The organism is Streptomyces sp. SID12488 (assembly GCF_010548275.1).
GTDB lineage: Bacteria > Actinomycetota > Actinomycetes > Streptomycetales > Streptomycetaceae > Streptomyces.
This window is the reverse complement of record NZ_JAAGLT010000002.1, coordinates 114,303-171,174: the sequence shown is the minus strand read 5'-3', so window position 1 is coordinate 171,174 and position 56,872 is coordinate 114,303. Positions and strand designations below refer to the sequence as shown.

Sequence of the window (56,872 nt, the reverse complement as noted above, 5' to 3'; positions counted from 1 at the left end):
CTCTACCGGTGGGAGAATGAACCGGGCAGGGCAGATCACAGCACGGGAGAGGGAAGTGACGGCGACCAATTCTGAGCCGTACACGCCGATTGCGCCGCGCGCGCACCAGCCACCTCACCGCTCGCCGCACCGCCCACCCGAGGCCTCTCGCACCGGCGTGCGCGCCGCGGCGCGGGACGTGCTGACGCTCGTACTGCTTCCGTTGCCGCTGCTCCTCGCCCTGCCCGCCGCCTTCGCGGGTGGCGGTACGCGGCGGTGGTTCGGTGGTCGGGCCGAGAGCCAGCGTGCCGAGGCGCAGGCCGCGAAGGACGCCGCCGCCGCTGCCTTCTACGAACTGGACACCGCCCAGCGGGATCTGCGGATCTCGATAGAGACCATCAAGGCCGTCGACGACACCCCCGCCGCCCGGCGCGCGGTCGCCGACTTCGAGGGGCTCGGGCGCCGGATCGACGAGGCCAGCGGCCAGTACATCACCGCCATCGACGCCCATGATCTCGAGCGCGACGACCTGGAGGCCTCAGCCGCCACCCATGCCCGGTCCGAGCTGACCCGGGCCAAGGAGGAGCTGGGGCGGGTCAAGCAGGACCTGGACCGCTTCGCGGACGGGCTCGGGCCGCTGCTCGGCAAGGCCGAGACGCAGTTGGCCCGGCTCGCGCCCTCCGTGGAGCGCGCCCGCCAGTCGCTGCTGGCCGCGTCGAACGCCCTGGACGCGGTACGGGGGTCGGGGCTGCGGGCGGACGACCTGGCCGCCCGGCTCGCCGCTCTCGGGCCCGAGCTGACCCGGCTCAACCAGGGCGCCGGACAGCATGGTGTGCCGGAGACCCTGGAGCGGGCCGACCGGGTCGCGCGCGAGGCGGAGGCGGCGCGGGCCGAGGCGGCGCGGCTGCCCGAGCGGGCCGCGGAGATCGATCACCGGCTGGTGTCGCTGCGTACCCGCGCCGAGGCGCTGACCACCCGGTCCGGGCAGGTGGAGCCGCTGCTGAGCGAGCTGCGCAGACGGTTCTCGGCGGCGTGCTGGCAGGACCTCCAGCACGTACCGGAGCAGGCGACGGACCATGTGCGGCAGGCCGAGGCCAAGCTCAAGGAGGCTCAGGCCGCCCGGGACGCCCAGCGCTGGCCGGACGCGACGGCGCTGCTGTCGACGGTGCGGGCGCTGCTGAACACCACCGACGAGGCGGTGTCGGCGGCCGGGGACCGGCTGCGGCGGCTGAACGCCGTGCAGAAGGACCCGCGGGGCGAGATCGACCGGACGCGCTTCGCGATCCGGGACGCGCAGCGTCTGGCCATGTCGGGGCGCAACACCCCGGATCCGCGGGACGCCCGCCCGCTGGACGAGTCGGTGGCCCGGCTGGACCGGGCGATCGCCGGGCTGGAGGGCCGCCACCCCGACTACTGGCACTTCCTGACGGAGACGGAGGCGGTACGGCACACGGTGGCCGGCGTGGTGAGCCGTATCCGCGAGGAGCGCGGGACGACCGCCCACTGAGGGCGCGTCCCTCCTGGCGCACATCCCTCCTGCGGAGGCCCGCCGCCCGGCCCGGGAAGGGGCCGGAGCGGCGGGACCGAGCCGATCAGGTGCGGTAGGCGTAGTAGTAGGCGTTCGGTTCCGACGCGATGATGCTCGCCACCGACCTGCGGTAGGTGTTGGCGGAGTGGTACGTCAGGTACGGCACGCCCTGGGCGCTGCGGTACGTGACGATCATCGTGTGGTCCTTGGACCCGTCCTTCTCGAAGTCCATCTGGAGCACGTCGCCGACGTCCATCTGGTAGACGTACGCGAGGCTGGTGGTGCGCTTGGAGTTCTGGGCGAACCAGGACCACTCGTTTACGCCGACGAAGGAGTCCGACTGGATGTCGGCGTTGCCGAACCACTTGGTGTAGTCGTAGACGTAGCCGGGGGCGTGCTTCCAGCCGCCGGCCTTCAGGGACTGGCTGACGAAGTTGGTGCAGTCGCCGCCGGCGCCGTGCCCGTTGAAGTTCGGGTAGGCCGTGTTGTAGGTGCTCCAGTACTTCTCCGCGTACGTGGCCATGGCCTTGTAGTCGAAGGCGCCGGTGGTGAGGTTCTTGGTGTTGGCCGGTGTCGTGCGGGTGGTGGCCGCGCGGGGGGCGTTGGGCATGGTGTCGTCGGCCACGGTGCCGACCCTGGCCTTGGCGGACGGCTCGGCCGTGACGGACGCCGTGGTCGGCTGGTTCACCGCGACGTCGGGGGCCGCGTCGGTGTTCCGGATGCCCGTCAGCTGCCAGTGGCCGCGCGCGTCGGCGGTGAACGTCAGCGCGTGGTGGGCCTGGAAGCCGGTGGTCCCCGGCTCGTCGCCGCGGACCTTCTGATAGGTCAGGGTCGTGGTCTCGGTGACCGCGACCTCGGCCTTGGCGCCCCGGAGGCGGGTGCTGTTCAGGGTGACGACGGTGTTGGCCCTGCTGTACTTCTCGCCGAGCGCCGCGAGGCGGTCCTTGCGCCGGTCCAGCGAGGTCAGTGCGGCGTTCTCGCTGCGGGCCAGCGCGGCGGACAGCTTGACGGCGCCGGAGAAGCCCTTGGTCAGCGGCTTCTTCCGGTCGCCCTGCGCGCCGTCGACCAGCGCGTCCGTACGGTCGGTGAGGACCGCGTCGGCCAGGCGCTGGAAGGTGGCCCTGGTCTGCTGGTCCACGATCGGGGCGGTGGAGCGCGCGGTCGCCGCGCTCGCGCTCGCGACCGGCAGCAGTGCCGCTCCCGCGGCGACCGAGGCAGCGGCCGCGACGACTATGGCGGCGCGGCTGCGCGTACGGCCCGTGTTGCTTGACTTCACGAATGTTTCCCCTCTTGCCCCGGCGATGGGGGATGCCGGGTTGTGGAATTTTCGCATGCCATGTGGAGCTCCCGTGAACGGGGATACCCTTTACTGGCAAGGGAATTGACGGATCGTCACATACAGTTCGTCACACGTCGCATACTGGCTGTCACTTCACGACCGTCGACCAGTCCGGCGACTGCGCCGGGTCCAGGCCGCGCAGCCGCTCCAGCGTCGCCGGGGTCTGCACGTCGAGCCAGTCGGCGAGTTCCTTGAAGGAGACGCACTTGACGTCTTTCTTCGTGCACATGGTCGCGATGACCTCGTCGACGGCCTTCATGTAGATGCCGCCGTTCCAGTCCTCGAAGTGGTTGCCGATGAACAGCGGGGCACGGCTGCCGTAGTACACCCGGTCGAAGCCGGCCATGTAGGAGGCGACGGTCTCCTGCTGCCACTGCGGGTAGTTGGCCGGGGCCCCGTCCGTCTCACCGTCGGACTGGTTGTAGAGGAAGTTGAAGTCCATGGACAGGCCCTGGTAGTCGCCGCCCTCGTACGGGAGCATCTGCAGCGGGAAGTCCCAGATGCCGTCCTTCTTCTTCGGCCAGATCTGGAAGTCGCCCGCGGAACTCGCGTCGTAGCGCCAGCCGTAGCTCTCGGCGGCCTTCAGCAGGTTCTTCTGGCCCTCCAGGCAGGGGGCGCGCCCGCCGGTGACCTCCTTCTTGATGTCGAACGGCAGCGGGGCGAGGTCGGTGTAGCCGGTGTTGGTCTTCCACTTCTGCACGAAGTCGAAGAACTGGTCGATCTCGCTCTTCCACTCGGCGACACTCCAGTCGCCGCCGCCCTTCTCGCCACAGAAGTGGCCGTTGAAGTGGGTGCCGATCTCGTTGCCCTCCTGCCACGCCTTGCCGAGCTCTTCGAGGGTGGTGCGGATGTGGTCGTCGGTGGCGTAGCTGATCGCGGCCGACCCCTCGGGGTGCTGCGGGGGCTTGTAGAGGTTCGCCCTGCTCTTGGGCAGCAGGTAGATGCCCGTGAGGAAGTACGTCATGTGGGCGTTGTACTTCGCGGACAACTCCCGGTAGTGCGCGAAGAGTTCGTCGTCGCCGGCCAGTGCGCCGTCCCAGGAGAAGACGACGAACTGGGGCGGTTTCTCACCGGGCTTGAGCGGTACCGGCTTCAACCGGCCCTGCTGCGGGCCGGTGTACGCGGTGGAGCCGTCCCCCAGGACCTTCGTTCTGCCGTCCCACTTCGGTTCACCGGTCGCCTGCGCGGGGGCTTTCACGGTTCCCCCGGAGCCCACGGAGGCTGTCGGCGCGGTGCGGTCGGCGCGGCCCAGCGTCAGGTATCCGGCGGTCGCGGACGCCATGGTCAGGGACGCGACGACGAGGTACGCCGCGATCCGCGGGCGGCGGCTGACGGGGGGATGCGTTGCCGGGGCCTTGCGACGGCGGCCCGACGCTTGTCTCATGTGCTGCTCATTTCGAGGGGGGTGGGTTCCTGCCCCGTCCGGTGGTCAGCCGAGCGGGCTCATGGCACCCGACCAGATGCCGTACGGAACGCTGTCGTCGGCGGTGCCTGCGAGGCCCTTCAACGGCAGCGGTTCGAGGCTCTTGGCCAGGTCGATGCGGTAGACGACGACAGCCGTGGACACGAACTTGTGCGTGCCGACGTACCAGGAGGCGGTGTCGTCCGATGTGGTCCCCGCCTTCCCGGTCACCTTCCCGTCGGCGGACGCGGCGGCGACGGGGTGGGCGGTGCTGAAGGCGTCGGTGAGCGCCGAGGTGACCTCTTCGGCCACGTCGGCACCGATCGCGCGGGTCGGGGTGGGGGTGTCGAGGGCGATGCCGGACCCGTTGCGGGTGATCTTGCGCACCGAGTACGGCTCGGTGCGCCTGCCGCCGGCGATGAACGTGGTGTAGCCGCCGGCCATGCGGATCGCGCTGGGCGTGGAGGTGCCCGTCGACAGGGCGGGCACCTGCGCCCCGATACTGGCGGGCAGCAGGCCGGCGGCCTCGGCGGTCGCGCGGACGTTGTCCAGGCCGGTGTCCATGCCGAGCTGCATGAACGGCGTGTTCACCGACAGAGCCAGCGCCCGGTGCAGGGAGATCTGCCCGTACGACAGGTCGCCGTCGTTGCTGGCGGCCACCTTCTTGCCGCCGCGGTCCCAGTAGGGCCCCTCGGGCGTGGTCACCGGCACGTCGTCGTTGCCGTCGTACAAGGTCTCCCCCGTGACACGTGTCGCCTCGTCGTCGCGGCTCTCGTGGACGCCATGCTCCAGACCGGCCGCGTAGACGAACGGCAGGAAGGCCGAACCGGCGGGCACGGTGGTGGAGTTGGACTCGTTGTAGCCCTGGGTACGGTGGTCGGGGCCGCCGTAGACGGCGAGGATCCGGCCGTCGGCGGTCACCGAGGCGGCGCCGTAGTGCGCGGTCTTCGCGGCCTTCGGATCGTCCTTCACCGCCTGCTTGCGGGCCTTGGCCACGGCGTCGGCGAGCTTGCGCTCCCGGGTGCGGTCGAACGTCGTGTAGACCTGGTAGCCGCCGAGGTCGAAGTCCTTGTCGGAGATCCCCCCGGCCTTCTTCGCGTACTGCGAGGCCACCTCCACCAGGTAGTCGGTCTGCTCACCGGTGTCGTACAGCGGGTTGCTCTTCAGCGGCTCGGGGAACTTCGTGTACGTGGCCCGCTCGGCCTTCGTCAGTCTGCCGATGTCGACCATCCGGTCGAGGGTCCAGGACCAGCGCTCCACGGCGCGGGCACGGTTGGCGCTGCTCAGGGTCGGGTCGTACAGGCCCGCGCCCTTGAGCAGGGAGGCGAGGAACGCGCCCTCGCCGGCGTCGAGTTCGCTGACGTCCTTGCCGTAGTAGGCCTGGGCGGCGCGCTGGATGCCGTAGCAGCCGCGGCCGAACCAGCTGGTGTTGAGGTAGCCCTCGAGGATGTCGTCCTTGCTCATCCGGTTGTCGAGCTTGAGGGAGATCATCGCCTCGGTGAACTTGCGGCTGATCGTCTGGTTCTGGTTGAGATAGACGTTTTTGACATACTGCTGGGTGATGGTGGACCCACCCTGGGTGTCACCCTGACCGACGGTACGAAAAAGGGCGCGACTGATGCCCTTGACGGAAATGCCGGAATCGCTGTAAAAACTCGCGTTCTCGGCGGCGAGCACCGCCCAGCGGACACCCTCCGGGATCTCCTTCAGCGGCATCGCCTGCCGCTGCACCCAGCCGGTACGGGCCATGGGCGTCCCGTCGGCCCAGAAGTACACGTTGTCCTGCTGGGTGGCGTACGTGTTGAGGTTGTCGGGAATGTCGGTGGCCGCGTAGGCGATGCCCAGGAGCAGGCAAGTCAGCCCCACCGACGCCAGCACGCCCCCCAGCCACTGGCGCCAGGAGGGCATCCAGCGCCGCCAGCCGGAGCGGCCGGGGCGCGGGTACTTCGGCGCGTGGGACGCGACGAACGACCCGACACGGGCCCGAAGCCGCGACAGGGTTATTCGGCGGGCTTTACGGGCTAATCGGGCTTTACGCCTGTTTCCCGGTGCGATGCCTGCCGGTACCACGGCTCCCGGTGCGGGCGATTCTTCAGCGGTGCCGGGAATGTCCAGATCCGATATCCGCAAATACAGAGTGGCGTCCGATTCATCCGGTTCCTGGGTCACGACACACCCCTCCGCAGTCCGTGCAGACTCTGAATTCCCCGACCCCACGGCTCATCGCGGCATACACAAATTACCAGCGACCTTCGCAGCTTCTCCACATGGGGAATGAACAGAAAGGACCACCCTCGAAACCTTCGGGCTCCGCACGGCGAGCAATTGGGGACTAATCTGTCCGCATGCCTCGCTACGAGTACCGCTGCCGCACGTGCGGCGACACCTTCGAACTCAGCCGCCCGATGGCCGATTCGGCTGCCCCGGCGGACTGCCCCGCCGGTCACGACGACACCGTGAAGCTCCTGTCGACGGTCGCTGTCGGCGGCTCGGCGTCGGCGCCGCGCGGGAGCGGCGGTGGCGGCGGAGGCGGTTGCTGCGGCGGGGGCTGCTGCGGCTGAGGACCCGCACGGCGGGGCGGTTCGGCGCCCTTCAGGTTGGGTTCAGGTTCGGTTTCCTAGCGTGGCCGTATGACAGCCACGACGGCCGCACCCCAGTGGGTCACCGATCTCATGGACACGATGGGCGCCCCCGGCGCGGGCCTCGCCATCGCGCTGGAGAACCTCTTCCCGCCGCTGCCGAGCGAGGTGATCCTGCCGCTCGCCGGTTTCGCGGCGAGCACCGGGCAGATGAGCCTGCTCGCCGCGCTGCTCTGGACCACGGCCGGCTCGGTCGTCGGCGCGCTCGCCCTGTACGGGGTCGGCGCGCTGCTCGGCCGTGACCGCACCGTCGCCCTCGCCGCGCGGCTGCCGCTGGTCAAGGTGGCGGACATCGAGAAGACCGAGGCGTGGTTCCTGCGGCACGGTACGAAGGCGGTGTTCTTCGGGCGGATGATCCCCGTCTTCCGCAGCCTGATCTCCGTACCGGCCGGCGTCGAACGCATGCCCCTGCCCGTGTTCCTCGGCCTCACCACCCTCGGCAGCGCCCTGTGGAACACCGCCTTCGTGTGCGCGGGCTATCTGCTGGGCGACAACTGGGCAGAGGTCACGACCGTCGTCTCCGCGTACTCGAAGGTGGTGCTGGCAGGGGCGGCAGTGGTCCTGGTCATGTTCATCGCCGTACGAACAAAACGCCGTACACAGGGACGCCCCAAAGGGGCGCGGGGCTGAACCCGATATGCGGCTCCGCCGCGTGGGCGCGACCAGCCACGACGGCGCCGCAGCAACCCGACAACCCCTCACGGCAACGCCACCCCCAGCGGAGCGCTACCGCACCTCCCGAAGGAACTCCCGAAGAATCCGCTCCCCCGCAGCAACTCCCCGCTCGGGAAGCGCGATGACCGTGTCGGCCGTCCACTCCGACTCAGCCAGCTCACCGTGGCCCGGGCGCCAGCCCCGGTCGGCGGCGAGGAGGAGATCGGCGTCGAGGAGAGAGTCACCGGCGGCGAGAGTGAGCGTCGCGCCGGTGCGGCGCGCGACCTCGCGCATGGCCGCGCTCTTGGTGAGCGGCTTCGGCACGGCGTAGATCTTGCGGCCCTGGAGGGAGACCGTCCAGCCGCGGGCCTCCGCCCAGACCGTCAGCTCCTTCACCCACTCCTCGGGGAGCAGTTCGCGCTCGACGACGAGGTAGGCGAAGAAGTCCTCGGCGATACGGTGCTTGCGCACCCAGAGCGGGTCGGCGGTGGCCGCGAGATGGTCCCGGACCTCGTCCAGGGACGCGCACTCGTCCGCGAGCCGTGCCTGCACCCGGTCGTGCCAGTCCTGGTCGGCGACCCCGTCGACGAGAATGTGACCGCCGTTCGCACAGATCGCGTACTTCGGTGCCGGGCCCGGCAGGTTGATGCGCAGATACTGCTTACGGGTCCTGGTCGTCGTCGGCACGAAAACGGCGGCGTCACCGAGTTCGGTGAGCAGTCCGGCGGCCACCTCCGTCATGTACGACAGCGGCCGGGCCTCGTGCACCTCGACACAGAGCAGCCGGGGCGCGCGGGCGTCCGGCATGGTCAGCGCGAGGGCCGCGGCAGAGTAGATGAGCGTACGGTCGAGATCGCTGGCGACAAGCACGGGACTGATGGGACTCATACCGACACCGCCTTGCCGTCGGCGCCGGTCGCGCCCCGCGTGTACTTGGGGTGGATCAACCCGACGCAGGTGTACGGGAGTTCGGCCACCTCTTCGACGGGTACGCCCCGCTGCTCGGCGAGCAGGCGTACATGGTCGAGGTCGGCGCCCGCTCCGGCGCGGGCCAGGATCTTCCAGGGGACACGGCGCAGCAGCACCCGGGTGGTCTCGCCGACGCCGGGCTTGACGAGGTTGACGTCGTGGATCTCGTACTCCTCGCTGATCCGCTCGACTGCCGCCCAGCCCTCCCACGTCGGGGACCGGTCGGCGGCGAGCAGTTCCTTGACCGTGGTGTCGACGGCGTCCGCGACCTCCGGGAAGCGGGCGGCGACGGCGTCGAGGAAGTCCACCGAGACGTCTGCGCCGGCGAGTTCACGGTAGAACTTGGCGCCGTGGAAGTCGTTCGGGCCAACCAGGTCGGCGCGCAGGACGGTCCGCGAAATCAGGCCCGACACCGTGGAGTTGAGGCAGGCGGAGGGGATGAGGAAGTCCTCGCGGGTGCCGTACGTACGGACACAGGAGCCCGGGTCGGCCAGGACCGCGATCTCCGGGTCGAAGCCGGTGATGCCGTCGGAGTCCTCGAACTCCTTGATGGCGTCGGCGAGTTCGCGGGTGATGGCGCCCTTGCCGGTCCAGCCGTCGACGAACACGACGTCGGCGGGGTCGTGGTGGGCGGCCAACCAGCGCAGCGCGTTGGCGTCGATGCCCCGGCCCCGGACGATCGACACGGCGTAGTGGGGCAGTTCGAGCCCGTGGCGGTGCTTGGCCCAGCGGCGCATCAGGGCGCCGACGGGGGTTCCGGCCCGCGCCAGCGAGACGAGCACCGGCCGCGGTGAGCGTTCGGCGAGCACCAACTCCGTGACCGCGCCCACCGCTTGGGCGATACGGGCGGCGGAGGTGTCGAGGGCCGCGCGGAACAGCTCCTGGTACTGGTCGCTGGGCTGGTACTCGACCGGCAGCGACTCGGCGTAGTGGGCACCGCCCGCCTGGATCGCCTCCTCGCGCTCCTCCGTGGGCGCCTCCAGGCTGACGTCCGAGAGATCCCGCAGCAGCCAGCCGACCTCGTCCGGTGGATACGAGGAGAACGCGGGACCGCGGAGGGGCTCGGGCAGCATGCGGGGCCTTTCGGGTACGTGCGGGAGTGCGGGTACGTACGAGGGGACGACGGCGAGCACGACGTTCGGCGTGTGCGCGGCGAGCTTGGCCAACAGGCCGTCGGGGGCGTGCAGTTCGGGCGTGTCGGCGGCGGAGTCCACGACCGCGACGACGGCGTCGAAGCCGGCGCCGGCCACGTTGTAGGTGTAGCGCTCGCCGGGCCCGTCGGCCGGGTCGTCGTGGGCCGGGAAGACGAGGCGGCTGCGGATCGCGTACCCCGGGTCGTCCACGGCGAGGACGGGCGAACGGGTGGTCGTCGAGGAACGGACCTCGGCGCCCTCCAGCACCTGCTCCAGCTCGCGGGCGAGACGCAGCGGGGCGTACATCAGCTCCTCGAAGCCGAGGACGAGCACGCGCCGGGCGTCTTCGGGGAGGCACTCGGCGAGCCTCGCCGCCATCGCGGGCAGCGCGGCCTCCATGCGTATTCGGTGCCCGGGCGTGAAGCCGTGGCGACCGCCGTCCGGGATGCCTCGGGGCCAGCGCAGTTCGACTCGGGTGAAACGGTTGTGTGGCGGCTGCGGGTCGGTGGGGGCTGTTCGCGCAGTTCCCCGCGCCCCTGAGGGGGGATTCTCGTACCGCTCGACGAGTTCTTGCCCCTTTTCCAGCACGCCCTCCGGCAGGCGAACCGTTCCGTCAGCCGTGGTGACCAGGTCGACGCGGGCGCCGATCTCGTCGGCGAACACGTCCAGGCGGCCCGCGTCGGCGGCGGAGCGCATGTCGACGAGGGCGACTATGACGTACCGCTCACGCGGGTAGCGCTCGTGCAGGGCGCGGATGGTGTTGAGGACGGTGTTGCCGGTCGAGAACTCGTCGTCGACGAGGACCAGCGGGCCGGGGCCGGCCAGCAGTGCGGGGTTCTCCGGGAGGAGCAGGTGGGAGGTGGCGTGCGAGTGGGCCTCCTCGAAGCCGCCCGCCCGGGCGACGCCTTCGACCGGTCGACGGGTGGAGTGCAGGTAGGGCGCCAGGCCCACGCCGTCGGCAACGCAGTGGCCGAGCCCGGTGGCCGTCTCGGCGTACCCGAGGACGACGGCTCGCCGGGACTCGTCGGCGCCCAGCAGTTCGCGGACACGCCTGCCGAGGGCGAAGCCGTGGCCGTAGACGACGGCGGGCGACTGCGGGACGTGCTTGCCGAGCACGTTCGACACCAGCAGGTGCGCCCGCTTGGGGTTGCGCCGCAGGGCGAGACCGAGCAGCTCGCGCAGGTCGTGGCGGCCGACCAGCTCGACCCCGAGCCGCTCGGCGACCCAGGTGCCGGACCAGACCCCGTTGTGCACAGCGTTGTCCATGAATCCCTATGTGTGTTCGTCGGGGGGTGCCAGGTCCGTCATGTCAGCCGCACAGGCGATCGAAGGCGGATTTCGGTCGGGAACTGGTTGGAAATCGGTCGGGACAGGTTGGGAATCAGTCGGGGATACCGGCGGTGAGCAGCTCCACGAAGCCGATGTCCTCGTTGGCGACGCCGAAGACCTCGGCGCGCAGCAGCGTCCGCTCGGCCCAGGCGCGGTGCGGCTTCACCTCGTTCATCTTGTTCGTGTACGCCGACCGCAGGACGCCGCCGCCGCAGCGCTCGGGCCGCAGGATGTCCTGGGCGTCGCTGAACTCCTCGTGGCTGACCACGGACAGGGTGTGCACCGGCAGCACGTGCGAGGGGTGGATGCAGGTCTTGCCGAGCAGCCCGTTGGCCTGGTCGAGGCTGATCTCGCGGAGCAGCCCGTCCATGGCGTGCTCGATCAGCGTCTCACGCAGTTCCTCGGCCTGGCCGTCCAGGAAGGGGCTGCGGCGCAGCTGCGGCTTGAACATGCGCTCCTGGACCCGGAAGTACTCCCAGACGGGCCCGGTGACGGTGAACCCGGTGCCGTCGGCCCGCCCCATCATGTTGACGACGTCGGCGATGACGGAGGCGACGACGTGGACGTCGTACGCCGTCATGTCCGGGGCTCTGCGCAACCCGTACGAGGAGCAGAAGTCGGTGACGCCGAGGCGCAGGGCGAGGACGCGGTCGCGGTACTTGTCGACGGCGCGGGAGATGCCCTCCAGGGTTTCTACGCGCGTCTCCCGGTACATCAGCTCGGGGGATTCGAGCACCGGCATGCCGAACAGACGGTGGCCGCTCGCGGCCTCGGCGTCGGCGAGTGCCTCCAGGAACGGCATCCCGCGTTCCTCGGTGAACTTCGGCATCACGAACCCGGAGAGCAGCCTGACGGTGGGCCCGAGTCGCTGTACGAGGTCGGGGATCTGTTCGGGGGTACGGACCCGGATGAACAGCAGCGGCAGCCCGGTGGCGGCGTCGGGGCGCTCGTCGAGCACGCCGAACTCCCGCACCAGGTTCTCCTCGGCGGCCTCGACCTCCGAGTCGTCGATCGAGTCCTCCAGGCACAGCACCATCGAGACGACACCGCGGGCGACCTGCTTGACGATGGCGTCGGCGAGGCGCGGGCGGGTCGCCGGGCTGTACAGGGTGGCCCCCAGGGCCGTGGCGAGCAGCCGGGCCGGGGAGTCGGCGGTGAACTCGCACGGCTCCTGGTGGAACAGGCGCTGCCGTACCTCAGGCGCGATGTGCCCGAAATGACGCATGAAACTCCCCCGTGGCGGCTGGACGGCCGGTCGAGTGGTGATCGATTGTCGGTCGAGTGTTGAAGGGTGGCCGGTAATAGTACGTAGGGATCCATGTCAGGGGTTCCCACTGAGAATGAAGTTCAGGTAACGCGGACACGCAGAAACGATGCCCCCGCGTTGTCGTGACCAGGACCGAGAAGGCAGGATGACCGCATGACGCACGCCATGCTGAAGGGGTCGAACGTCCCTCTCGAAGCCACGACGGTGCGGGCCGTGCTGCGCTGGACGCCCGGGCAGGGGGTTCCGGATGTCGATGCCTCGGCGCTGCTCCTCGGCCCCGACGGTCGTGTGCGCTCCGACGAGGACTTCGTCTTCTACAACCAGCCCCGCCACCCGTCGGGCAAGGTCTGGCGCCTCGGCAAGAAACGGGTGGCCGAGGGCCTGACCGACACGATCCAGACGGATCTGACCGGTGTCGAGTCAGGAGTCGGACAGATTCTGCTGATCGCCTCGGCGGACGGCGTGCCCTTCGACCGCGTACGGTCCCTGCGCATCGTGTTGTACGACGGTGCCGTCGCGGACGGGGAACCGCTGGCGTACTTCGACGTCAAGCCGGAGACGGGCGAGGAAACGGCGCTGATCTGCGGCGAGCTGTACCGGCGCGGCGACGGCTGGAAGTTCCGCGCCCTGGGCGAGGGCTACTCGAACGGCCTGGAGGGCCTGGCGACGGACTTCGGCATCTCGGTGGAGGACCCGCCGGCCGAGGAACCGTTCCCGGACACCACGAACGCCCCGCCCACGGACACCTCGGCGGTCACCACGGTCCAGCATCCGCCCACCCTCCCTCCCCAGCCGACCTACGGCTACCCGCAGCCCACGAGCCCGAACGCCAACCAACCGGCGTACGGGTACCCCCAACCGGTGGCAACATCCCCGAACCCGTCCCCGGACTTCCACCTACCGCCACAGGGCCCACAGTTCATCGGACGCTAGGACAGGCGCCCTGAAGGGGCGCGGGGCTGTGTCGTTGTGCGGCTCCGCCGCGGGGCGCGACAAGCCACAACGAACCCGCAGTCGCCCATGCGCAGAACCTCCCGCGTACCAAGGCGCCCCCGCCCAGACCAGCGTCAGCGCTCCGCCTTCGTCTTGTAGCCCCGACCCCACTGCAGTCCCCACCCGTACAACCGGTCGAGCTCCGCCTGGAACCCGTAGACGAACTTCACTTCCCGCCGGACGATCAGCTCGTTCTTCACGTTCTCGATCAGCACCACCGCACACGACCGGGCCTGCGAGTGCCGCTCGTCGAGGCCTATCTCGATGCGCGGCCCGTTGCTCGGGTAGAGCGTCACGATCGCGTGGGTCCGGTCGAACGCCGGCGTCTGGTCGTAGATGTACACGAACACCAGCAGCCGCTTGATCTCGTCCCGGTGATCAAGGTTGACGTACGCCGTCTCCCCGGACGCCGACCCGAACCGGTCGTCACCGCTGAGCTTGACGTAGGGCGGCGCATTCGTCTCGCCGAGGAACCCGCCCAGCGGCTGTACGACCCCCTTCGTGCCGTCGGCCAGCTCGTACAGGATGCCCAGGTCGAGGTCGACGTTCACCATGCTCTGGGTGTGGCCCTTGACCTCCTCGGGCCGCAGGGCCTGGAAGGGGTGTCGCCACAGGCTCTGCCGCTTGGGGCCGCCGATGTCCGACGTACGCATCCGCCAGGACAGATTGATGCGCAGGTGGCCCGTCGCGGCACCCTGCTTGGTGAGCGACACCCGCTGGTGCCGCTTGGTCAGCTCGATGGAGTTGCTCGCCGCGCTGCCCGCGTCGAAGTCCGTCGTACGGCCGTGCCACAGGTCGTCCCAGAAACTCATCCCGCCCCCACCCGTCCAGCCCCCGCACATTCGTCCACGCCGTCGGCCCGCTGCCCGCAAAGCCGCGGGGCGGCCGACGAGGACGATTCCTCGTAGCCGCCCCGCTCAGAGCGTTCCTCACAGCGGAGGTTGTCACACCCCGGACGACACCTCAGTCTTCTCGTCCGAGCCCGCCGCTTTTCCCTCTGCCGCTGCCAGTTTGGTGTTGCGGCGCACGGAGGACCAGAAGGACCAGGCGATCAGTACGACACCCACCAGGCCGGTGATGACCTCGTGGATCTGGTACTGGATGGTGATGAGCAGGATGCCGGCGAGGGCGCCGATCGCGTAGTGCGCGCCGTGCTCCAGGTAGACGTAGTCGTCGAGGGTGCCCTGGCGGACCAGGTAGACCGTGAGCGACCGGACGTACATGGCGCCGATACCGAGGCCCAGGGCCATCAGCACGATGTCGTTCGTGACGGCGAAGGCGCCGATCACACCGTCGAAGGAGAAGGACGCGTCCAGCACTTCGAGGTAGAGGAACATGAAGAACGCGGCCTGGCCGGCGAGGACGATGGCCGGCTTCTTCTTGCCGGTCCGCTCGGCCTCTTCCGCCTCCTCGTGCTCGCGCTCCTCCTCTTCCTCGAGTTTGTCCTCGAAGTAGCCGGAGAGTCCGCCGACGATCATGTACGTGATCAGACCGGCGATGCCGGAGATGAGCACCGTCTGTGCCTTGTCGACGTGGGCGCCACCGTGCTGGTGGGCGTTGGTCGCGAAGGTCATGGCGGAGATCATGAGCACGATCAGGGCGATGCAGACCGACAGCATGTCGACCTTGCCGAGCTTGGCGAGGGGGCGTTCCAGCCAGCCGAGCCACTTGATGTCACGGTCCTCGAAGATGAAGTCGAGGAAGATCATCAACAGGAACATGCCACCGAAGGCGGCGATCGCCGGGTGGGCGTCGGTGACCAGCTGCTGGTACTGGTCCTTGTTGTTGAGCGCGAGGTCGACGGCGTCGATCGGGCCGATCTTGGCGCTGATGGCCACGATCACGACGGGGAAGACGAGCCGCATACCGAAGACGGCAATGAGGACACCGACGGTGAGGAAGATCTTCTGCCAGAAGGCACTCATCTTCTTCAGGATGCCGGCGTTGACCACCGCGTTGTCGAAGGACAGCGAGATCTCGAGGATGGAGAGGATCGCCACGATCCCGAAGCCGGTCCACCCCCCGTAGAGGACGGCCGCGACCAGGCCGAGCGCGGTGACCGCGAACGACCAGCCGAAGGTTTTCAGAATCACTGGCTACCCAATCGTGTGTTAACGGGTCTCCCCCGCTGCCGTACCCGGCTTTACGAAACGTTGACTCCGAAGTCTAGGGCGATGCCCTTCAGACCCGACGCGTACCCCTGTCCAACTGCACGGAACTTCCACTCGCCCTGATAGCGGTACAACTCCCCGAAGATCATGGCGGTCTCCGTCGACGCGTCCTCGCTCAGGTCGTAACGCGCCAGTTCCTGGCCGTCGGCCTGGTTGACGACCCGGATGAAGGCGTTGCCGACCTGGCCGAAGGTCTGGCCGCGGTTGTCCGCGTCGTGGATCGAGACCGGAAAGATGATTTTGTCGCAGGCGGCCGGCACCTTGGGGAGGTCGACGATCAGCGACTCGTCGTCACCCTCGCCCTCACCGGTGAGGTTGTCGCCGGTGTGCTCGACCGAGCCGTCGGGGCTGGTGAGCTGGTTGTAGAAGATGAACCACTCGTCGCCGAGCACCCGTCCACCGCCGCACAGCAGCGCGCTGGCGTCGAGGTCGAAGGGCGCGCCGGTGGTGGAACGCGCGTCCCAGCCGAGCCCGACCAACACCTGGGTGAGGTTCGGTGCGGCTTTGGAGAGGGAGACATTGCCCCCCTTGGCAAGCGTGACGCCCATTGTGCTGGTCCTCCCCGAGGTGATGCCGAACAGATGTGCCGAGCGCGTCCGGCGCCGCACCGAGAGTGCGACGCCGGACGACGGAGCCGGAGGGAGTCCGGCTCAGACGTTCACGCCGAAGTCCTGCGCGATGCCGCGCAGACCGGACGCGTATCCCTGGCCGATGGCGCGGAACTTCCACTCCGTGCCGTGCCGGTACAGCTCGCCGAAGACCATGGCGGTCTCCGTCGAGGCGTCCTCGGAGAGGTCGTAGCGTGCGAGCTCCGCCTCGCCCGCCTGGTTCACCACGCGGATGTACGCGTTGCGCACCTGGCCGAAGGACTGCTGACGGTTCTCGGCGTCGTAGATCGAGACCGGGAACACGATCTTGTCGATGTCGGCCGGGACAGCCGCGAGGTTGACCTTGATCTGCTCGTCGTCCCCGTCGCCCTCACCGGTGGTGTTGTCACCGGTGTGCTCGACGGAGCCGTCCGGGCTCTTGAGGTTGTTGAAGAACACGAAGTTGGCGTCGGAACTGACCTTGCCCGCCGCGTTCGTCAGGATCGCGCTGGCGTCGAGGTCGAAGTCGGTGCCGGTGGTGGAACGCGCGTCCCACCCCAGACCGACGATGACCGCGGTGAGACCCGGGGCCTCCTTGGTCAGCGATACGTTGCCGCCCTTGCTGAGGCTGACTCCCACGAGTCCTCCATTGGTGTCTCGTCTGCGTCCAGGGGCGGTGTGCCCCGTCGTGCGCCGGTATCGGATCAACGTGTCGATCCTAGTAACGGGTTCCCGCCCCACGCAGGGCTGGAACCGAAGAGTTACAGGGTGTCGAGGGCCTTCACGTACTCGTTCAGGTCACGCGCGTCCGGCAGGCCGTTGACCACGGTCCACCGCACGACGCCCTCCTTGTCGATGATGAAGGTCCCGCGCACCGCGCAGCCCTTGCTCTCGTCGAAGACGCCGTACTCGCGCGAAATGTTGCCGTGCGGCCAGAAGTCGGAGAGCAGGGGGTACTCGAAGCCCTCCTGCTCGCCGAAGACGCGCAGGGTGTGGATGGAGTCGTTGGAGACGGCGAGCACCTGCGTGTCCCGGTCGGAGAACCTCGGCAGGTTGTCCCGCAGGTCGCAGAGTTCGCCGGTGCACACACCGGTGAAGGCGAAGGGATAGAAGAGCAGCACCACGTTCTTGGCGCCGCGGAAGTCCGAGAGCCGCACGGTGGCGCCGTGGTTGTCCTTGAGCTCGAAGTCCGGGGCCTTTTCGCCGACCTCGATCGCCATGATCCTGCATCCCTTCGGTGGGCTGTTCGGGTGAGAACACCCTAGTGACCACCCACTGAAAGCCGCCGGACGGGCCGGATGAATCCGGCCCGTCCGGCGATTGAGGACGAGGCCGTTCAGGCCGATCGGGGGTCTGGGGGCAGAGCCCCCGGTAGACGCCCGCACCGGCGAACGGTCACTTACTCACTTCTTCGACTTGGCTGCCTTGGGCGTCGCAAGACGACTCCCACTCCAGTCCTTGCCCACACTGACGCTCTTCGTCGCCGACAGACCCGCCGTCGTCGCGGCTTCAGAGATGTCGCTCGGCTCCACGTAGCCGTCACGGCCCGTCTTGGGCGTGAGGAGCAGGATCGCGCCGCCTTCTTCGATGTACGCGGTGGCATCCACCAGCGAATCGGTCAGGTCGCCGTCATCGTCGCGGAACCAGAGCACCACGGCATCTGCGACGTCGTCGTACTCCTCGTCAACGAGATCGCTGCCGATGACTTCCTCAATGGCCTCGCGGAGCTCCTGGTCGACGTCATCGTCGTAGCCGATCTCCTGGACCACCTGCTCGGGCTGGAACCCCAGCCTTGCGGCAGGGTTAGTCCGCTCCTCCGCGTGGTCCGCGGTCGCGCTCACGGGTTGCCTCCTGATCATGTTTCGAGAATTGTCCAGCAACGCGCGTGCGCGAAGCATTGGCCGTAGTCCACACGGGCGGGGCGGATCGCGCAAGTACCCGGCCGTCGAGACCGCCGAAACGGTGACGATCCTGGCGGTGTCGCCGCAACTTCAGACAGCGACTTCCGGGAACCAGTGACGCACACCACACCATTCTGCCCGCTTTGCGGTTTTGCTGCTCCCGAGTGACTCCCGAACTTCTCACACATGCGTGCGAGATCCGAATCGCTTTACGGAACACGTCACGGACTGGGCGTATCGTTGCGATTTGGCTGCGGACACCCCGCCCGGCGATCTTCACCGGGACTACTTCTGAGTAGAGGTGACGTACCCGGCCTCGGGGTACACGATGGGGCCAGTGCATTCGCAGCCCCGGGGCAGGTTCATGGCGTGCCCCGGACCAAGCCCTCCGAGAGCGAAGGAACAGCGTGGCTTCCGGATCAGATCGCAACCCGATCATCATTGGCGGCCTTCCGAGTCAGGTTCCTGACTTCGATCCCGAAGAAACCCAGGAATGGCTCGACTCGCTCGACGCCGCCGTTGACGAGCGCGGCCGGGAGCGAGCCCGCTATCTGATGCTGCGGCTGATCGAGCGAGCCCGTGAGAAGCGCGTCGCCGTGCCCGAGATGCGGAGCACGGACTACGTCAACACGATCGCGACGAAGGACGAGCCCTTCTTCCCCGGCAACGAGGAGATCGAGCGCCGCATCCTGAACGCGACCCGCTGGAACGCGGCCGTGATGGTCTCGCGCGCCCAGCGGCCCGGGATCGGCGTCGGCGGCCACATCGCGACCTTCGCCTCCTCCGCCTCCCTCTACGACGTGGGCTTCAACCACTTCTTCCGGGGCAAGGACGAGGGCGACGGCGGCGACCAGATCTTCTTCCAGGGCCACGCCTCCCCCGGTATCTACGCCCGCGCGTTCCTTCTCGACCGGCTCAGCGAGCAACAGCTCGACGCGTTCCGCCAGGAGAAGTCGAAGGCGCCGTACGGGCTGTCCTCGTACCCGCACCCGCGGCTGATGCCGGACTTCTGGGAGTTCCCGACCGTCTCGATGGGCCTCGGCCCGCTCGGCGCGATCTTCCAGGCGCGGATGAACCGCTACATGGAGGCGCGCGGGATCGCGGACACCTCCAAGTCGCACGTGTGGGCGTTCCTCGGTGACGGCGAGATGGACGAGCCGGAGTCGCTCGGCCAGCTGTCGATCGCCGCGCGCGAGGGCCTCGACAACCTGACCTTCGTCGTCAACTGCAACCTCCAGCGGCTCGACGGCCCGGTGCGCGGCAACGGCAAGATCATCCAGGAGCTGGAGTCGCAGTTCCGGGGCGCCGGCTGGAACGTCGTCAAGCTGGTGTGGGACCGGAGCTGGGACCCGCTGCTCGCGCAGGACCGGGACGGCGTGCTCGTCAACAAGATGAACACGACCCCCGACGGGCAGTTCCAGACGTACGCCACGGAGACGGGCGAGTACATCCGCGACCACTTCTTCGGGGACGACACCCGGCTGCGCGCGATGGTCGAGAACATGACCGACGACCAGGTCCTGCACCTGGGCCGTGGTGGCCACGACCACAAGAAGATCTTCGCGGCGTTCGCGGCGGCCAAGGCGCACAAGGGCCAGCCGACCGTCATCCTCGCCAAGACGGTCAAGGGCTGGACGCTCGGACCCAACTTCGAGGGCCGCAACGCCACGCACCAGATGAAGAAGCTGACGGCGGCCGACCTCAAGGGCTTCCGCGACCGGCTCCATCTGCCGATCTCCGACAAGGAGCTGGAGGGCGGCGCCCCGCCGTACTTCCACCCGGGCCGGAACTCGGAAGAGATCCAGTACATGCACGACCGCCGCAACTCGCTCGGCGGTTACGTCCCGACCCGCGTCGTCCGCGCCAAGCCGCTGACGCTGCCGCCGGAGAAGACGTACGCGAGTGTGAAGAAGGGTTCAGGTCAGCAGTCGATCGCCACGACCATGGCGTTCGTCCGGCTGCTCAAGGACCTCATGCGGGACAAGGAGATCGGCAGGCGTTTCGTGCTGATCGCGCCGGACGAGTACCGCACGTTCGGCATGGACTCGTTCTTCCCGAGCGCGAAGATCTACAACCCGCTCGGCCAGCAGTACGAGTCGGTCGACCGGGAGCTGCTGCTCGCCTACAAGGAGTCCCCGACCGGCCAGATGCTGCACGACGGCATCTCCGAGGCGGGCTGCACCGCCTCGCTGATCGCGGCGGGTTCGGCGTACGCCACGCATGGCGAGCCGTTGATCCCCGTCTACGTCTTCTACTCGATGTTCGGTTTCCAGCGCACGGGCGACCAGTTCTGGCAGATGGCCGACCAGTTGGCGCGCGGTTTCGTACTGGGTGCGACCGCCGGCCGTACGACTCTGACCGGCGAGGGTCTCCAGCACGCCGACGGGCACTCGCAGCTGCTCGCCTCGACCAACCCGGGCTGTGTGGCGTACGACCCGGCGTACTCGTACGAGATCGCGTACATCGTGCAGGACGGTCTGCGCCGGATGTACGGGCCCGACAGTGAGGACGTCTTCTACTACCTCACCGTCTACAACGAGCCGATCCAGCACCCGGCCGAGCCTGAGAACGTCGACGTCGACGGCATCCTCAAGGGCATCCACCGTGTGGGCGAGGCGACTTCGGGCACCATCCCGGCCCAGGTCATCGCGTCCGGTGTCGCGGTGCCGTGGGCGCTGGAGGCGCAGCGGATCCTCGCCGAGGACTGGAACGTACGGGCGGACGTCTGGTCGGCGACCTCGTGGAACGAGCTGCGGCGCGAGGCTGTCGCGGTGGAGCAGCACAACCTGCTGCACCCGGAGGAGGAGCAGCGCGTCCCGTATGTGACGCGGAAGCTCAGTGCCGCCGAGGGACCGTTCGTGGCCGTGTCCGACTGGATGCGTTCTGTTCCGGACCAGATCTCGCGGTGGGTCCCGGGGACGTACCAGTCGCTGGGCGCGGACGGCTTCGGCTTCGCGGACACGCGGGGCGCGGCCCGGCGGTTCTTCCACATCGACCCGCAGTCGATCGCGGTGGCGGTGCTGACCGAGCTGGCCAAGGAGGGCAAGGTGGACCGCTCGCTGCTGAAGCAGGCGATCGACCGGTACCAGTTGCTCGACGTGGCGTCGGCGGACCCGGGCGCGGCGGGCGGCGACGCGTAGCGCTCCGCGGGTCGGGCGGTAGTTCGTCTGCGGGGCCGTTGTGGCTGGTCGCGCCCACGCGGCGGAGCCGCACATAGATACAGCCCCGCGCCCCTGCGCCCCTATAGGGCTGCCCCTTCGGGGCGCCCTATAGGGGCGCTTCCGGACCCTTACGATGCGGGGCATGAAGGAACCTTCGGCACAGGCCCGTTGGGAGCGGCATACGCAGCGGCCCCTGATGGGGCTCGCTGTCGTGTTCACCGTCGCCTACGCGGTGCCGATCATCGACAGCCCCGCCAGCCGCTCCGTCTCGGTCGCGTGCACGGTCGCGGAGTGGACGGTGTGGGGGGCGTTCGCGGTCGACTATCTCGTCCGGATCGCTCTCACCGACCGGCGTCGGGAGTACGTTCGACGGCACTGGCTGGACCTGTTCGCCGTGCTGCTGCCGCTGCTCCAGCCGCTGCGGCTGCTGCGGGTCGTCTCCACGCTGATGCTGGTGGGCCGGCGGGCCCAGATGGCGTCCCAGGTCCGGCTGACGACATACGTCGGCGGGGCCGTGGTGGGGCTGCTGATGTTCGGTTCGCTGGCCGTGCTGTCGGTGGAACGCGCGTCACCGGAAGGGAACATCCGAACGCTGGATGACGCGCTGTGGTGGTCGTTCACGACGATGACGACAGTCGGGTACGGGGACCACGCGCCGACCACCGGAGTGGGCCGGATGCTCGCGGTCGGGCTGATGCTGTCCGGGATCGCGCTCCTCGGTCTCGTCACCGCGAACATCGCCGCCTGGTTCATCTCCCGGTTCGAGATGGACGACGTGGAGGAAAAGCGCCAGACGGCGGCGATCGCGGCACTGACGGACGAGGTACGGGCGCTGCGCGCCGAGGTGGCCGCGCTGGCCGTCACGAGGGAGCGGGTGAGCGAGGAGCCCCGTTAGGGGGTCCCGCGTCAGAGGTCCCGCTGTCGCGCCGACGGTCAGAAGAGGCCGGTCGTCGTGCCTGTGGCGCTCGCCAGCCAGATGATGGCCAGGAGGGTGTCGATCGCACCCAGGACCACGGCCACCAGGGGCGGTATCGGGTGCGGGCCCTTCCAGGTCCGGCCCATCGCCAGCCAGCCGCAGACAATGGCCGCCGGGCCCAGGACGATGCCGAGGACGAAGAAGCCCACGACCGCGCAGATGAGCCCGATGATTCCCAGCGTCGCGCTGTCCGGCGTGGTGCGCTGCCAGCTCCTGCCGCGTGCACCGGAGTTCCTGCCGGTGGAGTGCTGCCGTCCGAAGGCCGCCATGCGTCATCAACTCCCTGGAACTTGTCGGTAGTTCGGGGTCGATGAGGCGGGTACCCCCGCATCGGGGTTTCACGGCTGCCCCCGCCGTCCCGGTCTTCGGCGGGCCCGCCGGCGCGCTGTCCCCCTCCGGCAGCGCGCCGCGGCCCGGCCGTCCTCCCACGTCGTACGAACCACGTCGTGCGAATCCATGTCGTGCAGACCATGTCGTGCGGAGGACTTGACTAACTGTGACCTGTCTCGTGGGTCGAAGGGGAGGAATCTTTAGCGGAGTCACCCTGATGAGGGAACTCTCGCGGCCGGACCATAGATATATGCGCGATATATGCGCCTCAGATGTGCGCCGCCACCGGACAAGCCAGGTTCATGCCCGCCAAGAACTCGCAGTGCGCGTTCTTCGAGGCCGTGGAGTCCGTCGTACCGGTGGAGTTGCATATGCGTATGCACTGCCGCCCGGCCGGGGGTCGATCGACGGGAGCCTGACCTCGACGCGATGGGTCCGGCACCGGCCTGGAACCTGCGTACGGAGCGGCAGTGACGCCCTGTACCGGCGTGCGTACGGAGGGGCTAACCCGGCGTCGGTTATCGAAACGTGATCCGCGTCACTCGGTTAACGCGAGACCCTCTCGTTCTCCTAGTGTGTCCTTTCAGTGACTTCCTTCGACACCTCCCCGCAACTGAACGTCTGGCGTGCACTGCTCGCGCTGGCCGTGGTCTTCGTGATGCTCGCGACGACCGGCTGGACCGCGGTCCGCAGTCATCGCACGCCCTCGCCGCTCCAGGCTTCGCTCTCCGCGTGGGAGCACGGACGGATCGGCGGCCACGCGCTGCCCGACCCGGACGAGGCGCCCGCCCGGCTGGCCCGGTTCTTCGCCTCGCTCACCGACCGCCAGCGCGACCGGCTCGTCCGGCGCTACCCACTGGCGCTCGGCAACATGAACGGCGCGCCCGTCGTACTGCGCTACCGCGCCAACCGCGTCGCGCTGCTCACGGCCCGCGAGAGCGAGCGGGAGAGCATGAACGACGACCGGCTGTCGGCCGCCGGACAGTACGCGGCGGGGCGGCGCATGCACCGCTACGACGCTCTGCTGGAGAACCGCCGCCAGATCCTCGCCTTCGACCCGGAGGGCTCGGGCCGGGTCGCCGAGGTCTTCGGCGACCTCGACAGGGCGCAGCGCGTCTCGGTCGTGGTCCCCGGCGTGGACACCGACGTCCTCACCTTCCAGCGCACCAACCGCAGGTACTCGGCGCCCGTCGGCATGGCCTCGGCGCTGTACCGCGCGGAATGGGAGGCAAGTCCCACGACCCGTACCGCCGTGATCGCCTGGGCCGACTACACCGCGCCCAACGGGCTCGGCATGGACGCGGCGACGGCGATGCGCGCCAAATCCGGGGCACTGCGGCTGAACGCGCTGGTGCGCGGGCTGCCCGGCCGGGCGCAGGTCGCGCTGTACTGCCACAGCTACGGCTCGGTGGTGTGCGGCGTCGCCGCGCACGCGCTGCCGCGCCGGGTGACCGACATCGCGGTGGCCGGCAGCCCCGGCATGCGGGTCGAGAACGCCGCGGGGCTGCACACCGACGCCCGGGTGTGGGCGATGCGGGACTCCGACGACTGGATCCAGGACGTGCCGTACCTGGAGGTCGGCGGCCTCGGACACGGCGCCGATCCGGTGTCGTCGGGGTTCGGCGCACGTGTGCTGTCCGCGCGGGGCGCGAAAGGGCACGGCGGCTATTTCGAGCCGGGTACGGAGAGTCTGCACAACTTCGCGGAGATCGGCGTCGGCGCGTATGGCGCTGTGCGGTGCGCTCGGCGGGATCAGAACGATCAGCAGAACCGCAAGGATGACGTGTGTCTGAAGGCTTTGTCCGACGGGGCTATGGCCGGACGCGCGTAGAGGACGCAGAATTCACGGTGTGCCCGGGGAGGAGACTATGAAGCTCGCGCCGCATACGATGAGCCGCATGGGTGACGTACTGGCCGGATTTCATGCCGCCTGGGAGTTCAAGTCCGACTCCGTGCTCATCCGCTTCGAACGGGGTATCCGCACGCCGAAGCTGTTCCAGGCGCTCGGCGAACGCCGTATCCCCCTGGAGGCGATCGCGGGGGTGACACTGACCCCGGGCAAGCGCGGAACGGTGGTCCTGCGTGCCGAACTCCGCCCGGGCGCCGACCCGTTGATGGAGGCGGCCGACGGTCAGCTCAAGGATGCCTGCGATCCGTACCGGCTGGTGCTGCCGGCCGAGCGGGAGACGCTCGCCGAGTACTACGCGGACGAGTTGCGGGACCGGCTGACCCAACAGGGGCCTGCTGAAAGGTTCCTGGTGGATGCCCCCGAGGTACCGCGGGCGTTCAAGGCGTACGACGCGAAGGCGTCCTTCGACGGGCGGACCGTGTCGTTCCGGTGGTTCTGGACGGGCGCCTCGTCGGCGAAGTGGAAGGCCGGCGACCAGACGTTTCCGGTCGCCGACCTGAGCGGGGTGGAGTGGCGGTCGCCCGAGGTGTTCGAGGGTCATCTGCGACTGCTGGGGCGTACCGATTCTTCTGTCCCGCCGGTCGACCAGGACCCCGCCTCGGTGGTGTTCGGGCTGGGGTACGGGCCTGTGCACGAGTCGTTGCCGTTCGCGGCGGCGGTGCTCGCCGCTGTGCGGCGTTCCTCCGGAGGTTCGGCGGGGGTGAGCGTGAACTCCGTTCGGCGTGATCCTGCGGATGTCGCCGAACGGATCCGGCATCTCGGGGAGTTGCACGAGGCGGGGTTGGTGACCGATGAGGAGTTCTCGGTGAAGAAGGCTGAGTTGTTGGCGGAGTTGTAGCGCCTACGGGGGGCGGGTTCCGTCGTTCGGCGGCTGCGGGGCCGTCGTGGCTTGTCGCGCAGTTCCCCGCGCCCCCGAAAACACACCGTTCCCGTGCCCCTACAAGGTCTCCCTGCCCGCCGATGTGAAGGTCATGTCGGCGTAGCGGGCGCCTGTGACCTGGGCCGCGATGGGTTCCAGCAGGGCCAGGTCCTTCTCGCCCAGGACGATGCGGGTCGCCGCCGTGTTCTCCTCCACCCTTGAACGCCTGCGGGTGCCCGGGATCGGGACGACCGGGAGGTTGTGGACGGTCGCCTGCTGCTGGACCCAGGCCATGGCGATCTGGCCGACGGAGGCGCCGTGGGCTTCCGCGACCGTCCTGATGGGGGCCAGCAGGGCCGCGTTCGCCGAGGCGTTGGTACCCGTGAAGCGGGGCTGCGTGCGGCGGTAGTCGTCCGCGGTCAGTTCCTGGTCGGCGTCGGTGAAGGAGCCGGTCAGGAAGCCTCGGCCGAGCGGGGAGTACGGGACCAGGGTGACGCCCAGTTCGCGGGCCACCGGGACCACGCCCGCCTCGATGTCCCGGCTGAACAGGGACCACTCCGACTGGAGGGCGGCGATCGGGTGCACGGCCTGGGCCGCGCGCAGCTCCGGGCCCGTGACCTCGCTCAGGCCCAGCTGCTTGACCTTGCCCTCGCGCACCAGCTCGGCCATGACCCCGACCGACTCCTCGAGCGGGACGTTCACATCGCGCCGGTGCATGTAGTAGAGGTCGATGACGTCCAGGTCGAGGCGCTTGAGGCTGGCCTCCACGGCCTGGCGTATGTAGGGGGCGTCGTTGCGGATGATCCGCCGGGTCGGGTCGTCCGGCGGGATCGCCAGGGCGAACTTCGTCGCGACGACGACCTCGTCGCGGTGGGCCCGGAAGAACGGGGACAGGAAACGTTCGTTCTCCCCGTCGGCGTAGGCGTCCGCCGTGTCGTAGAGGGTCACGCCCAGTTCGAGTGCGCGTTCCAGCGTGGCGCGGGCCTCGTCGGCGTCCGTGGGGCCGTACGCGAAGCTCATGCCCATGCAGCCGAGGCCCTGCACTCCGACCTCGGGGCCGCCGGTGCCCAGCGGGGCCGTGGTGAGCCTGCCGGCGGTGTCGTCGTTCGTCATCGAACCCTCTCCATCTCACGGACGACGCGGACAAGGCCCGCGTCCTGGTCCGCTTCCGCGTAGAAACTGATCTTCCGGTCGAGTACCGCGAGCGTGTCCTGGAGTTCGGCGATCCGGTCCAGTACGGCCCTGCGGGTCGATTCGAGCAGCTCGAACCGCTCGCCGTACGTGTGGTCGCCCTCGCGCACGAGTTCGGCGTACCGCACCATGTCCGCGACCGGCATACCGGTGAGCCGGAGCTTGCCGACGAGGTCGAGCCAGTCGAGGTCGCGGTTGCTGTAGCGGCGCTGGCCGGTGTGCGAACGGTCGATGTGCGGCATCAGCCCGATGCGCTCGTACCAGCGCAGGGTGTGCGCGGTCAGCCCGGTGAAGACGACGACCTCGCTGATCGTGTAATGGTCCTGTCCGTCCGGGCGCCGGTCGGGCTGCCGCGGCCCCGCACAGCTGTCGGCCGTGGCGGGATCCGTCGTGGTGTCCGTGGTGGGGTCTGTTGTCTCCAAGACCGTCATGACCCCCACGCTAAAACCTTGGAGTGCACTCCAAGCAAGCGGATACCGCGATATTGCGGAGACTTGGCCGGTCCGGGCTCATTACCGTACGGATCATGACTCTCGTACGCCGTGCCACACCCGAGGACGCCGGAGAACTGCTCCGGCTGCGCCAGGTGATGATCGACTCGATGCCCGGGGCGAACAGCGACGCCGACTGGCAGTCCGCGTCCCTGGCCACCGTGACCGGGCGGCTGGCCGATCCGTCGAGCGGCTTCGCCGCGTTCGTCGTCGATCATCCGGAGCGGTCCGGCTCGCTGGCCGCGCTGGTCGTCGGGACCGTCGAGTACCGGATCGGGCGGGCCGGCAATCCGCACGGGCGGGTCGGGTACGTCTTCAGCGTCGCCACCGATCCCGACACCCGCCGCCGGGGATACGCGCGGGCCTGCATGGAGGCGTTGGTGGACTGGCTCCGGGAGCAGGGCGTCGGCCAGATCGACCTCACCGCCTCCCCGGACGCGGTGCCGCTGTACGCGTCGCTGGGCTTCGTCCGGCAACCGGACCCCTTGATGCGGCTACGGTTCTGAGGCTCCTAAGCTCGACGTCATGTCGTCGAAGTCGTTGTCGCCGTTGCAGAGCCTCGCGCTGATCGAGAACTGGCCCGTGCCCACCGCCGCCGCTGCCGTCGTACGGGCGGACGGTGCCGTTCTCGGCGGCCACGGCCCCCTCGACCACCGGTTCCGCCTCGCCTCGGTCACCAAGCCGCTCGCCGCGTACGCCGCCCTCGTCGCGTACGAGGAGGGCGCGATCGAACTCGACGAGCCGGCCGGGCCGCCCGGATCGACGGTCCGCCATCTCCTCGCGCACACCTCGGGGCTCGCCTTCGACGAGCACCGGGTGACGGCTCCGCCCGGGGAGCGGCGGCTGTACTCCAACGCCGGGTTCGAGGCGCTGGGGGATCACCTGGCGAAGGCGACGGAGATGCCGTTCGCGGAGTACCTGAGGCAGGCGGTGCTGGAGCCGCTCGGGATGACGTCCACGGGGGTGGAGGGGTCTCCCGCGAAGGACGGCGTGTCGACCGTCGGGGATCTGGTGCGGTTCGCCGCCGAGGTGCAGGCGCCCCGGCTGCTCGATCCACGTACGGTCGCGGAGGCGATGAGCGTGCAGTATCCGGGGACGAAGGGTGTTCTGCCGGGGTACGGGCATCAGAACCCCAACGACTGGGGGCTCGGATTCGAGATCCGGGGTGTGAAGTCGCCGCACTGGACGGGGAGTTCGTCGTCGGCCCGGACGTTCGGGCATTTCGGGCAGTCCGGTACGTTTCTGTGGGTCGATCCGGTGGCGGGGGTGGCGTGTGTCGCGCTGACCGACCGGGCGTTCGGGGCGTGGGCAGTGGAGGTTTGGCCGGGGTTCACGGATGCGGTGCTGGCGGAGGTACGGGGCTGAGGCAGGGGGTTTTCGCCCCCGCCGCCCCTACCCGTCCCATCCCGTACCTGGGGGCTGTGCCCCCAGACCCCCCTTCGGGCTGAACGGCCTCGTCCTCAAACGCCGGACGGGCTGAAATGCCCCCGGTCACATCTCCCACAGCAGCAGCTCCGACGCCGTTACCCCGATCGCCTCCACTCCCTCCGCCTGCGTGATCCGTGCCGCGTCGCCCGGGCCCAGCTTCTCCGGGCCCAGGCGCACCTCACCCCGTACGACATGGACGTAGACGTACGCCGCGTCCGGGACCGCCGTGCGCTCCCCCGCCGTCAGCCGGCGTACGTGCAGCATCGCGCCCGCCTCCGGGACGGCGTACGGCGTGGAGTCCGCGATGCCGTGGACCGTCTCGTAGGACGGGGTGCCGCCGGGGGTGAGCGGGGCCAGCCAGGTCTGGATGAAGGTCAGGGGAGAGTCACCCTCGTTGCGCTCCACGTGGCGTACGCCCGCCGCCGCGCTCAGGCGTTGCACCTCCCCCGGGACCACCACCGTCTCGTGGCCCGTCGAGTCGCGGTGGGTGAGTGCCCCCTCCGTCACCCACGTCACGATCTCGGTGTGGCTGTGCGGGTGTTCGTCGAAACCGGCGCCGGGGGCCAGGCGTTCCTCGTTGCAGGCGATCATCGCGCCGAAGCGGAGGTTGTCGGGGTCGTAGTGGGGGCCGAAGGAGAAGGCGTGCCGGGATTCGATTCCGGCTGCCCGGTCGCCCCCTGGATGGCGCTCGTGCGCGCGCCGTACGTCCATCACGCACACCACCGTAGACCCGAGGCCGCACGCTCCCGTCCTGATAAGGCAGTCTTGTTCCGTGCCCGAACCCGAATCCCACCGCCCCGAGCCCACCGCACGTCCCGCGCACCCGCACCCGGCGACTCTGAAGCGGCTGGAGAAGTCGTCCGGGAGTCTCGCCGCGCAGGCGATCACGCGCATGGACGAGACGCTGTCGTGGTACCGGGCCATGCCCCCGGAGAACCGTTCCTGGATCGGGCTGGTCGCCCAGGCCGGTATCGCCGCCTTCACCGAGTGGTTCCGGCATCCCGACGCTCCGCAGGCCATCTCCACGGATGTCTTCGGTACCGCTCCCCGCGAGCTGACCAGGGCGATCACCCTGCGTCAGACCGTCGAGATGGTCCGTACGACCATCGAAGTCATGGAGAGCGCCATCGACGAGGTGGCCGCTCCCGGTGACGAGTCCGTGCTGCGCGAGGCGCTGCTCGTCTACGCCCGGGAGATCGCCTTCGCCACCGCACAGGTGTACGCCCAGGCCGCCGAGGCACGGGGTGCCTGGGACGCCCGGCTGGAGTCGCTCGTCGTCAATGCCGTGCTGAGCGGGGAGGCCGACGAGGGGGCCGTCTCGCGGGCCGCCGCGCTCGGCTGGAACTCGCCCGACCATGTGTGCGTGGTGCTGGGCACCGCGCCCGACGGTGACAGTGAGCTGACCGTCGAGGCGATCCGGCGGGCCGCCCGGCACGCCAAGCTGCAGGTGCTGACCGGGGTGCTGGGCGATCGGCTCGTCGTCATCGCGGGGGGCGACGACAATCCGCTCGCCGTCGCCAAGGCGCTGATCGGGCCTTATGCCGCCGGGCCCGTGGTCGCGGGGCCGATCGTGCCCGATCTGCTCGCCGCCACCCGGTCCGCGCAGGCCGCCGCGGCGGGGCTCAAGGCGTGTTCCGCCTGGCAGGACGCACCACGTCCGGTGCTGTCGGACGATCTCCTTCCGGAGCGCGCGATCGCCGGTGACCCGGGGGCGCGCGACCAGTTGGTGGAGGAGATCTACAGACCGCTGGAGGAGGCCGGATCCGCGCTTCTCGAGACCCTCGCCGTCTATCTCGAACAGGCGAGCAGTCTGGAGGGAGCGGCCCGCATGCTCTTCGTTCACCCCAACACCGTGCGCTACCGGCTTCGACGTGTGACTGACGTCACCGGATGGTCACCTTCAGATGTACGATCCGCATTCACACTTCGGATCGCGCTGATCCTGGGGCGCCTGACCGATGGGGATCACCAGCCCTAGGGTTTTGTCGGGGTCCCACAAAACCCCCTGCTGTTCTTCGTCCTTGTCCCCACGGGCGGCCGAGCCCGTACCCAAGAGAGAGTGTGAGAGTGCTCGTACTCGTCGCTCCCGGCCAAGGCGCTCAGACGCCCGGCTTCCTGACTCCCTGGCTCGAACTGCCCGGTGCCGCCGAGCGCGTCGCCGCGTGGTCCGACGCCATCGGGCTCGACCTCGCCCACTACGGCACCGAGGCCGACGCCGACGCGATCCGCGACACCGCGGTGGCCCAGCCGCTGCTGGTCGCGGCCGGGATACTGTCCGCCTCGGCACTGGGTGCCATGGGCGGCGACTTCACACCCGGCGCCGTCGCCGGTCACAGCGTCGGCGAGATCACCGCCGCCGCCTTCGCGGGCGTACTGGACGACACGGCCGCCCTGACCCTCGTACGCAAGCGCGGCCTGGCCATGGCCGAGGCCGCGGCCGTCACGAAGACCGGGATGGCCGCGCTCCTCGGTGGTGACCCCGAGGTGACCGTGCGGCACCTGGAGAAGCTGGGGCTGACCGCGGCGAACGTGAACGGCGCCGGACAGATCGTCGCCGCGGGCACGGTCGAGCAGATCGAGGCCCTCGTCGAGGACAAGCCCGAAGGGGTGCGCAAGGTCGTCACGCTGAAGGTGGCCGGCGCTTTCCACACGCACCACATGGCTTCCGCCGTCGACGTCCTCGCCACGGCCGCCGCGTCGCTGAAGCCCGGCGACCCCGACATCACCTACGTCTCGAACAAGGACGGGCAGACCGTCCCGGACGGCTCCGAGGTGCTCGCCCGGCTGGTCGGGCAGGTCGCCAACCCGGTGCGCTGGGACCTGTGCATGGAGACGTTCAAGGCGCTGGGCGTGACCGCGTTCATCGAGGTGTGCCCGGGCGGCACCCTCACCGGTCTGGCCAAGCGCGCACTGCCCGGGGTGAAGACCCTGGCCCTGAAGACCCCCGCCGACCTCGACGCCGCTCGTGAGCTCATCGCCGAGTCGCTGACCTCGACCTCTGCCGCTGACGCGGCGGGCGCCTGAAAGGAGCCCCGAGCAATGTCGAAGATCAAGCCCAGTAAGGGTGCCCCGTACGCGCGCATCCTGGGGGTGGGCGGGTACCGGCCGGTCCGGGTCGTGCCCAACGAGGTGATCCTGGAGACGATCGACTCGTCCGACGAGTGGATCCGCTCCCGCTCCGGCATCGAGACCCGGCACTGGGCCTCCGACGAGGAGACCGTCGCCGCGATGTCCATCGAGGCGTCCGGCAAGGCGATCGCCGACGCGGGGATCACCGCCCAGCAGATCGGCGGCGTGGTCGTCGCCACCGTCTCGCACTTCAAACAGACCCCGGCCGTGGCCACCGAGATCGCCGACAAGCTCGGCACGGCCAAGGCCGCCGCGTTCGACATCTCGGCCGGCTGCGCGGGCTTCGGCTACGGCCTGACCCTCGCCAAGGGCATGATCGTCGACGGTTCGGCGGAGTACGTCCTTGTCATCGGCGTCGAGCGGCTGTCCGACCTGACCGACCTGGAGGACCGGGCGACCGCCTTCCTGTTCGGTGACGGCGCGGGCGCGGTCGTCGTGGGCCCCTCCCAGGAACCGCACATCGGTCCGACCGTGTGGGGCTCCGAAGGCGACAAGTCGGACACGATCAAACAGACCGTTCCATGGAACGAGTACGACAGTTCCGGCAAGTTTCCTGCGATCACGCAGGAGGGCCAGGCGGTGTTCCGCTGGGCCGTGTTCGAGATGGCGAAGGTCGCCCAGCAGGCGCTGGACGCGGCCGGGATCACCCCGGACGACCTGGACGTCTTCATTCCCCACCAGGCCAACGAGCGGATCATCGACTCGATGGTGAAGACACTCAAACTGCCGGAGCACGTCACGGTCGCACGCGACGTGCGCACCACCGGCAACACGTCGGCAGCCTCGATCCCGCTCGCGATGGAGCGGCTTCTGGCGACCGGCGAGGCGAAGAGCGGCGACACCGCGCTCGTCATCGGCTTCGGGGCGGGTCTCGTGTACGCCGCGACGGTCGTTACCCTCCCCTAGGCACCTCGCACCGGATCTTCGGACCCGGGACGGGGACAACTGCCAACCCTCTCTGGATAGATACACAAGAAGGAGCGCCTGCCATGGCCGCCACTCAGGAAGAGATCGTCGCCGGTCTCGCCGAAATCGTGAACGAGATCGCCGGCATCCCGGTTGAGGACGTCCAGCTGGACAAGTCCTTCACCGACGACCTGGACGTCGACTCACTGTCCATGGTCGAGGTCGTCGTCGCCGCCGAAGAGCGTTTCGACGTCAAGATCCCCGACGAGGACGTCAAGAACCTCAAGACGGTGGGCGACGCCACCGAGTACATCCTCAAGAACCAGGCCTGACCCCCGGGGCCGGCCTCTCGGCCGGCCCCCCAGCCCCGCCACCCGGCGGTGGCGCCGTTCTCCCCGCCTGTGCGGGGGTTGTCCTCCCGTATCCGTTGGAGAAGGAATTCCCGTGAGCCCGACCAATCGCACCGTGGTCGTCACCGGTATCGGCGCAACCACACCGCTGGGTGGCGACGTGGCCTCTACCTGGGAGGGTCTGGTCGCCGGCAAGTCCGGTGTCCGTCCCCTGGAGCAGGAGTGGGCGGCCGAGCAGGCCGTCCGTATCGCCGCGCAGATCGCCGTGGAACCGTCCGAGGTCATCCCGCGGCCCCAGGCCCGCCGACTGGACCGGTCGGCGCAGTTCGCGCTGATCGCCGCCAAGGAGGCGTGGGCCGACGCGGGCTTCACCGACCGGGCGGGCGAGGGCCCGGCCGTCGACCCGGACCGGCTCGGCGCCGTCATCGCCTCGGGCATCGGCGGAGTCACGACTCTGCTCGAGCAGTACGACGTGCTGAAGGAGAAGGGCGTACGCCGCGTCTCCCCGCACACCGTCCCGATGCTGATGCCCAACAGCCCCTCCGCCAACGTGGGCCTGCTCGTCGGTGCCCGCGCCGGCGTGCACACCCCGGTCTCCGCCTGCGCGTCGGGCGCCGAGGCCATCGGCTACGCCATCGAGATGATCCGCACCGGCCGCGCCGACGTCGTCATCGCCGGTGGCACGGAGGCGGCCATCCACCCGCTGCCCATCGCCGCGTTCGGCAACATGATGGCGATGTCCAAGAACAACGAGAACCCGCAGGGCGCGTCCCGCCCCTACGACACCGGCCGCGACGGCTTCGTGATGGGCGAGGGCTCCGGTGTGGTCGTCCTGGAGTCCGCCGAGCACGCCGCCGCGCGCGGGGCCCGTGTCTACGCGGAGGCGGTCGGCCAGGGCATCTCGGCCGACGCCCACGACATCGTGCAGCCGGAGCCGCAGGGGCGCGGTATCTCGGCGGCCCTGCGGAACCTGCTGGCCAACAACGACCTGGACCCGGCGGAGATCGTGCACGTCAACGCGCACGCGACGTCGACGCCCGCGGGTGACGTGGCCGAACTCAAAGCGCTGCGCAACGTGTTCGGCGCGGATGTCGACCACATGGCCGTGTCCGCGACGAAGTCGATGACCGGGCATCTGCTCGGTGGGGCCGGCGGTGTCGAGACGGTGGCGACGGTGCTCGCGCTGTACCACCGGATCGCCCCGCCGACGATCAACGTCGAGAACCTCGACCCCGAGGCAGACGCGGACGTCGTGCGTGGCGAGGCCCGCAAGCTGCCGGTCGACGGTCGTATCGCCGCCCTCAACGACTCGTTCGGGTTCGGCGGGCACAACGTGGTGCTGGCGTTCAGGTCGGTCTGACGGACACCAGTACGGCTGCAAGACGGCTGTGAGTACGCGAGGGCCCCCACCAATTGGTGGGGGCCCTCGCGTACGGCAGTCACACCACCTGGTGCAGCCATCTCACCGGAGCGCCCTCGCCCGCGTACCTGAAGGGTTCGAGTTCGTCGTCCCAGGGTTTGCCCAAAAGCTTGGCCAACTCGGCCTCCAGGTCCGTCTCGCCCCGCTGGGAGCGGGTGAGGGCGGCGCGGAGGCGGTCCTCGGGGATGAGGATGTCGCCGTGGATGCCGGTGACGGCGTGGTAGATGCCGAGGTCGGGGGTGCAGCTGTAGCGCTCGCCCTCGGCGGTGGCGCAGGGTTCCGCGGTGACCTCGAAGCGGAGCAACTGCCAGCCGCGCAGGGCCGACGCGAGCTTGGAGGCGGTGCCGACCTGGCCTTTCCAGGAGAACTCGGAGCGCCAGGTGCCCGAGGCGGCGGGCTGGCGGATCCAGTCGAGGCTGACCCGTGTGCCGAGGACTCCGGCGACGGCCCACTCGACGTGCGGGCACAGCGCGCGCGGCGCGGAGTGCACGTACAGAACTCCACGTGTCGTCACTGCAACCTCCGGACAGAGCGGGACATCTTGCGAACTGGCTGAGCACCGGTGGCGGGCAGCCGCGTTGATGGCGAGGCTACCGTGCGACGGCGCGAGGAGTGTGACGTACCGTCGGTCCCGATGCCATGAAACGCCCGCCATTCACCCAGGGGGACGCTTGTACGGGTGTGCGACGTTGCGGTGTTTGGCGCATTAGTTGTTTTCGGTTCGGGAACTGTCGTGCGTTGTTAAGAGCGAGAGCCATTGCACGCCGACCGAGGGGACCCGAAGGATGCGGAAACGAAGTCACCGTTCACGGGCCGTCGTCGCCGTCGTGTCGGCGGCCCTGCTGGGCGTCGCGGGGTGTGACTCCGCCGGTGGCACGTCTCCGGCTCCGGACGGAACCCGGGCGAAGGCGAAGCCGTCCGCCACCCCGACGTCCGCCTGGGACAGCAGCCCGGCCTCGCTGGCCGCCGTGGGCGACTCCATCACGCGCGGTTTCGACGCCTGCTCGGTGCTGTCCGACTGCCCCGAAGTGTCCTGGGCGACCGGCGGCGACAAAGACGTGAACAGTCTGGCCGTACGGCTGCTGGGGGCGACCGGGGCTGCTTCGCGGAGCTGGAACTACGCGGTCAGCGGGTCCCGGATGGCCGACCTGCCCGCCCAGATGACGCAGGCCGCCGTTCGCAAGCCCGCGCTGGTGACGGTGATGACGGGGGCCAACGACGCGTGCCGGGCGTCGGTGGCGGAGATGACGTCGGTGGCGGACTTCCGGTCGTCGTTCGAGAAGGCGCTGCGGACCCTGCGTACGGCAGCGCCCAGGAGCCAGGTGTACGTGGCGAGCGTGCCGGATCTCAAGCGGCTCTGGTCGCAGGGCCGGACCAATGAGACGGGCAAGGCCGTGTGGAAGCTGGGGATCTGCCAGTCGATGCTGGCCGACCCGGACGCGGTCGACGCGGCGGCGACCACCCGGCGGGACGAGGTGCGGGATCGAGTGGAGGCGTACAACTCGGTACTGAAGGAGGTGTGCGCCACGGATCGGCTCTGTCGGTTCGACGGCGGCGCGGTGTTCGACTTCGACTTCGGGGCGTCGCAGCTGAGCCCCTGGGACTGGTTCCATCCGAGCCGCGACGGGCAGGCGCGGCTGGCCGAGATGGCGTACCGCGGGGTCACGGGCAGGAAGGCGGTGACCTAGGGTTTTCCGCATGGCCCACAGATACGAACTCTTCGGCACACTTTCCGACGGCACCCCCGTCCACCGCTGGACGCTGGAGCGGGCCGGGGTCCGGGTGCGTGTGCTGACGTACGGCGGGATCGTGCAGTCGGTGGAGGTGCCGGACCGGGCCGGGCGGCTCGTGGACGTGGTGCTGGGATTCCCGGACCTGGCCGGTTATCTGGCGCACCCGGAGCCGTACTTCGGGGCGCTGGTGGGCCGGTACGCGAACCGCGTCGCGGGCGGCGCCTTCGCGCTGGGCGGCCAGAAGTACGAGCTCGCGCGGAACAACCCGCCCAACTGTCTGCACGGGGGCGTCCAGGGATTCGACAAGCGGGTGTGGGACGCGGAGCCGGTCGAGCACGGGGTGCGGCTGTCCAGGGTGAGCCCGGACGGCGAGGAGGGGTTCCCGGGGCGCCTGGAGATCTCGGCGACGTACACGCTGGACTCGGCCGGGGCGCTGCGGATCGCGTACGAGGCGGTCACGGACGCGCCGACGGTGCTCAACCTGACGAACCACACGTACTGGAACCTGTCCGGCCCGGCCTCCGGCAGCACGGGCGGACACGCCCTGCGCATCGACGCCTCGCGGTACACCCCGGTGGACGCGGACCTGATCCCGACCGGCGTCGAGACGGTGGCGGACTCCCGCTTCGACTTCCGTACGGAACGGGAGGTGGGCGTCGAGTACGACCACAACTTCGTCCTCGACAAGGGGCGGACGGATGGTTCGGTGGAGGTCGCCGAGTTGTACGACCCGGTCTCGGGGCGGGTCGTGACCGTGGCGACGACCGAGCCCGGCCTTCAGCTCTACACCGCCGACCACCTGGGCGAGCCGTTCGGGCCCGGGCACGGCGTCGCCCTGGAGACGCAGCACTTCCCCGACTCGCCCAACCGGCCCGATTTCCCGAGCACGGAGCTGCGGCCGGGTGACACGTTCCGCTCGGAGACGGTGTTCGGGTTCGGGGTGCGGGACTGAGATCCATGTACGGAAGGGCCGCCGGCGAGCCCCGGCCCGGGGGTCAGGTCCCGGGCCGGGGCCGGCTGGTGGGGCGGACTGCCCTCGGCTAGACCGTAATCGGCGCGGTGAGCCTGCGGTCGGTGATCGAGCGGCCCACCTGGATTTCGTACGAACCCTTCACAAAGGCCCAGGCGCCCGCGGACCCGTCCCAGATCTCGAAGGCGCGGTGCGGGAGTCCGAGGGTCACTTCCACCGTTTCGCCGGGGGCGGCCTCGATCCCGGCGAAGGCGGCGAGCCAGCGGGCCGGGCGGTCGGGGTCCGACGCTTCCTGAACGGTCGGCGCGAGGTACGCCTGTACGACCTCTCGGCCCGGGCGTGCGCCCGAGTTGGTGACCCGGACGGTGACCGTCACCCCGTCCGCCCGGCTCACCTCCGCCTCGGCCGTCTCGTACGTCCAGTCCGTGTAGCCGAGGCCGTGGCCGAAGGGGTACGAGGGGGTCCTGCCCTCCTTCTCCCAGGCTCGGTAGCCGATGAACACGCCCTCGGTGTAAGGGAGTTCGCCATCGGTCGGGGTCACCCGGGTGACCGGGGCGTCGGTGAGCGTGCCCCAGGTGGTGGGGAGCCGGCCGCCGGGTTCCTCGGCGCCGGTGAGGACGTCCGCCAGGGCCGCGCCGCCCTCCTGGCCGGGGAACCAGCTCAGCAGCACGGCGGCGACCTCGTCGCGCCAGGGCAGTTCCACCGGGGAGCCGGAGTTGACGACCACGACGGTGTTCGGGTTGGCGGCGGCGACGGCTCGCACCAAGTCGTCCTGGCAGCCGGGGAGTTGGAGGCTGGTGCGGTCGAAGCCCTCGGACTCGACGCGGTCGGTGGTGGCGACCACGACGACGGCGGTGTCGGCGGCGCGGGCGGCTTCGGCGGCCTCGGCGATCAGTTCGTCGGGGCTGCGCTGCGGTTCCTGGTGGCACAGGCTGAAGCCGACGGACTTCATCGCGGCGCCGTCGGGGAAGGTGACGGCGTAGGTGAGGGACACCTCGACCGGTGTGTCCGCGGTGAGTCGGACCTCGGCCCGGGGTTCGGGGTCGCCGAAGAACGAGATGAAGGGGTCGTCGCTGTCGGTGGTCTGGACGTCGTCGTAGTACGTCGTGCCGTCGACGGTGAGGGTGAAGGCGCCGAGGCCCTTGATGCCGAAGGTGTGCGAACCGGTGTCGCGCGGGGTGAAGGTGCCGGTGAGCTCGACGGTGTGGAGCCGGTCGTGGGTGACGCCGTCGGGGAGGTCCGCGCCCATCCAGTTGATCTGGCCGCTGGGCGCGGAGCCGGTGCCAAGGACCGTACCGGCGGTGTCACGGCAGACGGCGCGCAGGGCGAACCCCTTGTAGGCGACGGCGAGTTCGGTGTTCGGGTCGGCACCGACGGTGTACGTCAGGGTGCCCTCGGGGAGGGCGGCGGTGAGGCCGTCGAGCGGGGAGACGACGCGGGCCGGGAAGACGGTGGCGGAGCCGCCGCCGAGGACGCGGGCGTCGCGGGCGGCGGCTCCGACGAGGGCGACCGTACGCCCTTCGGGCAGCGGGAGGGCGCCCTGGTTGCGGACCAGGACGAAGGAGCGGTGGGCGATCTCGCGGGCCAGGTCCTCGCCGTCGACCGGTGCGGGGAGGTCGGTGTCGGCGACCTCGGGGACGGCGCCCGCCAGGATGCCGACGCGGGCGGCGAGGCGCAGCACGTTGCGTACGGCGCCGTCGAGGGTGGCCTCGGCCACGTGTCCGTCCCGTACGGCCCGGGCGAGGGGGGCGCCGTACACCGTCCTCGGGCCGGGCATGGCGACGTCGAGGCCGCCGTCGATCGCGCCGGTGGTCGAGCGGGCGGCCATCCAGTCGGAGACGTTGTAGCCGTCGAAGCCCCATTCACCGCGCAGGACCTCGTTGACCAGGTAGCGGTGCTCGCTCATCGTCGTGCCGTTGACCGTGTTGTACGCGGTCATGATGCCCCAGGGGTGGGCGTTGACGACGATGGCCTCGAAGGGGGCCAGGTAGAGCTCGCGCAGGGCTCGTTCGGAGACCAGGTTGTCCACGGTGAAACGGTCGGTCTCGGCGTCGTTGGCGACGAAGTGCTTGACGGTGGTGCCGACGCCGCCGGACTGGACGCCGTTCACATAGCCGGCGCCGATCCGCCCGGTGAGGTAGGGGTCCTCGCTGTACGCCTCGAAGTGCCGGCCGCCGAGCGGGGAGCGGTGCAGGTTGACGGTGGGCGCGAGGAGCACGTGGACGCCCTTGCGGCGGGCCTCCTGCGCCAGCAGCACCCCTGCCCTGTAGGCGAGTTCGGGGTCCCAGGTGGCGGCGAGCGCGGTCGGGGAGGGCAGCGCGACGGAGGGGTCGTCGGCGGTCCAGCGGGTGCCGCGGACGCCGATCGGGCCGTCGGACATGACCAGGGACCTCAGCCCGATCTCGGGCAGCTCGGGCAGCGACCACATGTCCTGCCCGGCCAGCAGCCGGGCCTTGGCGTCAAGGTCGAGCTTGCCGAGAGCCGCCTCGACGGCCGCCTCACGTGCCTTGTCGTTCGATGCCTGCGATACCTGTGATGCCTGGGGTACCTGCGGTGTCTTCGTCACGTGGGACGCCTCCTCGTCGAAGTCCATGAACGTCTCCCCGCCTCCCACTATGGCGTAGACCACTTCCGCCACGCGATACTGCGGCCGTCCGGCAGCACCCCCCCTGCTGTGTCCCCACGGCGACGGAAGGCTGAACTCTCTTGAATTCCCCACGTGTTCGGATCGGCATATTCGGGCTCGCGCTGCTGGCAGGGCTCTCGGCGCCCGCCACCGCCGCCGCGGCCGACACCTCGGCCGACTCCTCGGCCGCGCCCACCGTCGAGGAGCAGCGGCTCGACAAGGCGGCGCCGCAGGAGATCCTCCGGCGCTCCGGGTTCGACGCCGTGGCCCCGAAGTTCGCCAGGGCGCTCGGCGGCGCACGCTCGTATGCGGAGGCTCGCGGACTCGTCGTACGTCAGGGAGCGGCGCTGTGGCAGCGGGCCGTCGACCGGGCGCAGGGGCGCGGACCGGCCGGCGGTGATCTGAGCCGGGACGACGACCGGCCGCTGTACTGGGCGCGACTCGGTATGACCCGTGAACTGCGGCTGTGGGAGCCGTCGTTCGGGGTGAGCGACACGCAACGGGCGGCGTTGTCAGGTGAGTTGGAGCGGAACTCGCGGGGGCAGACGTCGATCCGCTATCCCTGCACCGGCGGGACACTGAAGCGGGTTCTCGTCACCGGGTTCGATCCGTTCACGCTCGACCGGGACATACGGATCTCCAACCCGTCGGGGGCCACCGCGCTCGCCCTCGACGGCACGGTGATCGAGACGGCGGAGGGCCGGGTCAGGGTCGAGACCGCCGTGTTCCCGGTGCGCTGGCAGGACTTCGCGGAGGGAACGGTGGAGCGGGCGCTGAAGCCGGTCCTGCCGAAGGTCGATCTGTTCGCCACCGTGAGTCAGGGGCGGGTCGGGCGGTTCGACGTGGAGCGGACCAACGGGGCCTGGCGGGGCGGCTTCCCGGACAACGAGAACATCGGCCGGACGGAGACCGTTCCGGTCGACGACCCCGCCTCGCAGCCGCAGTGGACGTCAACGACCTTGCCCTACAAGGTGATTGTCGCCGCGAACACCGGGCGTTTCCCCGTGTACGACAACACGAGCGTGACCGAGATCCCGGCGGGCGGCGCCGATCCCGTCGTACGGGCGGACGGGCCCACCGACGGGTCGACGGCGCGGGCCGGGGGCGGCGGGAACTACCTGTCCAACGAGATCGCCTACCGGGCGACCCTGTTGCGCGACCGGCTCGGTCTGGGCGCCACGCTTCCCGGTGGGCATGTGCACACGCCGGTGCTGCAGTTCGGGACGGGCAACACCGATCCGGCGACCGGGGCCGTGACCGACCCCGAGTTCGTGCGGAACCGGCTGGACATCATCGCCCAGGTGCGGTCGGTCCTGACGGTGGCCGTGGACGCGTCCGGTCAGGATGCCGAGGCCGACGTCTCCTGATCGTCGGAGTCCTCGTCCTCCGAGGTCTCCCGGGTCTCCTCGCCGAGCAGGTCGCGGGCCATCAGCGTGGCGCCCGCGACCGCGCCCGGCATCAGGAAGACGGCGACGAACGGCACCACGAAGGCCAGGGCGAGCGGCGTACCGAAGCCCCACACGAGCAGCCTGCGGGAGCGCAACAGGGCGAGGCGCTCACGGAGTTCGACCCGACGCCGCTGAAGGGCGACCCCGGTCAGCTCCTCGGTGAGGAAGAAACCGGTGACCATGAAGCCGAGCACGGGTACGACGGTCTGCCCGACGAACGGGACGAAGCCGAGGGCGAAGAGGAGCACCGCCCAGCACAGGGCGCGTACGACGATCCGGAGGCTGTCGCGGGCCGAGATCCACAACTCCTTGTACAGCGGCAGACCCGACTCGGGGGCTGTGCCGTCGCGGGACACGTCCCGGTCGACCTTCTCGGAGAGGTTCTCGTAGAACGGCTGGCCTATGAGGAGGGTCATCGCGGTGAAGGTGAGGACCGAGAGGAGCAGGGCCAGGACGAAGAGGAGGCCGGTGAGGAAGCCGCGGAGGAGACCCTGCCAGGGGCTCGACCAGTCGTCGGCGAAGGGGGTGGCCCAGGTGGTGAGGTCGGTGCCCCACAGAGCGAGGGCGGTCAGGGCGGCGAGGTACAGGACAAGGGTGAGCAGGCCGGGGAGCAGCCCGAATCCGTACTGCTTGCCGTGTCGGGCGACCCAGCGCTGGCCCTTCAGGAGATAGCGGAAACCTGTCGCGAGATCGCTCATGGGGGGAACTCTATCCGGGGCGCGTGATCCGTCCGGGGGACGCGTGGCGCGAAGGCCCTCTTGTTGGCATTGAGTCGGGAAGGTACATCTCGCGTACCGATCCCAGGAAGCATTTGGAGGAGCCAAGCGTGCGTCTCACAAGACCCGTTCCGCCGACATCGGTTCAACGGCCTGTCCTGCTCGCCGCCCTCGCCGTCACCACGGCGGGCTCGCTCCTGCTCACCCCCGTCACCGCCACCGCCGACCGCAAGCCCGTCACCCGTGAGGCAGCGGACAGCGAACGGTCCGCCACCAGCCCGGCCGGGGCCGCCACCCGCGCCCTCACCGCGCCCGTCACGGACCTCGCCGACAAGGGGCGCGGCTACCCCCGCGAGCAGACCCTGTCCCCCGACCCGGAGAACCCGGCCGACAAGTCCATCAAGCTGGGCCTGACGCCGTATCACGCCATCGCGCCGAAGCTGAACGCCCTCCAGAAGCTGGGCGACCGGGTGAGTGTCGAGGTCGCGGGCCGTTCGGCGGGCGGGCACCGGCTGTATCTCGTCACGGTCACCGCGCCGGAGAGCGCGGCCCAGACGCGCGCCCAGGAGGGCATGCGCGAGCTGATCGAGAACGCGCCCTCGGTGGCCGCCAAGAGCCAGGCGGTGAAGCGGAGTTACAAGGCGCCCGTCTTCGTCAACAACAACATCCACGGCAACGAGTGGGAGGGCACCGACGCCTCCCTGAAGATCGTCGAACGGCTCGCGACCGCCACCGACGCCAGGACGCGGGACCTGCTCGCACACACCCGGCTCTACTTCAACATCACCGCCAATCCGGACGGCCGTATCGCCGGCACCCGCGCCAACGCCAACGGGTTCGATCTGAACCGGGACTTCGTCACCTCCTCGCAGCCCGAGGGGCGGGCGATGCGGCAGATCGAGATCGACAAGCAGCCGACCGTCATGCTCGACCTGCACGGATACGTCAACGGCACCCTCATCGAGCCCACCACTCCCCCGCACGGCGAGAACTACGAGTACGACCTCTTCCTGAAGAACACCTACGCCAACGCCCTCGGTATGGAGGCCGCGGTCAACGGCCTCGGCTACACACCGCAGAAGGACGGCGTCGAGCCCGCCCAGATCCCGTTCAGGGACCAGGAGGAGGGCTGGGACGACTGGCCGCCGATCTTCACCCCGCAGTACGCGGCCTTCCACGGCACGGTCGCCGCGCACACCGTCGAGATCCCCATGACGGTCAACAACCGGGTCTACGACACCCTCCCGGCCGCCGAGTTGCGCCGCCGTTCCGCGATCAACGTCGCCGTGGCCGGCGCGGCCATCACGGCGACTCTCGACTACGTCCAGGATCACCGGACTTCGCTGGTCGCCGACCAGATCGAGGTCTTCCGGCGCGGCGCCTCGGGGGCCGCGCAGGTGCCGGTGTCGGCGGCGACCGTCCCGGGGGTGCCGGGTATCGGGCCGGAGGACGTCTACACGACCACCTTCCCCCGTGCGTACGTCATTCCGGCCGGCGCCCGTGCCCAGCGCTCCGGGCCCGCCGCCGCCCGGCTGGTCGACCACCTGCTCGCCAACGACGTCCGGGTCACCCGCGCGAGCCGTGCCTTCCGGCTCGGCGGACGGACGTACGCGAAGGGCTCGTACGTCGTCGACATGCGTCAGCCGAAACGCGGGCTCGCGAACGTGCTGCTCGCCGACGGGCGGGACATCAGCGACAAGGTGTCGGTGATGTACGACATCTCGGGCTGGAGCCTGGGCCGGTTGTGGGGCGCGACCGTCCAACCGGTCGCCGGTGGCAGCCTGTTGGGGCTGCCCGTCCGGCCGGTGACGGCGGCGACGCGGGTCGGGTACGTCGCTCCGCAGGGGAGGCTGCGGCTGCGCCTGGATGACCCGGGTGAGATCGCCGCCCTCAACTCCCTTCTCAGGGAAGGGGTTTCGGTACGGCGGGCAGCGGACGGCAGTGCGATCGTCCCGGCATCGGCACGCAGGCAGGCGGTCGCGCTGGCCCGTACGTACGACGTGGCGTTCGACGCGACCAAGGCCGTCGGTACGGCCGCGCTGCATCGCACCCGGGTCGCGGCTGCCGTCACGCCCGGGGAACTGTTCGCGCTGCGCGAGATGAACTTCGAGGTCACGCCGGTGTCGACGGGCGTCCTCAACTCCGGCTTCGACTGGTCGGGCGTGGATGTGCTGTTCGTGTCGCAGGGCGTGGCGTACGAGGGCCTGAACCCGGCCGCCCGTACGGCACTCGACGCCTTCCTCGACTCCCGGGGGCTGGTCGGCCGGGGTGCCGAAGGGGCCGCGCTGAACTCCGCCGCCGGACTGCTGGCCGTCAAGCCGGTCGAGGGCAACGGGGACGCCAACGGCGTTGTCCGGGTGGTCAATTCGAGCCGCAGCCCGGTCACCGGCGGGGCGCCGGACCACGGGTTCGTCTACGCGCCCGTCTGGTTCACGGACCTGGGTCCCGAGGTGCGTGTCGACCAGTCGTACGGGACCGGGAACCTTCTCGCCTCCGGGCACTGGCGGCCGTTGCCGGACGGGTCCGGGGGTCCGGCGGCAGCGGTGGGACAGGCGTCGGTGGTCAGCGGGCCGCACGCGGTGCTGTTCGGCACCGAACCGCTGTTCCGGGATCACCCCAAGGGAGAGTTCGCACAGGTGGCACGTGCTTTGCTGAGCGTGCCGAACGCGACGATCAGTACGTCGAGCGAGGAGAGCCGATGACGCAGGAGACCACCGAGGCAGCGGGACGACTCGTCCGGGGCACGGTCGCCGAGGGCTTCGAGGCGGTGCGGGAGGAGTTCACCGCCTTCGTCACCGGCGAACTGCCCGACTACGAAGGCCAGTTGTGTGCGTACGTGCACGGCAGGCGGGTCGTCGACCTGTGGGCGGGCCCGGACACCGAGCCGGACGCGGGACCGGACAGCCTCTACGGTGTGTACTCGTCCACGAAGGGCGCCGCCCATCTCGTGGTCGCCCTGCTGGTCCAGGAGGGCACCCTGGAGCTGGACCGCAAAGTCACCTACTACTGGCCGGAGTTCGCCCCGGAGGGCAAGGCCTCACTGACCCTGCGCGACCTGATCGCGCACCGGGCCGGTCTGGTCGGCACGGACACCGGATTCACCCTGGAGGAGCTGGCCTGCGACCGGCTGATCGCCGAACGCCTCGCGGACCAGCGCCCGTTCTGGCGCCCGGGCACCGCCTTCGGTTACCACGCCCTGGTCATCGGCGCGTTGACCGGCGAGATCGTACGGCGAGTCACGGGCCGTACGCTCCAGGAGGTCCACGAGGAGCGGGTGCGGGCCCCGTACGGCCTGGACTTCTACCTGGGTCTGCCGGAGGCGCTCGAGCCGCGCTTCCGTACCGTCCAGCCGATGCGACCGACGCCGCAGGAACGGGAGTTGCTCGACTCGCTGCCCTCCGGACCGCACACGCTCGCGTCGATCGCCTTCAACCGCAACGGGGTCGAGCCCACCGACATCGAGTCGCTGCCCAACCATCGGCTGGTCCGCGCCAAGGGTCCGGCGTCGGTCGGCGGGGTGGCGTCGGCGCGTGGGCTGGCCGGGCTGTACGCGGCGGCGATCAGTGAGGTCGGCGAGCACGCGCCGCTGCTGAAGCCGGACACAGTGGCGGAGTTCGGCCAGTTCCACTCGACCGGCTACGACCTGGTGTCCCGGGGCCACAGGTCGTTCGGCCTTGGCTTCCAGAAGACCGCGGACGTCGCCTACCCGTTCCTGGGTGCGGGCACCATCGGTCACAGCGGCGCGGGTGGCTCCCAGGCCTTCGCCGACCCGCACAGCGGCCTGGCCTACGGCTACACCCGGCGCCGGTACGCCTTCCCGGGCGGTGCGGCGCCGGAGAACGAACGGTTCGTACGGGCCGCGCACACGGCGGCGCTGCGCGGCTGACCCGTCCTCCCGTGCAGCGGAGGAGGCCGCACCCCACGTCCAGGGGTGCGGCCTCTGTCGTACCGTCAGGAAGGTCCGGTGGCTCAGAGCTTGACGATCATCTTGCCGGTGTTGTCGCCGCGCAGCACCCCGAAGAACGCCTCCAGGTTGTTCTCGATGCCCTCGACGACCGTCTCGCGGTACTTGAGTTCGCCGGAGCGGACCCAGGCGCCGACCTCCTCGACGAACTGCGCCTGTAGGTCGTAGTGGTCGCCCACGAGGAGGCCCTCAATACGGCCTCGGGTGGCGATGAGACGGGCCAGGTTCTTCGGGCCCGGGGCGGGCTCCGTGTTGTTGTAGACGGAGATCATGCCGCAGATGGCGATACGGCCGGCGTGCTTGAGGGAGCCGATGGCCGCCTCCAGGTGGTCGCCGCCCACGTTGTCGAAGTACACGTCGATGCCGTCGGGGGCGGCCTCGCGGAGCTGCGAACTGACCGACCCGTCCTTGTAGTTGAAGGCGGCGTCGAAGCCGTACTCCTCCACCAGCAGCTTGACCTTCTCGTCCGACCCGGCGGACCCGATCACCCGGGAGGCACCCTTGAGCTTGGCGATCTGCCCGACCTGGCCGCCCACGGCACCGGCCGCGCCGGACACGAACACCACGTCGCCCTCCTTGAAGGCGGCGGTGCGCAGCAGGCCCGCATAGGCGGTGAGGCCGGTCATGCCGAGAACACCGAGGTACGTCGACAGCGGCGCGGCCTCGGGGTCGACCTTGACGGCGTCCTTCGCGTTCACGGCCGCGTACTCGCGCCAGCCGAGGAAGTGCAGGACGTGGTCGCCGACGGAGAAGCCCTCGGCGTTGGAGGCGACGACCTCACCGACGGCCCCGCCCTGCATGACCTTGCCCAGCTCGAAGGGGGCGACATACGACTTGGCGTCGCTCATCCGGCCACGCATGTAGGGGTCCACGGACACGTACAGGTTCCGCACCAGCACCTGGCCCGCGCGAGGCTGCGGGACCTCGGCCTCGACGAGGGCGAAGTCATCGGCCTTGGGCACGCCGACCGGACGGCTGAGCAGGTGCCATTCGCGGTTGACGGTGGGGAGGGCGGGGGTGGGTGCGTCCGACATGAGGGGGCCTTCCGGTGCGGCTCAGATGTTTCAGGCTCACTTGTTTCACTACCTGAAACAATAATGCTCCTGAATATTTCATGGTGTCAAGTAAAGAGGTAGCCTGGAGAGCATGGCCACACCGGAGAAGACCCGCCGCCGCGACCCCCTGACCCTGGAGGTCATCGACCTCATCGGCGCGGTCGTGGCCCGCTATCACGAGGAGTACGAGGAGGCGGCCACCCAGCACTCCCTCACCGGAGCGCAGGCCCGCCTGCTGAGCCTGCTCTCCCTCGGCCCGCTGCCGATGCGCCAACTGGCACGGAAGCTGCGGTGCGAGCCGTCGAACGTCACCGGGATCGTGGACCGGCTGGAGTCCCGGGACCTGGTCGAGCGCCGCCCCGACCCCTCTGACCGCCGGGTGAAGCTGGCCGCCTGCACGGACGAGGGACTCAGGGTCGCGCGGAGCCTGCGCGACTCCCTGGACTTCGCCCGGGAGCCGCTGGCCGGGCTGTCCGACGAGGAACGGGTTCTGTTGCGGGGGTTGTTGGTGCGGATGCTGGAGGCGTAGCCGCAGGGGCGGCCCTGGGCGCAGACGTGGGGCGGCTTTACGTTCCATGAGAGGTCTCTATGTGTTGCCGATGAGTTGAACGAAATTGTTGACGATTTTGCCGCCATCAAATTACGTTCGCATGCGCAGACACCCCCTCACAGATCCGAGGAGACATCGTGAAGCGCAGGACCGTAATCGGAGGACTCGGCGCGGCCGTCGCCGTCCCGGCGATCGCCACGTTCATGAGCAACGAGGCCATGGCATCCGGGACATCCACGTCGTCGGCATCCTCGTCTGCGCCCTCGTCCGGTGAGCTCGTCTTCGACAGGGCCGCGTACACCGAGCTGACCACGACGATCACCACGGACGCCGGCGACAAGTCGGTGACGTACCACTTCTACAAAGCGATCACGTACGTCACGAACCCGGTCGACGAGAAGTACCAGAGCCTGAACGTCAGCGTCCCCGTCAAGATCGACGGTACGGCGGTCGACGCGACGCGCGCGCCCATCCTGTTCGCCAACTCGGTGGGCGGATACATGCCGTCGTCGGTGGCGGACGCGACCGGAGTGGGCGGCGCCGAGATGACCGGCACACCCGGCGGTGGCGGCGCTCCCACGGCGTCGGCATCCGCGTCCGCGTCGGCGTCCACCGGTTCGGGTGAGGTTGAGTCCGGCGGCAACGCCCAGGTGGACGGCCAGGGCGGGATGGTGAGCAACGCCAAGCTGGGGCTGGCGGCGGGGTACGTGGTCGTGGAACCGGGGGCGCGCGGCCGTACGCTGGTCGACTCGTCCGGCACGTACTACGGCACGGCGCCGGCCGCGATCGTGGACCTGAAGGCCGCCGTGAAGTACGTCCGCTTCAACAAGGGCCGTATCCCGGGCAACACCGACCGGATCGTCTCCTCCGGTACGAGTGCCGGCGGCGCACTGTCCGCGCTGCTCGGGGCGTCGGGCGACAGCCCGCTGTACGCCGAGTACCTGAAGGCGCTGGGCGCGGCGGACGCGAGTGACGCGATCTTCGCCAGCGGTGACTGGTGCCCGATCACCGACCTCGAACACGCGGACATGGCGTACGAGTGGAACTGGGGTGCCAACAAGCTCGGTTCGGGTTCGCTGGTGGACCGGACGGTGTCGAAGGAGCTGAGCACGGCGTTCACGGAGTACCAGGCGTCGCTGAAGCTCCGGGCGCGAGGGTTCGGCGCGCTGACGGCACGCAACCTGGACGACTATCTGGTGGAGACCTTCCTCCAGCCGGCCGCCACCAAGTACCTCAAGTCCCTTTCGGAGACGGCGCGTTCGACGTACCTCGCGGCGAACACCTTCATCACGTGGGCGGGCGGGAAGGCGACGTTCACGTGGGCCGACTTCCTGACGCATGTGGGGGCGCGGAAGAAGGACACGCCGGCGTTCGACGCGTTCGACCTGTCCTCGGGCGAGAACAACCTCTACGGCACGGGCACCACCAAGGCCCGCCATTTCACGCTCTACAGCCTGCGGCACGAGGGCAGCGGCAGTGCGCGGCTGGACAGTGACCTGCCCGAGAAGCTGACGCTGATGAACCCGATGCCGTTCCTCGCCAAGCGGAATCCGTCGCGGGCGAAGCACTGGTGGATCCGGGTCGGTACGAAGGACAGCGACACGTCGCTGTCGGTGGTGGGGAACCTCGCGGCGAGCCTTGAAGGGCTCGGGGACCACGTGAACGCGGAGATGTACTGGGACTCGGGGCACGGGGCGAACGACGATGCGGCGGACTTCATCACCTGGATAGCCAAGGTGACGGGCTACAGGACCGAAATCAAGGCCAAGACCAAGACCAAGTAGCCGTCCGCCCATTCCCCCAGGACGGGGCGCCGGTTCTTCCCGTCCCGGCGTCCGCGGTCGTGGCGCCTTGCTCCTTCTCCGTCAGGCCCGGCGCCACGGCCTTCACCACGGTTTCTCGCCTCTCCCAAAGCCCGCTGCGGCAGCCCCACTTGGCCGACAGCCCCAAGCCCTAGCCGCACCCCAAGAGGATCTCGCACGTTTCCGAAGGGGACGCCTCCACAGTCGGGTCCGCTGTTGTCGGGTCAGCGGACGGGGACGCCGACGAGGAGGGGGTCGTCGAGGACTCGGCACTCGTCGGCGCCGGCGCCGTGACGGCCTGTGTCGACTGTGGGTCCGTGCTCCTGCTCGGCGAGTCCGAGGGCGCCTGCGATACCGAGATATGCGGCGGGGACGGTGACTTCGGCGTGTCCGCGGACGCCGGGTCCGGCGCGTCGGCGACCGCCGAGGCCGACTCGTCGGACACGGGGGACTCCGTGTCGTCGACCTCCGCCTTCGCCGTACCGTCCGCCGCCTCACCGGTCGCCGCCGCGGGGTTCGGGGTCTCCCCCGGAGCGTCCGTGCCCAGTTCGGCGAGGCTCAGTCCGCCCGCCGCGAGCACGAATCCCGCGACGACGAGCAGCACCCGCTTCCGTCGCCGCCGGTGCGCCGCCGCCTTGCGGTCACGCCTGCTGGCGACCGGCCGACCGGTGTCCTCGGCACCCTCGACGTGCTCGGCACCCTCGACGTCCTGGATGCCCTCGATGTCCTGAGAGTCCTCGGTGTCCTGGGTGCCTTCGGTGTCCTGGGCCATGGCCTGCGTACGACGACGGCGACGGCCACCGCCACGTCCGCGGTTCCGGGCAGCCGCCCGCCCTGGGCGCGGCGACTCACCGGAACCGTCCTCGTCCGTCTCAGCCCGCGCTTCCGGGCGCACGTCGGTTTCCCCTCCGTACGTACGGAGGGGTTCGTCCGGCGCGCCGCACTCCGGGCAGGCAAGTGCCTCGTCGAGGCGCCGTTGGCAGGTGGGGCAGTAGTCCATGACGCGGGAAGACTAGGTTCCGCACAGTGACCGTTCCTAGAGGTTTCTGTGAAGGTTCTGTGCAGAACCGCTCTTTAGGGTTTGCCTGATTGAGGTCAAGCCCGATCATTCCGCGCCATCTCCTGACACTGACACGCCGCTCCGGCACGAAGGGTCCCTTCGCGGCTCAGGTTTTCTTACGGGCCGTCATGGCCCGCTGGATCAGGATGAACGCGCAGAGCAGCACACCGGTGGCGATCTTCGTCCACCAGGAGCTGAGCGTGCCCTCGAACTGGATGATGCTCTTGATCAGGCCCAGGACGAGGACCCCGAACAGGGTGCCCACGACATAGCCCGAGCCGCCCGTCAGCAGCGTGCCGCCGATGACGACCGCGGCGATCGCGTCGAGTTCCATGCCGGTCGCGTGCAGCGGGTCGCCGGACTGGATGTACAGGGTGAAGAGCAGACCCGCCAGGGCGGAGCAGAAGCCGCTCACCGTGTACACCGCGATCTTGGTGCCGCCCTGCGGGAGGCCCATCAGCATGGCCGAGTGCTCGTTGCCGCCGATGGCGTACACCCGGCGGCCGAAGCGGGTGTAGTGCAGGACGTAGAAGGCGATGGCCAGCACCACCAGCGCGATGATCGCGCCGATCGACAGGAAGCCCACACCCAGTTGTGCCTGCGCCTGCGCCATGCTGCTCACGGAGGAGTCGTCGATGGCGATCGACTCCTTGCTGATGACCAGGCACAGGCCCCGGAACAGGAAGAGGCCGGCGAGGGTCACGATGAAGGGCTGGATCTCGAAGTTGTGGATCACATAGCCCATCAGGAAGCCGCCGAAGGCTCCCACGCCGAGCGCGATGGGGATGACGACGAGGATGGGCAGGCCCTGCTTCTCCACCAGCCATGCCGTGAGCATGGTCGTGAAGCCGATCACGGAGCCCACGGAGAGGTCGATGCCGCCCGAGAGGATGACGAAGGTGGCGCCCACCGCGGCGACCAGCAGGTAGCCGTTGTCGATGAACAGGTTGAGGAAGACCTGGGGTTCGCCGAAACCGTAGTTCTGGTAGCGGCCGAGGCCCACGAGGTACATCACGAGGAAGAGCGTGGCGGTGACCACGACGGGCAGGCGCCGGTCGCCGAGCAACCGCGCGGCCTTGGACGGCGTACGACGGTTGTCGGGAGCCGTGGGGGTCTTGGTGGCCGTGCTCATCACGACACCTCCATCTTCGGGGCTGTCGCGGTCGTCGGGGCGGTGTCCGCCGGGGTGGCGGGCGAGGTGCCGCCGCCGCCCTTCGCGCCGGACCCGGAGCCGAGCTTCCCGCCGAAGACCTTGGTGCGGAACTTCGGGGACTGCAGCAGGCAGACCACGATGACGACGGCGGCCTTGAAGACCAGGTTGGTCTGCGTCGGTACGCCGATGGTGTAGATCGTGGTGGTCAGGGTCTGGATGACGAGGGCGCCCACCACCGTGCCGCCGATGGAGAACCGGCCGCCCAGGAGTGAGGTGCCGCCGATCACCACGGCGAGGATCGCGTCGAGCTCGATCCACAGGCCGGCGTTGTTGCCGTCCGCGGCGGAGGTGTTGGAGCTGATCATCAGGCCCGCGATGCCGGCGCACAGGGCGCAGAACACGTACACCATGATCTTGATGCGCAGGGACCTGATGCCGACCAGGCGGCTGGCCTCGGCGTTGCCGCCGACCGACTCGACCAGCAGGCCGAGGGCCGTGCGGCGGGTCAGGGCCACGGTGACGGCCACGACTGCGGCCACCACGAAGATCGAGAAGGGCAGCGTCAGCCAGTAGCCGCCGCCGATCAGCTTGTACGGCTCGCTGTTGATCGTGATGATCTGGCCGTCGGTGATCAGCTGGGCCACGCCTCGGCCCGCGACCATGATGATCAGGGTCGCGATGATCGGCTGAATGCCCATCCGGGCGACCAGGAAGCCGTTCCACAGACCGCACACGACGGCCGCCACCAGGCCGATGCCCATGGCCAGGAAGACTCCGGACAGGGAGTCCTGGTCGGCCTGATCGCTGATGTACGAGCAGGTCAGGGCGCCGGTGATGGCGACGACCGCGCCGACGGAGAGGTCGATGCCGCCGGTCGCGATGACCAGGGTCATACCGACCGCCACCAGGATGAGCGGCGAGCCGAACAGCACGATCGAGACGAGGCTGCCGTAGAGGTGGCCGTCCGTCATCTTGATCGAGAAGAAGCCGGGGGTGAAGGGAACGTTGATCAGCAGCAGGACGACCAGCACGGCCACCGGCCAGAACAGGTGGTGCTGCGTCAGCGCCCGCCAACGGGGAGTGGTGGTCACTGGTGCTCTCCGCTCGCGATGGTCTCCAGGATCCGGGTGGGGGTGATCTCGGGTCCGTTGGCGAAGTGGGCGACCAGCTTGCGGTCGCGCAGTACGCCGATGGTGTGGCTGAGCCGGAGGACCTCCTCCAGTTCGGCCGCGATGTACAGCACGGACATGCCTTCCTCGGAGAGCGAGACCACGAGTTTCTGGATCTCCGCCTTCGCGCCGACGTCGATGCCGCGGGTCGGCTCGTCCAGGATCAGCAGCTTCGGCTGGGTGATGAGCCAGCGGGCGAGCAGCACCTTCTGCTGGTTGCCGCCGCTGAGCCGGCCGACCCGGGCCTCCGGGTTGGCGGGGCGGATGTCCAGCGCCTTGATGTACTTGGCGACGAGTTCGTCGCGCTGGGCGGCCGGGATGGGCCGGATCCAGCCGCGGGCCGCCTGGAGGGCGAGGATGATGTTCTCCCGGACCGTCAGTTCGGGTACCAGGCCCTCGGTCTTGCGGTTCTCGGAGCAGAACGCGACCCCGGCGCCGATGGCGTCGTTCGGGGCGCTCATCGAGACCTGCTTGCCGTTGATGGTGACCTTGCCGCTGTCGGGCTGGTCGGCGCCGAACAGCAGCCGGGCCAGTTCGGTGCGGCCGGAGCCGAGGAGGCCGGCCAGGCCGAGGACCTCGCCCTTCTTGATCTCCAGGTCGAAGGGGGCCACGCCACCTGTCCGGCCGACGCCCTCCGCCTGGAGCAGCGTCTCGCCGACCTCGGCGTGCAGCTGGTGCTCGTGGAGCCCCTCCAGCTGGTCCATGGCCTTGCCGATCATGAGCTGGATCAGGCCGACCTGGTCGAGCTCGCTGACCAGGTGCTCGCCGACGAGGGTGCCGTTGCGCAGGACGGTCATGCGGTCGCAGATCTCGTAGATCTGGTCGAGGAAGTGCGAGACGAACAGGATCGCGACGCCCTCGTCCCTCAACTGCCGCATCAGGCGGAACAGTTCGAGGACCTCGTCGCGGTCGAGGCTGGAGGTCGGTTCGTCCAGGACCAGCACCTTGGTGCCGGTTCCGGCGCCGTCGCTGTCGCCGGTGCCCACCGCCCTTACGATCGCGACCAGTTGCTGCACGGCCAGCGGGTACGAGGACAGGGGCGCTGTGACGTCGAGGTCGAGGCCGAGCCGGTCGACCAGCTCCGCCGCCTCCTTGCGCATGCGCGACCACTGGATCTGGCCGAAGCGGATGGGTTCACGTCCGATGAAGATGTTCTCCGCCACCGACAGGTTGGGGCAGAGGTTCACCTCCTGGTAGACGGTGCTGATGCCGGCCTGCTGTGCCTGGAACGGGCTGTCGATCCGCACACGCTGACCGTCGAGGGTGATCGTGCCGTCGTCGAGCGGATAGACACCGGTCAGCACCTTGATGAGGGTGGACTTACCGGCTCCGTTCTCGCCCATCAGGGCGTGTATCTCGCCGGGGAAGAGCCGGAAGTCGACACCCGACAGAGCGCGTACCCCCGGAAACTCCTTGACTATGCCCGTCATTTCCAGGACGGGCCGCGGCTCTGCCATGGCAGCGCTCCTCTTTGAATCTTGTTCAGGCCCACGGATGTTTTTGCCTGGGCCCGCGATGTCGTTCAGGCCCGCAGGGAGCCCCCTGGACCGCCCTCCGTACGGAGGGGTCGGTCGGGGCGGAGGCTCCCTGCCGATGGGTGCGGTCGGTCAGTACTTACGGGTGGGGAGCGCGGCCTTGGCCTGGTCCTGCATGAAGTCGCCCTCCTTGGTCTTGATCCAGCGCTCGACCGTCTCGCCGTCCTTGACCTTCTTGACGACCTCCATCAGCTGCGGGCCGAGCAGCGGGTTGCACTCGACGATGGCGTTGATCTTGCCCTCGGACATGGCGATGAAGCCGTCCTTCACACCGTCGATCGTGACGATCAGGATGTCCTTGCCGGGCTTCTTGCCGGCCGCCTCGATGGCCTGGATGGCACCGATGCCCATGTCGTCGTTGTGCGCGAACAGCACGTTGATGTCCGGGTTGGACGTGAGGAAGGCGGCCATGACCTGCTTGCCGCCGGCGCGGGTGAAGTCACCGGTCTGGCTGACGACGATCTTCCAGTCGTCCGCGTGGTCGGCGTCCATGACCTCCTTGAAGCCCTTGGCGCGCTCGATCGCGGGGGCGGCACCGGTGGTGCCCTCCAGCTGGGCGATCTTCACGGCACCCTTGTGGCCGGCCTTCTCCAGGACCTTCTCGAGGATCTTGCCGGCGCGGCGGCCCTCGTCCGTGAAGTCGGAGCCGACGAGGGTGACGTACAGGGACTCGTCGGAGGTCTCGACCGAGCGGTCGGTGAGGACCACGGGGATCTTCTTGGCCTTGGCCTCCTTCAGCACCGCGTCCCAGCCGGTGACGACCACCGGGGAGAAGGCGATGACGTCCACGCCCTGGGTGATGTAGCTGCGGATCGCGGAGATCTGGTTCTCCTGCTTCTGCTGCGCGTCGGAGAACTTCAGGTTGTAGCCGGCCTCCTTGGCCGCAGCCTTCACCGAGTCGGTGTTGGCGCTGCGCCAGCCGCTCTCCGAGCCGACCTGCGAGAAGCCGAGGACGATCTTGCCGTCGCCGCCGGAGCTGGTGGAGCCGCCCTCGTCCTTCTTGGCGCAGGCCGCCAGGCCCGTCGCAGCCGCCACGCCGACCGCCGCAGTGAGGAAGTTCCTTCTGTTGAGCATGTGTCTTCTCCTTTGAAGAGCCGGCCCGGTGATGGACCCGCTGTTACTCGTGGTGCTCGTTGGTACTCGTGGGGCTTGTTTGGTGCCGGTGGTGCTTTTGGTTCTTGTGGGGCTCGGGGCGACAGGCCGGGAAACGTCCTACCTGTCGATCAGTGTTCGAGATATCGGCCACGCCGGTGGGGCGGGGACGATCGTCGAACCGGTCGGTGCCCCCTCAGCCGGGAGCTGTCGCCGACTGAGGGGCGTACGGGAAAGTGCTGGCGCGGACGAGGAGTTGGGGTTCGATGGCGACCTGGGGCGTCCCGGAGGGCGTCCGGCCCTCGATGAGATCCAGCAGCAGGGCGATGCTCTGCTTGCCGACCGCCGAGAAGTCCTGCCGGACGGTGGTGAGCGGCGGAGCGAAGAACTCCGACTCCGGGATGTCGTCGAAGCCGACCACCGCGACGTCCTGGGGAGTGCGCACGCCCGCCTCACGCAGCGCCCACAACACCCCCAGCGCCATCTGGTCGTTGGCGACGAAGACGGCGGTCAGACCCCGGCCCACCCAGCCGGCCAGTTCCTGGCCCGCACGATAACCCGACAGCGGACTCCAGTCTCCCCGCAGTGGCGACGGCGGTTCGACGCCGGCCTCTTCCAGGGTCAGCCGCCAGCCGTCGGCCCGGTCCACCGCCTCCTGCCAGTTCTCGGGCCCGGCGAGATGCCAGACCGTACTGTGGCCCGTGGCCAGCAGGTGACGGGTGGCCAGCCGCGCGCCCAGCCGCTGATCCACGTTGACGCTGGGGATCTCCACGCCGGAGCCGGTGCCCACCGCCACCACCGGGAAGGGGTGGCGGAGTTCGGTGAGGGCCTCGACCGCCGACCGCTGCGGGGCGAGGGCGATCACTCCCTCCACCCCGCCCTCACTGAGCCGGTGCATGGCCTCGGACACCGTCTCGACCGTCAGCTCGCGAAGGCTGACCGTCGAGACGAGATACCCCTCGGCACGTGCCGCCTCCTCCAGCGCGAACAGCGTGCTGGCCGGCCCGTAGAGCGTGGTGTTGGAGGCGACCACACCCAGGGTCAGGGTGCGCCTGGTCGCCAATGCCCGTGCGGAGGAGTTGCGGCGGTAGCCCATCTCCTCGATGGCCTGCAGCACCCTGGCCCGTGTCTCTTCGCGCACATTGGGGTGGTCCCCCAGTACACGCGACACGGTCTGGTGGGACACGCCGGCCTGGCGTGCCACGTCGGCCATGGTGGGCGGCCGGAGCTTCGACTGGATCGGTGAGTGTGTCACGGCCGCACCTCCCTGGCGCTTGTCTGCGGATAAGTCCTGTGGTGCGGGCGGTCGTCTCCGCGTCGCCGGCCTCACTCGGGGCTTCCGGGAAGCCCCGAGGCGCCGGGCGGGTAAGCAAGTTGGGGCACTGCCGACATGACGCTCGTACCTCCCTCGATGCCCTTGGGCGACGACTGGTGAATGCGGAGGTCATTGTGAGCGCTAACAATCAGCGGCGGTCAAGAGGGCTGCATCAGGGAGGTCGTCACGGTTGGATAACGCGACAGTCGGCGGGCGGGAGGGGGGTCGGTGCGGCAATGTGGGAACGGACGGCGGCCGTCCAAAACGCGGCAAAGGTTGTTCGTTCGGCCCATTGACACTCCGCCCGAAGCATCCCTACTGTCACGACAGCATTTCGAACAAGTGACGAAATCTCGAACAGGCCACACAGGACTTTAGGGAGTACCGTGCGCATCACGGGAATCAGCACGCACGTGGTCGGGACGCCGTGGCGGAACCTGACCTACGTCCAGGTGCACACCGACGAGGGACTCACCGGCGTCGGCGAGACCCGCATGCTGGGCCACACCGACGCGCTGCTCGGCTATCTGCACGAGGCGAAGACCAACCACATTCTCGGCTCCGACCCGTTCGCTGTCGAGGACCTGGTCAAGCGCATGAAGTACGGCGACTACGGCCGGGCCGGCGAGATCGTGATGTCCGG

The 56,872-nt window shown here is 69.4% G+C and carries 49 protein-coding genes (1 of these 49 running past the window's edge); 23 read left to right on the top strand and 26 right to left on the bottom strand.

What is annotated here, in order from left to right:
• The first annotated feature begins 55 nt into the window (after positions 1-55).
• Positions 56-1,486, top strand: a complete 1,431-nt coding sequence (locus tag G3I56_RS04930; RefSeq protein WP_164407473.1) for a hypothetical protein — start codon at positions 56-58, stop codon at positions 1,484-1,486.
• Positions 1,487-1,571: 85 nt separating this feature from the next.
• On the opposite strand, the gene G3I56_RS04925 is transcribed toward G3I56_RS04930, so the two are convergent.
• The 3 genes from G3I56_RS04925 to G3I56_RS04915 all read right to left on the bottom strand — a co-directional run bounded on the left by G3I56_RS04925 (position 1,572) and on the right by G3I56_RS04915 (position 6,156).
• Positions 1,572-2,783 carry an amidase domain-containing protein gene (locus G3I56_RS04925; RefSeq protein ID WP_164407471.1) on the bottom strand — a complete coding sequence of 404 codons (1,212 nt, stop codon included), beginning with the start codon at positions 2,781-2,783 and terminating at the stop codon, positions 1,572-1,574.
• 151 nt (positions 2,784-2,934) lie between these two features.
• Entirely contained in the window at positions 2,935-4,230 is a 1,296-nt protein-coding gene (locus tag G3I56_RS04920; protein ID WP_164407469.1) for a hypothetical protein, read from the bottom strand.
• A 45-nt stretch (positions 4,231-4,275) separates the two neighbouring features.
• Positions 4,276-6,156, bottom strand: coding sequence for a transglycosylase domain-containing protein (locus G3I56_RS04915; RefSeq protein ID WP_239134711.1), 1,881 nt, complete (start codon positions 6,154-6,156; stop codon positions 4,276-4,278).
• A gap of 437 nt (positions 6,157-6,593) precedes the next feature.
• Here G3I56_RS04915 and G3I56_RS04910 point away from each other — a divergent pair, with 437 nt between their 5' ends.
• Together G3I56_RS04910 and G3I56_RS04905 are read left to right on the top strand one after the other, a co-directional pair.
• Positions 6,594-6,809: a zinc ribbon domain-containing protein gene (locus G3I56_RS04910; RefSeq protein WP_164407467.1), complete on the top strand. Its 216-nt coding sequence runs from the start codon at positions 6,594-6,596 to the stop codon at positions 6,807-6,809.
• Positions 6,810-6,878: 69 nt separating this feature from the next.
• On the top strand, positions 6,879-7,517 hold the full coding sequence (locus G3I56_RS04905; protein WP_164407465.1) for a DedA family protein: 639 nt from the start codon (positions 6,879-6,881) through the stop codon (positions 7,515-7,517).
• Between the two features lie 96 nt (positions 7,518-7,613).
• Here G3I56_RS04905 and G3I56_RS04900 read toward each other — a convergent pair whose 3' ends face one another.
• The 3 genes from G3I56_RS04900 to G3I56_RS04890 all read right to left on the bottom strand — a co-directional run bounded on the left by G3I56_RS04900 (position 7,614) and on the right by G3I56_RS04890 (position 12,197).
• Positions 7,614-8,429 (bottom strand): HAD family hydrolase, encoded by an 816-nt coding sequence (locus G3I56_RS04900; protein ID WP_164407463.1) that lies wholly within the window; start codon positions 8,427-8,429, stop codon positions 7,614-7,616.
• A complete protein-coding gene (locus tag G3I56_RS04895) occupies positions 8,426-10,909 on the bottom strand; it encodes a phosphoribosyltransferase (protein ID WP_164407461.1) in 2,484 nt (827 codons plus the stop codon). Before G3I56_RS04895 ends, G3I56_RS04900 begins: the two co-directional genes overlap by 4 nt.
• Before the next feature lie 115 nt (positions 10,910-11,024).
• Positions 11,025-12,197 carry an HpcH/HpaI aldolase/citrate lyase family protein gene (locus tag G3I56_RS04890; RefSeq protein WP_164407459.1) on the bottom strand — a complete coding sequence of 391 codons (1,173 nt, stop codon included), beginning with the start codon at positions 12,195-12,197 and terminating at the stop codon, positions 11,025-11,027.
• A 195-nt stretch (positions 12,198-12,392) separates the two neighbouring features.
• On the opposite strand from G3I56_RS04890, the gene G3I56_RS04885 reads away from it, so the two are divergent.
• Positions 12,393-13,172, top strand: a complete 780-nt coding sequence (locus G3I56_RS04885) for a TerD family protein (protein WP_164407457.1) — start codon at positions 12,393-12,395, stop codon at positions 13,170-13,172.
• A 134-nt stretch (positions 13,173-13,306) separates the two neighbouring features.
• Here the strand turns inward: G3I56_RS04885 and G3I56_RS04880 are convergent, their stop codons facing one another.
• The 6 genes from G3I56_RS04880 to G3I56_RS04855 all read right to left on the bottom strand — a co-directional run bounded on the left by G3I56_RS04880 (position 13,307) and on the right by G3I56_RS04855 (position 17,831).
• Positions 13,307-14,044, bottom strand: a complete 738-nt coding sequence (locus G3I56_RS04880; protein ID WP_164407455.1) for a Tellurium resistance — start codon at positions 14,042-14,044, stop codon at positions 13,307-13,309.
• Between the two features lie 132 nt (positions 14,045-14,176).
• Positions 14,177-15,325, bottom strand: coding sequence for a DUF475 domain-containing protein (locus G3I56_RS04875; RefSeq protein ID WP_164407453.1), 1,149 nt, complete (start codon positions 15,323-15,325; stop codon positions 14,177-14,179).
• A 50-nt stretch (positions 15,326-15,375) separates the two neighbouring features.
• Complete coding sequence (locus G3I56_RS04870; RefSeq protein ID WP_164314324.1) at positions 15,376-15,951, bottom strand: TerD family protein; 576 nt, start codon at positions 15,949-15,951, stop codon at positions 15,376-15,378.
• Between the two features lie 102 nt (positions 15,952-16,053).
• Entirely contained in the window at positions 16,054-16,629 is a 576-nt protein-coding gene (locus G3I56_RS04865) for a TerD family protein (RefSeq protein ID WP_164407451.1), read from the bottom strand.
• Positions 16,630-16,751: 122 nt separating this feature from the next.
• The gene (locus G3I56_RS04860) at positions 16,752-17,210 is read right to left on the bottom strand and encodes a peroxiredoxin (protein WP_164407449.1); all 459 of its coding nucleotides are present in this window, start codon (positions 17,208-17,210) and stop codon (positions 16,752-16,754) included.
• A gap of 183 nt (positions 17,211-17,393) precedes the next feature.
• Positions 17,394-17,831, bottom strand: coding sequence for a DUF3052 domain-containing protein (locus G3I56_RS04855; protein WP_327694570.1), 438 nt, complete (start codon positions 17,829-17,831; stop codon positions 17,394-17,396).
• Between the two features lie 467 nt (positions 17,832-18,298).
• Here G3I56_RS04855 and aceE point away from each other — a divergent pair, with 467 nt between their 5' ends.
• Together aceE and G3I56_RS04845 are read left to right on the top strand one after the other, a co-directional pair.
• Positions 18,299-21,031 (top strand): pyruvate dehydrogenase (acetyl-transferring), homodimeric type, encoded by a 2,733-nt coding sequence (gene aceE, locus G3I56_RS04850; RefSeq protein ID WP_164407446.1) that lies wholly within the window; start codon positions 18,299-18,301, stop codon positions 21,029-21,031.
• A 163-nt stretch (positions 21,032-21,194) separates the two neighbouring features.
• Complete coding sequence (locus G3I56_RS04845) at positions 21,195-21,947, top strand: potassium channel family protein (RefSeq protein ID WP_164407444.1); 753 nt, start codon at positions 21,195-21,197, stop codon at positions 21,945-21,947.
• A gap of 38 nt (positions 21,948-21,985) precedes the next feature.
• Here G3I56_RS04845 and G3I56_RS04840 read toward each other — a convergent pair whose 3' ends face one another.
• Positions 21,986-22,297 carry a small hydrophobic protein gene (locus G3I56_RS04840; protein ID WP_164407442.1) on the bottom strand — a complete coding sequence of 104 codons (312 nt, stop codon included), beginning with the start codon at positions 22,295-22,297 and terminating at the stop codon, positions 21,986-21,988.
• 647 nt (positions 22,298-22,944) lie between these two features.
• Between G3I56_RS04840 and G3I56_RS04835 the strand changes: the two genes are divergently transcribed.
• Positions 22,945-24,189: an alpha/beta hydrolase gene (locus G3I56_RS04835; RefSeq protein WP_164407440.1), complete on the top strand. Its 1,245-nt coding sequence runs from the start codon at positions 22,945-22,947 to the stop codon at positions 24,187-24,189.
• Between the two features lie 58 nt (positions 24,190-24,247).
• Positions 24,248-25,105: a DUF4429 domain-containing protein gene (locus G3I56_RS04830; RefSeq protein ID WP_164407829.1), complete on the top strand. Its 858-nt coding sequence runs from the start codon at positions 24,248-24,250 to the stop codon at positions 25,103-25,105.
• A 99-nt stretch (positions 25,106-25,204) separates the two neighbouring features.
• On the opposite strand, the gene G3I56_RS04825 is transcribed toward G3I56_RS04830, so the two are convergent.
• Positions 25,205-26,239, bottom strand: coding sequence for an aldo/keto reductase (locus tag G3I56_RS04825; protein ID WP_164407439.1), 1,035 nt, complete (start codon positions 26,237-26,239; stop codon positions 25,205-25,207).
• Complete coding sequence (locus tag G3I56_RS04820; protein ID WP_203689205.1) at positions 26,236-26,748, bottom strand: MerR family transcriptional regulator; 513 nt, start codon at positions 26,746-26,748, stop codon at positions 26,236-26,238. The genes G3I56_RS04825 and G3I56_RS04820 overlap by 4 nt, the downstream gene beginning before the upstream one ends.
• Positions 26,749-26,843: 95 nt before the next feature.
• Between G3I56_RS04820 and G3I56_RS04815 the strand changes: the two genes are divergently transcribed.
• Entirely contained in the window at positions 26,844-27,314 is a 471-nt protein-coding gene (locus G3I56_RS04815; protein ID WP_164407435.1) for a GNAT family N-acetyltransferase, read from the top strand.
• Between the two features lie 19 nt (positions 27,315-27,333).
• On the top strand, positions 27,334-28,173 hold the full coding sequence (locus G3I56_RS04810) for a serine hydrolase domain-containing protein (RefSeq protein ID WP_164407433.1): 840 nt from the start codon (positions 27,334-27,336) through the stop codon (positions 28,171-28,173).
• 126 nt (positions 28,174-28,299) lie between these two features.
• Here the strand turns inward: G3I56_RS04810 and G3I56_RS04805 are convergent, their stop codons facing one another.
• A complete protein-coding gene (locus G3I56_RS04805; RefSeq protein WP_203689262.1) occupies positions 28,300-28,947 on the bottom strand; it encodes a pirin family protein in 648 nt (215 codons plus the stop codon).
• A gap of 61 nt (positions 28,948-29,008) precedes the next feature.
• Here G3I56_RS04805 and G3I56_RS04800 point away from each other — a divergent pair, with 61 nt between their 5' ends.
• From G3I56_RS04800 to fabF, 5 genes are all read left to right on the top strand, one after another.
• Positions 29,009-30,214, top strand: coding sequence for a helix-turn-helix domain-containing protein (locus G3I56_RS04800; RefSeq protein ID WP_164407429.1), 1,206 nt, complete (start codon positions 29,009-29,011; stop codon positions 30,212-30,214).
• An 89-nt stretch (positions 30,215-30,303) separates the two neighbouring features.
• Positions 30,304-31,260, top strand: a complete 957-nt coding sequence (locus G3I56_RS04795) for an ACP S-malonyltransferase (RefSeq protein WP_164407427.1) — start codon at positions 30,304-30,306, stop codon at positions 31,258-31,260.
• Positions 31,261-31,275: 15 nt separating this feature from the next.
• A complete protein-coding gene (locus tag G3I56_RS04790) occupies positions 31,276-32,271 on the top strand; it encodes a ketoacyl-ACP synthase III (RefSeq protein WP_164407425.1) in 996 nt (331 codons plus the stop codon).
• An 83-nt stretch (positions 32,272-32,354) separates the two neighbouring features.
• Positions 32,355-32,603 carry an acyl carrier protein gene (locus G3I56_RS04785; protein WP_164407424.1) on the top strand — a complete coding sequence of 83 codons (249 nt, stop codon included), beginning with the start codon at positions 32,355-32,357 and terminating at the stop codon, positions 32,601-32,603.
• A 112-nt stretch (positions 32,604-32,715) separates the two neighbouring features.
• Positions 32,716-33,981, top strand: a complete 1,266-nt coding sequence (fabF, locus tag G3I56_RS04780; RefSeq protein ID WP_164407422.1) for a beta-ketoacyl-ACP synthase II — start codon at positions 32,716-32,718, stop codon at positions 33,979-33,981.
• A gap of 79 nt (positions 33,982-34,060) precedes the next feature.
• On the opposite strand, the gene G3I56_RS04775 is transcribed toward fabF, so the two are convergent.
• A complete protein-coding gene (locus G3I56_RS04775; protein WP_164407420.1) occupies positions 34,061-34,555 on the bottom strand; it encodes a DUF3145 domain-containing protein in 495 nt (164 codons plus the stop codon).
• Between the two features lie 271 nt (positions 34,556-34,826).
• Between G3I56_RS04775 and G3I56_RS04770 the strand changes: the two genes are divergently transcribed.
• Both G3I56_RS04770 and G3I56_RS04765 read left to right on the top strand, forming a co-directional pair.
• Positions 34,827-35,729, top strand: coding sequence for an SGNH/GDSL hydrolase family protein (locus G3I56_RS04770; RefSeq protein ID WP_164407418.1), 903 nt, complete (start codon positions 34,827-34,829; stop codon positions 35,727-35,729).
• Positions 35,730-35,739: 10 nt separating this feature from the next.
• On the top strand, positions 35,740-36,726 hold the full coding sequence (locus G3I56_RS04765; RefSeq protein ID WP_164407416.1) for an aldose epimerase family protein: 987 nt from the start codon (positions 35,740-35,742) through the stop codon (positions 36,724-36,726).
• 88 nt (positions 36,727-36,814) lie between these two features.
• Here G3I56_RS04765 and G3I56_RS04760 read toward each other — a convergent pair whose 3' ends face one another.
• Entirely contained in the window at positions 36,815-39,337 is a 2,523-nt protein-coding gene (locus G3I56_RS04760; RefSeq protein WP_239134710.1) for a glycoside hydrolase family 3 C-terminal domain-containing protein, read from the bottom strand.
• A 113-nt stretch (positions 39,338-39,450) separates the two neighbouring features.
• Here G3I56_RS04760 and G3I56_RS04755 point away from each other — a divergent pair, with 113 nt between their 5' ends.
• A complete protein-coding gene (locus G3I56_RS04755) occupies positions 39,451-40,737 on the top strand; it encodes a pyroglutamyl peptidase (RefSeq protein WP_164407414.1) in 1,287 nt (428 codons plus the stop codon).
• On the opposite strand, the gene G3I56_RS04750 is transcribed toward G3I56_RS04755, so the two are convergent.
• The gene (locus G3I56_RS04750; protein WP_164407412.1) at positions 40,710-41,516 is read right to left on the bottom strand and encodes an EI24 domain-containing protein; all 807 of its coding nucleotides are present in this window, start codon (positions 41,514-41,516) and stop codon (positions 40,710-40,712) included. The genes G3I56_RS04755 and G3I56_RS04750 overlap by 28 nt on opposite strands.
• Before the next feature lie 128 nt (positions 41,517-41,644).
• On the opposite strand from G3I56_RS04750, the gene G3I56_RS04745 reads away from it, so the two are divergent.
• Both G3I56_RS04745 and G3I56_RS04740 read left to right on the top strand, forming a co-directional pair.
• Positions 41,645-44,236 carry a M14 family zinc carboxypeptidase gene (locus tag G3I56_RS04745; RefSeq protein WP_164407411.1) on the top strand — a complete coding sequence of 864 codons (2,592 nt, stop codon included), beginning with the start codon at positions 41,645-41,647 and terminating at the stop codon, positions 44,234-44,236.
• Positions 44,233-45,420 (top strand): serine hydrolase domain-containing protein, encoded by a 1,188-nt coding sequence (locus tag G3I56_RS04740; RefSeq protein ID WP_164407409.1) that lies wholly within the window; start codon positions 44,233-44,235, stop codon positions 45,418-45,420. The genes G3I56_RS04745 and G3I56_RS04740 overlap by 4 nt, the downstream gene beginning before the upstream one ends.
• A gap of 83 nt (positions 45,421-45,503) precedes the next feature.
• On the opposite strand, the gene G3I56_RS04735 is transcribed toward G3I56_RS04740, so the two are convergent.
• The gene (locus G3I56_RS04735; protein ID WP_164407407.1) at positions 45,504-46,532 is read right to left on the bottom strand and encodes an NADP-dependent oxidoreductase; all 1,029 of its coding nucleotides are present in this window, start codon (positions 46,530-46,532) and stop codon (positions 45,504-45,506) included.
• Positions 46,533-46,644: 112 nt separating this feature from the next.
• On the opposite strand from G3I56_RS04735, the gene G3I56_RS04730 reads away from it, so the two are divergent.
• Together G3I56_RS04730 and G3I56_RS04725 are read left to right on the top strand one after the other, a co-directional pair.
• The gene (locus G3I56_RS04730) at positions 46,645-47,082 is read left to right on the top strand and encodes a MarR family transcriptional regulator (RefSeq protein ID WP_164407405.1); all 438 of its coding nucleotides are present in this window, start codon (positions 46,645-46,647) and stop codon (positions 47,080-47,082) included.
• Positions 47,083-47,240: 158 nt separating this feature from the next.
• A complete protein-coding gene (locus G3I56_RS04725; RefSeq protein WP_164407403.1) occupies positions 47,241-48,887 on the top strand; it encodes a subtype B tannase in 1,647 nt (548 codons plus the stop codon).
• Between the two features lie 169 nt (positions 48,888-49,056).
• Here the strand turns inward: G3I56_RS04725 and G3I56_RS04720 are convergent, their stop codons facing one another.
• From G3I56_RS04720 to G3I56_RS04695, 6 genes are all read right to left on the bottom strand, one after another.
• Positions 49,057-49,905 carry a hypothetical protein gene (locus tag G3I56_RS04720; protein WP_164407401.1) on the bottom strand — a complete coding sequence of 283 codons (849 nt, stop codon included), beginning with the start codon at positions 49,903-49,905 and terminating at the stop codon, positions 49,057-49,059.
• 166 nt (positions 49,906-50,071) lie between these two features.
• Positions 50,072-51,097, bottom strand: a complete 1,026-nt coding sequence (gene yjfF / locus G3I56_RS04715) for a galactofuranose ABC transporter, permease protein YjfF (protein WP_164407399.1) — start codon at positions 51,095-51,097, stop codon at positions 50,072-50,074.
• Positions 51,097-52,209 carry an ABC transporter permease gene (locus tag G3I56_RS04710; RefSeq protein ID WP_164407397.1) on the bottom strand — a complete coding sequence of 371 codons (1,113 nt, stop codon included), beginning with the start codon at positions 52,207-52,209 and terminating at the stop codon, positions 51,097-51,099. Before G3I56_RS04710 ends, yjfF begins: the two co-directional genes overlap by 1 nt.
• Positions 52,206-53,744 carry a sugar ABC transporter ATP-binding protein gene (locus tag G3I56_RS04705; RefSeq protein ID WP_164407395.1) on the bottom strand — a complete coding sequence of 513 codons (1,539 nt, stop codon included), beginning with the start codon at positions 53,742-53,744 and terminating at the stop codon, positions 52,206-52,208. Before G3I56_RS04705 ends, G3I56_RS04710 begins: the two co-directional genes overlap by 4 nt.
• Positions 53,745-53,894: 150 nt before the next feature.
• A complete protein-coding gene (locus G3I56_RS04700; protein ID WP_164407393.1) occupies positions 53,895-54,896 on the bottom strand; it encodes an ABC transporter substrate-binding protein in 1,002 nt (333 codons plus the stop codon).
• Positions 54,897-55,110: 214 nt separating this feature from the next.
• Positions 55,111-56,127, bottom strand: a complete 1,017-nt coding sequence (locus tag G3I56_RS04695) for a LacI family DNA-binding transcriptional regulator (RefSeq protein WP_164407827.1) — start codon at positions 56,125-56,127, stop codon at positions 55,111-55,113.
• 488 nt (positions 56,128-56,615) lie between these two features.
• Here G3I56_RS04695 and G3I56_RS04690 point away from each other — a divergent pair, with 488 nt between their 5' ends.
• Positions 56,616-56,872 carry the 5' portion of a mandelate racemase/muconate lactonizing enzyme family protein gene (locus G3I56_RS04690; RefSeq protein WP_164407392.1) on the top strand. 901 nt of this gene lie beyond the right edge of the window, so only the first 257 of its 1,158 coding nucleotides appear in the window; the start codon lies at positions 56,616-56,618; its stop codon lies beyond the right edge, outside the window.

What these genes read in the sequence shown, in the direction of transcription:
- G3I56_RS04860 (WP_164407449.1), bottom strand. Translation starts at nt 17,210, where the DNA reads ATGGCGATCGAGGTCGGCGAAAAGGCCCCGGACTTCGAGCTCAAGGAC.
- G3I56_RS04770 (WP_164407418.1), top strand. Translation starts at nt 34,827, where the DNA reads ATGCGGAAACGAAGTCACCGTTCACGGGCCGTCGTCGCCGTCGTGTCG.
- G3I56_RS04705 (WP_164407395.1), bottom strand. Translation starts at nt 53,744, where the DNA reads ATGGCAGAGCCGCGGCCCGTCCTGGAAATGACGGGCATAGTCAAGGAG.
- G3I56_RS04765 (WP_164407416.1), top strand. Translation starts at nt 35,740, where the DNA reads ATGGCCCACAGATACGAACTCTTCGGCACACTTTCCGACGGCACCCCC.
- G3I56_RS04750 (WP_164407412.1), bottom strand. Translation starts at nt 41,516, where the DNA reads ATGAGCGATCTCGCGACAGGTTTCCGCTATCTCCTGAAGGGCCAGCGC.
- G3I56_RS04840 (WP_164407442.1), bottom strand. Translation starts at nt 22,297, where the DNA reads ATGGCGGCCTTCGGACGGCAGCACTCCACCGGCAGGAACTCCGGTGCA.
- G3I56_RS04760 (WP_239134710.1), bottom strand. Translation starts at nt 39,337, where the DNA reads ATGGACTTCGACGAGGAGGCGTCCCACGTGACGAAGACACCGCAGGTA.
- G3I56_RS04810 (WP_164407433.1), top strand. Translation starts at nt 27,334, where the DNA reads ATGTCGTCGAAGTCGTTGTCGCCGTTGCAGAGCCTCGCGCTGATCGAG.
- G3I56_RS04730 (WP_164407405.1), top strand. Translation starts at nt 46,645, where the DNA reads ATGGCCACACCGGAGAAGACCCGCCGCCGCGACCCCCTGACCCTGGAG.
- G3I56_RS04905 (WP_164407465.1), top strand. Translation starts at nt 6,879, where the DNA reads ATGACAGCCACGACGGCCGCACCCCAGTGGGTCACCGATCTCATGGAC.
- G3I56_RS04830 (WP_164407829.1), top strand. Translation starts at nt 24,248, where the DNA reads ATGAGCCGCATGGGTGACGTACTGGCCGGATTTCATGCCGCCTGGGAG.
- G3I56_RS04740 (WP_164407409.1), top strand. Translation starts at nt 44,233, where the DNA reads ATGACGCAGGAGACCACCGAGGCAGCGGGACGACTCGTCCGGGGCACG.
- G3I56_RS04825 (WP_164407439.1), bottom strand. Translation starts at nt 26,239, where the DNA reads ATGACGAACGACGACACCGCCGGCAGGCTCACCACGGCCCCGCTGGGC.
- G3I56_RS04890 (WP_164407459.1), bottom strand. Translation starts at nt 12,197, where the DNA reads ATGCGTCATTTCGGGCACATCGCGCCTGAGGTACGGCAGCGCCTGTTC.
- G3I56_RS04695 (WP_164407827.1), bottom strand. Translation starts at nt 56,127, where the DNA reads ATGGCCGACGTGGCACGCCAGGCCGGCGTGTCCCACCAGACCGTGTCG.
- G3I56_RS04915 (WP_239134711.1), bottom strand. Translation starts at nt 6,156, where the DNA reads ATGCCCTCCTGGCGCCAGTGGCTGGGGGGCGTGCTGGCGTCGGTGGGG.
- G3I56_RS04845 (WP_164407444.1), top strand. Translation starts at nt 21,195, where the DNA reads ATGAAGGAACCTTCGGCACAGGCCCGTTGGGAGCGGCATACGCAGCGG.
- G3I56_RS04815 (WP_164407435.1), top strand. Translation starts at nt 26,844, where the DNA reads ATGACTCTCGTACGCCGTGCCACACCCGAGGACGCCGGAGAACTGCTC.
- G3I56_RS04895 (WP_164407461.1), bottom strand. Translation starts at nt 10,909, where the DNA reads ATGGACAACGCTGTGCACAACGGGGTCTGGTCCGGCACCTGGGTCGCC.
- G3I56_RS04885 (WP_164407457.1), top strand. Translation starts at nt 12,393, where the DNA reads ATGACGCACGCCATGCTGAAGGGGTCGAACGTCCCTCTCGAAGCCACG.
- G3I56_RS04805 (WP_203689262.1), bottom strand. Translation starts at nt 28,947, where the DNA reads ATGGACGTACGGCGCGCGCACGAGCGCCATCCAGGGGGCGACCGGGCA.
- G3I56_RS04920 (WP_164407469.1), bottom strand. Translation starts at nt 4,230, where the DNA reads ATGAGACAAGCGTCGGGCCGCCGTCGCAAGGCCCCGGCAACGCATCCC.
- G3I56_RS04910 (WP_164407467.1), top strand. Translation starts at nt 6,594, where the DNA reads ATGCCTCGCTACGAGTACCGCTGCCGCACGTGCGGCGACACCTTCGAA.
- G3I56_RS04785 (WP_164407424.1), top strand. Translation starts at nt 32,355, where the DNA reads ATGGCCGCCACTCAGGAAGAGATCGTCGCCGGTCTCGCCGAAATCGTG.
- G3I56_RS04790 (WP_164407425.1), top strand. Translation starts at nt 31,276, where the DNA reads ATGTCGAAGATCAAGCCCAGTAAGGGTGCCCCGTACGCGCGCATCCTG.
- yjfF (WP_164407399.1), bottom strand. Translation starts at nt 51,097, where the DNA reads ATGAGCACGGCCACCAAGACCCCCACGGCTCCCGACAACCGTCGTACG.
- G3I56_RS04900 (WP_164407463.1), bottom strand. Translation starts at nt 8,429, where the DNA reads ATGAGTCCCATCAGTCCCGTGCTTGTCGCCAGCGATCTCGACCGTACG.
- G3I56_RS04700 (WP_164407393.1), bottom strand. Translation starts at nt 54,896, where the DNA reads ATGCTCAACAGAAGGAACTTCCTCACTGCGGCGGTCGGCGTGGCGGCT.
- G3I56_RS04870 (WP_164314324.1), bottom strand. Translation starts at nt 15,951, where the DNA reads ATGGGCGTCACGCTTGCCAAGGGGGGCAATGTCTCCCTCTCCAAAGCC.
- G3I56_RS04735 (WP_164407407.1), bottom strand. Translation starts at nt 46,532, where the DNA reads ATGTCGGACGCACCCACCCCCGCCCTCCCCACCGTCAACCGCGAATGG.
- G3I56_RS04820 (WP_203689205.1), bottom strand. Translation starts at nt 26,748, where the DNA reads ATGACGGTCTTGGAGACAACAGACCCCACCACGGACACCACGACGGAT.
- G3I56_RS04880 (WP_164407455.1), bottom strand. Translation starts at nt 14,044, where the DNA reads ATGAGTTTCTGGGACGACCTGTGGCACGGCCGTACGACGGACTTCGAC.
- G3I56_RS04720 (WP_164407401.1), bottom strand. Translation starts at nt 49,905, where the DNA reads ATGGACTACTGCCCCACCTGCCAACGGCGCCTCGACGAGGCACTTGCC.